We start from the raw sequence: 57671 nt of genomic DNA, 5'->3' as shown, positions 1-57671 counted from the left end.
GTCCAAGGGGTCGGGCAGGAGGGCGGCGAGGCGTTCGGTGAACTCCACCACCGAGGCGTAGTGGAAGCGCGAGTTGGTGTTGAGCCGTCGCATCTGCCGCGAGACCGCCTGTTCCACGCGTGGATGAGCGTGGCCCAACGGGGTGACATTGTTGACCATGTCGAGGTAGGAGCGGCCCTCGGCGGAGACCAGATGGTGCCGCCAACCACGCTCGATTACGGGCGGGTCGGCGTAGTAGTGCTCCTGCACGGTCGCGAACACGGCGTCCCGCCGGTCGAGCAGGTCCGCGTGCTCCTCAGGGTCAGCGGCCGGGAGACCGATGAGCGGGGAAGGGTCCGCGGTGAGCGCGAGCCATCCGGCGGCGTACTCGGGGCGCACCAGCGCGGGGACGGCCGGGCCGTCGGCGCCGCGCAGCCCGAGACGTACCGATGTCCCGGCAGGGAGGTGGGCCAGGTCCTCGCCCGCGCGGAGCGTCGCCCCGGCGGAGATCACGGGGTGGACCGTGTGGGGGAAGGACAACGTCAGCACCCGCGGGCCGTAGGTGACCGTCAGCCGGCCGGGCGCCGCGGCGAGAACCTCGCCGAAGCCGGGAGCCTGCAGCGCGGTGGCCCGGCCGAGCCACAGGTCGATGCCGGTGGCCACGGTCGCGGGAGATGCGGCGGACAGGGCCGGGGCCTGGGTGAGTCGCGCCCGCGCGTACCGTGTGACGACCGCGGCCGCGCCGTCGGCGAGCGCGGAGGCCGCCAGCCGGTTCTCGGTGTCTGCTTCGAGCCAGACTCCATGGTCCAAGGGGTCGGCGCCGGTGGACAGGTCGAGAAGGGAGATGTCGTCGGCGGTGAGGCCCCGCAGCAGCGGGCGCGCCGGCGCGTCGGCGCGAGCGGGCTCGTCGGGCCGGTCGATCGCGTCCTTGATGAGGTGGGTCATCACGGGAAGTGGCAGGTGGGTGGCCTGCTCGAATATTCGCCACTCGCGGTCGAGCGCGGCCTCGGCGTAAGCGTTCCCCTCGTCGACGGCGGCCTGGTGGCGGCCGCTGGCGACCAGGCCGGCGGCGCGCAGGACCACCAGCGGCCACAGCGCCTCGGCCTCCGCTGCGGAGAGCGGCCGGACGGCGTGGAAGGCCCGGATGGCGGGCAGCACGTGGTGGGGCTCGACACCGTCGTGGTGGAGCATCGAGGAGAGCGACACCGCCAGCTCGCCGACCGCCCAACTCCGGGTCAGGTCACCGAAGTCGATGACTCCGTCGGGCATCGTGAGGCGGCTGTCGGGAGAACGGATCAGGTTGTCGTCCGTGAGATCGAGGTGTACGGCCTGACAGGGCAGCAGAACGGCGACCTTCCGCACCTGCGTCCAGGCGTCGGCGGTCGCGGTGTGGATGGCTGTGCGGCGGTCGGGCTCCGGGATGTGCTCCGCGAGCTTGACGACGACGCGGTCGGCGTACCGCGGGTCCCACTGGAGCACACGGTCCAGGCCCGGGTGCCGGAAGTCACGCAGGGCGACGCTGACCTTCCCGGTGATCGTGCCCATGGCCGCCACCGTGTCCGGGGACAGGTGCCGCGGTCCGGACAGCGGGCCGCCGGGGAGGTACTCCAGGAGTCGCGCGATGACCGGCCCGCCCTCGGTGTCCACCCTCGCGCACCTGGGGGAGCCGTCGGGGCGGAGCAGGACGGTGGCGATGCGCAGTTCCGGGTGAGCCGCGGCGATCAGGCCGGCGGCAGTGTCCTGGGCTTCGATCTCCATCGGGCTGAAGGCCGGGTTGGCGATCTTCAGGACCGCCAGGGGTGTCCCGGTGTCGGAGCGCAGCAGGAAGTTGGCGTCCTGCTGGCTTCCCAACGCCTCCGCACGGGCGGTGATGCCAAGACGTTGGGAGGCGATGCGCTCTGCCTGAGCAAGTGACACCCGCGGCGCGGGAAGCGCGTCCTGGGCGAAGAAGTCGATGGTGCGGTACTCGTCGTGCGGCATGCCGGGTTCCTCGGCTTGGTGAGCGGAGCGTGGTGTGGGCGGGCTGGGCGCGGACTCGCGGATGCCTCTAGTCGACTCCCCACATGAACCGGTGAGTGTGAATGGCGAAGTAGGGGAAGTTCTCCACGGACGCGACGCCCTCCACGGGCCGTACGACATCGTTGATGAAGTCCAGAAGATCACGAGGGCGACCGCACACGATCTCGGCGAACAGGTCGAAGCGGCCAGAGGTCAGCACCGCGTACACGACTTCGTCGTGCCGGGAGAGTTCATCGGCCACTGCCCGGGGATCGCCCTCGATGCGCAGGCCCAGCAGCGCCATGGTCTGCCGTCCCATGGCCATCGGGTCGGTCACCCCGACGACTTGGACCGTCCCGGTGTCGATCAACCGCTGCAGCCGCAGCCTCGCAGCCGAAGGCGACAATCCCACCTTCGGCCCCAGCTCGGCATAGGGGATACGACCGTCGGCCTGCAACTCCCGCAGGATGGCCCGGTCGGTGTCGTCCATGGGTCACCTCTCTCTATCTTGCAGAAACAGGAAAGCACGCGATGGATTCGAGCGCAATCATGGGATGCGTCGATCGAATCGAGTGCCTGCGCAGCGCAATAGAGCACCGTCTGACTCATCGAAAGGAGTTCGCCGGCTTCGGCGCCTCCGGCCGCAACGGCGGCTGGCTCAGCGCCGGGCCACCCGGCCAGATGCGCCGCTACGCCAAGGCGCACGGCCGGGAGTCGGCCATCGTCCTGCAACGCGAGATGTTCTCCTCCGTCGACGAGGTCATCCGGGTCGCCGCCGAAGAAGGAATCGAGGCCGACATCCAGAAGGACGGCCTGCTGCACGTCGCCACCAACGCCGCCCAGGAGCGACGGCTTCGCGATCGACTACCGTCACTGCGCGCGGAGGGGTGGGGCGAGGACGACCTGATCGAACTCGACCGCGACCAGCTCGCCGAGCGGGTCCGGGTCGCCGGCGCCCACGGCGCCCAGTGGAGCCCGCACTGCGCCCGCATCCAGCCCGCCAAGCTGGTGCGGGGCCTGGCCGCCGTGGTCGAACGGATGGGCGTCGCCGTCTACGAGGGCACCGAGGTCACCGAGATCCGCCCGCGTCAGGCGGCCACCGAAGGCGTCGCCCTCGACCACACCTGGTCCGGAGTGCTGGGCGTGCCGCGCGACTGGTGCGCCACCGTCCACCTGAACGAGCGAACCGGACTGGGCTGGGCGGGTGGCTACGTCGGGCACGGCGTGACCACCTCCAACCTCGCCGGACGCACCCTCCGCGACCTCATCCTGGGCCAGAAGACCGACCTCACCCGGCTGCCCTGGGTCGACCGTACGGTGCGCGGTTGGGAACCGGAGCCGCTGCGCTGGCTCGGTGTGCGCAGCCTCTACGTCGCCTCGCTCGCCGACGCTTCGAGCGCCGGCCTGCCTCCGGCGACATTGGACGAGCTGATCAAGCAGGCGATGAAGTCGGCGGGTTCTCGCGCGTCGCCCTCTGCTCGGGCTGCTCGCTGATCAGGTGGAACATGCTGGGCGCGGGTGTCATCTGCTGAGCTCCCGGGCGGGTCCCCCGGCCGGCGATCCCAGCCCTCCCCCGCTTCTGCCGCCGTTGCCGAATGGTCCCGCGGTTCGGCATTCATACGTGAACTGCATAAATCATGGCAGCCTGGTATTTCCGTCGCCGCTGCTCGGTCTCTAACGTCGAAGCCGAGAAAGCCGGACGGCCCGCGGCGCGAGACCGCCCGGCACCAGACAAGATCGCGCCGCATGGACAGGCGACCCCATGGACATCGGCGGTATCCTCCGCACCTCTGCCACTCCGGTGAGCGGACCGGCCTACCCCCACGGCCCGTACCGCTTCCTCAGCCGGGAGTACCTGAACATCACCTATCGCACCGACCCCGACGCCATGCGGGCGGTGGTTCCCGAACCGCTGGAGGTCGGCGAGCCGCTGGTGCGGTTCGAGGTGATCCGCATGCCCGACAGCAGCGGTCTGGGGAACTACACCGAGTCCGGTCAGGTCCTGCGGGTCCGGCACCAGGGCGAGCCGGCCGACTACATCCACTGCATGTACCTGGACAACGGGCCCGCGATATCCCTGGGCCGCGAAGCAAGCGCGTATCCCAAGAAGCTGGGCAAGCCGCGCCTGTACACCGACTCCGACACACTCGTCGGCACCCTGGACTACGGATCACTCCGGGTGGCGACCGCCACCATGGGCTTCAAGCACACTGAGCTCAGCGAGCGCGAGGCGCGAGCGGAAATCGCCGCGCCCACCTACATGCTGAAGGTGCTTCCGGGCTACGACGGCGCTCCGCGGATCTGCGAACTGGTGCGCTCCCGCATCACCGACCTCACTGTCCGCGGCGCCTGGACAGGGCCCGCACGCCTCCAACTGTTCGAGCATGCGCTTGCCCCGCTGGCCGATCTGCCCGTGCTCGACATCGTCAAGGCCACGCACGTGCTCACCGACCTCACCCTCCCACGCGTCGAGATCGCACACGACTACCTGGCCCAGCCGCATGATTTCCGCACGAATACCCCCCGTTCCAGTCGGAAGGAACTCAAGTGAGCACTCAACCCGACCGAACCGGTATGCCGGTTGCCCTTCCCGCCCTCACCGGCCGCCGGGCCCTCGTCACGGGCGCGGGCAGCGGTATCGGTCGGGTCACCGCTGTACGGCTCGCGCGCTCGGGCGCCCACGTCATCGGGCTCGACCTCAACGAGCAAGCCGTACGAGACCTCGCACATGAGACCGGCGGCGAAGCGATCACCGCGGACCTGTCCGACCTCGACGCTCTCGACGGGCTGATTCCACAGGCCGACATCATCGTCAATTGCGCGGGGATTCAGCAGGTGGCGCCCGTTCACGAATTCGACCCGGCGCGTTTCTCGCTCATGCTGCGCATCATGCTGGAGGCTCCGTTCAGGATCATCCGCAAGGTTCTGCCGTCCATGTACGCGCGGCGGTGGGGACGCATCGTCAACATCTCGTCGGTGCACGGCCTGCGTGCCTCCGAGTTCAAGAGCGCCTATGTGACGGCCAAGCACGGACTGGAGGGCCTGTCCAAGGTCGTCGCCCTGGAGGGCGGCCCCCATGGCGTCACCTCCAACTGCGTCAACCCCGGCTACGTACGCACCCCGCTGGTGGACCAGCAGATCGCCGACCAGGCCCGCGCCCACCACATCACCGAGGCGGAGGTCCTGGACTCGGTCCTTCTGGAGTCAGCCGCTCTCAAGCGTCTCGTCGAGCCGGAAGAGGTGGCCGAGGCGGTGGCGTTCCTGTGCAGTCCCCAGGCAGCCGCGATGACCGGCACCGACATCGTCATCGACGGGGGCTGGACGGCCCGCTGAACACGGGCCGACAGGACGGGCGGCCGGTCCACCACCACGGAACCACGACCGGCTCCCAGGGGCGTCTGCGGTGCTCCAACCCGGGTCACCGCAGACGCCATGCTCATTTTTGGAGAGTGTGTGATCACGCCTGCGCCCGAGGCACCGCACGGCCCCCTTCGGGGCGTCGCCGTGTGGTTCGGGCCGCTCCGTGCTCTTGCTCGCCCTCACCCCCGCGGTACGCGGATGGCACCGGCCCACCGCCGCGCGTTGGCGCGCGCCCACGCCGCCCAGGCCGATCTCCTGCGCGCCATCGGCACCCCCGAGGCGACTGCCGTGCGACGCGCCGCCGTCGATGCGCTCGACGCGGTCGAGCGGAACCGCGCCCTCGTTACGTACCGTCGTGATGAGCCGGTTCCCACTACCGGCTCCCGCCGTCCGCACTGCCGGCTACGGGCGTTGGCCGACGCGCTCGGCGCCGCGTCGGAGGCGCGAGCATCGGGCACGCGCGCTCGGGGCGCCGGTGGACCTGCCGGCCTCCGCATGCCACGAGCGAGCTGTCACAGACGGCAGGCGTCTGGTTGTGCCGCGTCCACGCGGCCCGTTTCGCACCGCATGACCCCTGCGCACGGCACTGGACTACGGGCTGCGCGTTGCCCTCCGCGCCGGGCTCGCCACGACGGCGGCTGAGCTGTCGCACCCCCACCGGGACCGGTAGCTGATCAGGAGGACGGCCGATTCAACTCGCACGTGGAAGCGTCCTGATTGCCGGCACGCCAATGCTAGACGCACTCGCATCTCCCCCATATGGCCCCGGGCAACACTGTCGAGATTCCCGGTATGCCGCTGGGCTCCATATACATTTCCCGGGTCGACTGCCAAGCTCGCGCTCGAAGGACGGACGGAGCCACCGAGAAATGGTCGGCAGGTCCGTGTCCTTCGCCCCTCGACTACGGTCCGCAGAGTGCATGGCCCCGGTGCACGCCACCCATGCATTCCTGGACCAGGCGATTCGAGCAAGGGCAAGGCACTCGCTCTGATCACGGAACTTCAGGGCTGACAGTTCCTCCGCCGAGACGGCACCCACACTCCAGGAGTGAAGCATGCGCTCTTCAAGACGTCGCAGACGCCTCGCCTCTCTCTTCCTCACGCTGGCCACCGCCTGCCTGGCGGTCACGGCGGCACCCGGTGCGTACGCCGCCGACGTCGAGCCAACGGCCGCCGGTACATATGTGGCCCTCGGCGACTCATACGCCGTCGCGCCCGGCACACGCGTATACGACAACCCCGACGACGCGTGCCGCCGCGGCCCATTGGCCTATCCCCGGCTGTGGGCACAACAGCACCCCTCGTACGCCTTCGTGGAGGCGTCGTGCTCCGGGGCCACCACGGCGGAGCTGCAAAGCCGGCAGGTGCCGCAACTCACCGCGGACACCACACTGGTGACGGTGCAGGTGGGCGGCAACGACGTCGGCGTCGTCGACACCATGACGCACTGCATCCTCACCATCGACGACAAGGACTGCGTCGCCGGGGTGGGGGCCGCGAAGGCCACCGCGACCAGCAATCTGCCGAGCGCCCTGGCGAGCACCTACGCGTCGGTGCGGGCGAAGGCACCGAACGCCAAGGTCGTGGTGGTGGGCTATCCGCGGCTGTACACGATCGGCGGCACCTGCGGCATCTTCGGGCTGAGCGACACCGAACGTACGGCGCTCAACTCGCTTGCCGACACCCTCGACTCGGTACTGGCGGACCAGGCCGCGAAGGCCGGGTTCACCTTCCTCGACCCACGTGCCGCCTTCGACCCGCACACCATCTGCTCGCACGCCGAGACCTGGGTGACAAGTCTGGAGTGGGACAAGATCAACGAGTCCTACCACCCCAACAAGGCCGGGCACCAATACGGATACCTGCCCTTGCTGACCGCGCTCGCGGGCTGACCGACGGCGGGCTGTGCGGCGCTGCCGGACAGCCCGCCGCTTCCCCGCCGGACCCACCGCCCCGCAGGGCTTCGGCCAGCAGGAGCCCGCGCTTTCAGACCCGCTCCAGTCCGATGTGCACGGGTCCCCCGCTGGGAGAGACTCCCTCGAGCACGCTTGAGGGGACGCGGAAGACACGCCCGGGCGCGGCCGGCCAGGACAGGGAGCGGCGGGCGATGACGCGCCCGTCTTGACGGACCGCGACCTTCGGGAAGCGGACGAACTGATCGCTCCACAGCAGGAGTCGGCCGCGCGGAGGCGCGGGGTCCTGGGGGCGCAGGATCTGCGGGGCCACCCAGCGGAAGGGGGCGTCGGCGAGCAGACGTACCCCCTCGGTGTGTTCGCGCATGCCCTGGAGGTAGCTGATGACCTGGTGGGCGACGTGTCGGCCGTCGAGGGCGGCGACGTCGGCGGTGTCGACGGGGTGCAGCATGTTCCCCGCCGCGTACACACCGGGCCGACTGGTGCGCAGGGCCGTGTCGGTGAGGGGACCGAGGGTGCCGGGGTCGAGGGCGATGCCGGCGGTGCGGGCCAGTTCGTGGTCGGGGATCCAGTCACCGGTGAAGACGACGGTGTCGCAGGCGACAGTCCGGCGTCGGCCGGTGTCCAGGTGCTCGATCTCGACGGCCTGACAGCGGCCCTTGCCGATGATCCGCGTGACGCGGCTGCGGGTGGCGACGGGGACCCGCAGCACGGCGCGTCCCGCGACGTTGAAGACGCCGTAGGATTCGGCCTTCGGATACCGGCTGATCATGAGGGCGGGTGTGCAGCCCGCTTCGCGCAGGGTGACGGCCGCCGACCAACTGACCAGTTCTCCGCCGACGATGACGGCCCGCTTGCCGACGGGGCGGTGGTGGAGGTGGACGAGGTTCTGGAGCTGCCCCGTGGTGTAGACACCGTGCGGGCGGTCGCCGGGGACACGGCGCGCGGTCCTGGGTCGTTCACGGGCACCGGTGGCCAGCACGATGGCCTGGGGGCGGATCCGGTAGCGGCCCTCGGGGCCGGTGACATCGACGGTGTGGTCGTCGGACCATCCGGTGACCATGGTGTGGGTACGGATCTCGGCCCCGGCGGCGGTGGCCCGCCGCACGAGGTGGCGTGCGTACGCGGGTCCGGACATGACACGGTGCAGGTCTCGCAGACCGTAGCCGGTGTGGTCGCTGTGGCGGGGAATGCCGCCGGCGGCGGGTTCGCGGTCGACGGCGAGGATTCGGCCGCCGTGCCGGGAGGCCAGTTCCGCGGCCGCGGTCAGGCCCGCCGGTCCGGCGCCGATGATCAGGACGTCGGGGGTGATCAGGGACGGCTGCTGGGTCATCGGTTGTCCTTGTGCTGTCGGCTGTCGCGGCCGTCGTGGTCGTGGTGCTCTTCCCTCAGGGCTGTTACGGCCGCTCCGCAGAAAAAGCCCTGGCAGCGGCCGTTCATGGCACGGGTGCGGCGGCGCAGCCCTTCGAGATCGCGGGCGGGCAGGGGGGCGTGGCAGGCGTCGCGGATCTCACCCTCGGTGACGCGTTCGCAAAAGCAGACGATGGTGCCGTAGGCAGGGTCGCGGGCGATGAGGTCGGCGTCCTGGTAGGGGCGCTGGGCGGCTTCGCCGATGTTGGGCATCCGGGGCGGCTCGGGCAGGTCACCGCGGGAACGCAGGTTCAGGCCCGCCTCCTCCAGGAGGGTGCGGACGTGTTCGGCGATGGCGATGCCGGCGGTCAGTCCGGTGGAACGGATGCCGCCGACGAGGAGGTAGCGCTGCTGGGGGGTGGCCTCGATGAGGTAGTCGGGATGGTCGATGGCCGCGCGCAGACCGGCGTAGCTCGCGGTGACTTCCTCCGCGAGCAGCCGGGGCATGAGCCCTTCGCCCTTGCGGAGGAGGAAGTCGAAACCGTCCTCGGATGTCGACGTGTCCGTGCGGTCGGTGAGGTCCTCGGCGGTGGGGCCGAGCATGACGTTGCCGTAGATGGTCGGGGAGATCAGCACGCCCTTGCCGCGAGAGGTGGGGACCGGCAGCACGATCTTGTCGACCATGGGGCGGGCGAGTTTGTCGAAGACGAACAGCTCGCCGCGGCGCGGGGTGACGGTGAATCGGTCGTGGCCGAAGAGCCGGTCGATGTGGTCGGCGCCCAGGCCGGCGGCGTTGACGACCCAGCGGGCGCGCACGTCCCCCGAGGACGTGCGCAGCGTGGTGCTCTCGGGGCCCTCGTCGATGCCGGTGACGGCATGCTGGAGCAGGACCGTGGTGCCCCGCTGCTGTGCGTCGGTGGCCAGGGCGAGATTGGTGGTCCAGGTGCAGATGATGGACTCGTCCGGCACGGTCAGTCCGCCGAGTGCGCCGTCCGCGAGGTCGGGAAGGATGCGGTAGACCTCGTCGGCGTCGACGATCCGGCAGTGTTCGTAGCCGTTGGCCTCGGCCTTTTCCTTCAGTCCTGGCAGCGCCCGGAGCTCTTCCCCGTTCCAGGCCACCAGTACGGCGCCGGTGTGCTCGACCGGGATGCCCGTGGCCTTGGCGTAGGCGCTGAGCAGGTGGTAGCCGCGGGCGACCAGCCGGGATTCGAGTGTGCCGGGCTTGGCGTCGAAGCCGGTGTGGAGGATGGCGGTGTTGGCTTTGCTCGTCCCGTCGCCCACATCGTCGCGGGCTTCGAGCAAGGCGACGGAGACGTCGCATCCGGACAGCTCGCGTGCGATGGCCGCGCCGACGATGCCTCCGCCGATGACGGCGACGTCGAAGACGCCGCCCGCTGGGCGGTGGGGTGTGGCGGTCATGTGTGTTCTCCCTTGTCGGCACAGACCGCGGCGGCCTGTGCCCATGTGGTGCGGAACTCCTCGGCCCGGTCCGGGGACCAGCGGGGTTCGTAGACGGTGGCCGGCTGCCAGTCGCCGACCGCCTCCTCGAGGCTGAGCGTGGGGTCGAGGGCGCGGCGGGCGAGGGCGGCCGCGCCTAGGGGGGTGGCATGAGCGTGGGGGTAGATGTCGACCGGGATCTGGCCGATATCGGCCTGGGCTTGCATCAGGGTGGCGGACTGGGTCAGTCCGCCGTCGGCGCGCAGCCGCGTCAGCGGTCGGCCCAGATCGGCCGCGACCAGGGAGCACAACTCGGCGACCTGGGCGGCGACGCCTTGCAGGACGGCCAGGACGAGGTGCTCGCGACGGGTGGCAAGCGTCAGCCCGGTGAACGACGCGGCCGCCTGCGGTGCCCACCAGGGGGCGGCGAGGCCGGCGAAGGCGGGCACACACAGCGCTCCCCCGGCATCCGCCGCGGCCACGGCGTCGAGATCAGTGGCTGACCGGATCAGGCCGAGGTCCCGCAGCCATCGCACCGCGGAAGCGACGGTGTAGACCTGACCGTCCACGCAGTACGGCGTCTGTCCGGCGATCCGCCAGGCCACCGACGTGGTCAGGCCGGCAGCGGATCGCACCGCGTTCCGGCCGGTGTTGGCCAGCAGGAAGGCTCCGGTGCCGTACGTGCACTTGGCCGTGCCCGGCTCCAGGCAGTTCTCGGCCAGCAGCGCCGCCTGCTGGTCGACGATCAGGCCGGCCACCGGGATGTCCCCGCCGAAGGCCCGGGTGGTGCCGACGATCTCGTCGCCGGCGACCACGCGTGGCAGCCGTTCCTCCTCGAGACCGAAGAGATCGGCGAGTTCACCGTCCCAGGTCACGCTGTCCAGGTCGAGGATCAGCGACCGGCTCGCGGTGGCGGCGTCGGTGACGAATTCGCCGGTGAGCTGGTGCACCAGCCAGGTGTCCGTGGTCGTCACCACGCCCTCACGGGTGACGTTGCGGCGCAGCCAGGCCATCTTCGGCGCGGAGAAGTAAGGGTCCAGGACCAGCCCGGTGCGCCGGGCGATCCGCGCGGCATGAGCGGTCAGTTCCCGGCACACGCTCTCCGCGCGGCGGTCCTGCCACACGATGGCCGGTGAAAGGGGCGCCCCGGTTCGGGGATCCCATGCCAGTACGGTCTCGCCCTGATTGGCCAGGGCCACGCAGTCGATCGGTCGGCCTGCCGCGCTGATGGCTCTGCGGCCGGCCTCGAGGACGGAGTCGAGCAGCTCGTGCGGATCCTGTTCGACGCCTCCCCCGGCCAGATAGGCGGGACAGATGGTCTCCTCGGCGATCGCGACGGTGCCGTCCGCGTCGTCGACGACGATGGCCTTCGTACCGGAGGTCCCCTGATCGATGGCGAGGATCGCGGTCATCGCGCACCACCCCCGGGGGCGACGTCACTCGGCTTCCGGGTGGCGGTGCCGGTGGTGTCCAGCACGCGATCGACGTCCGCCAGGTCCGGCATGGTCAGCCCGCTCCGGCTCCTGAGCGCGAGCAACCCGGCGAGATAGACGGCGCCGATCGCGAACAGCACCAGGACGTAAGTCCACGGGCCGCGGAACGAGGCGTCGCGGAAGATCAGCAGCTCGTACAGCAGCCAGACGGCGGCGACGATGAGGACCGGAATCTCCCAGCGGCCCAGGGAGAAGCCCTTGGTCGGGGGCAGGGACCGGCGCTTGACCGCGTACATCGCGACGGTTCCCGCATAGATGATGGCCGGCAGCAACGTACCGGCGGAGAACAGCTGGAAGAGCGCGTCCGTGGAGCGGGAGAAAACCGCGAGGATGATCTGGGCGATCAGCATCATGAACACCGAGGCGTTCAGCGGAGTCGCCGTACGCCGGTCGATGCGCTTCAGCAGTTGCCAGCCGGGGAAACGTTCGTCCCGGGACATCGCGTACACCAGCCGGGTGCCGCTCAGGGTGATCACCAGTCCGCAGGAGAAGATCGAGACCACGACGAGGACCAGCAGGATCTTTCCGACGACCGACCCCAGCACGGCGGTGATCACCGTGGCGACCGGAGTCGCCGACGCGCCCACGCCGCTGACCCGACCGGCCGCGGCGGTGACCGCGACCAGGAACAGGAAGCCGAGCACGCCCAGCGACAGCACCGCCTGCGCCATCGCCTTGGGGATGACCCGGGCCGGGTTCCGAGTCTCCTCGGCCAGATTGGCCGCCGACTCGAAACCGACGATGGTGAACGCGCCGAGCAGGAATGCCAGGGCGAACGGGCCGGCATGGGTGGCGCCGCCCAGCGCGTAGTAGCCGCTTTCGGGGACCGGTCCGCTGTCGAAGAGGTGGCCGAAATCGAGCTTGCCGGTGAAGGCGCCCACGGCGAACAGCAGCGTGGTCAGGGCGATCATGCCGATCAGCTGGATCGTCACCGCCACGTTGTTGACCCGGTGCGTGGTCCGGGTGGAGGCGGCGACCAGAACGGCCTGGAGCAGCACCACACACGCCGTGATCGCCCAGGCGTTCTGTGTCGTTCCGACGTAGCGGAAGAGCTCCGGAAGGATGGTGGAGGCGATCGTGTAGTCCACGGCCACGAGGACCACGCCCAGGAAGGCGAACGAGATCCAGCCCATGATCCAGCCCCACACCGGGCCCACGATCCTGGACACCCACTGGTAGGAGTAGCCGCTGATCGGTATCCGGGCCGCGAGGGCGCCGAAGACCAGGGCGACGGACATCTGGCCGATCACCGTAATGGGCCAGGCCCAGATGCCACGGGGACCGGAGCTCGCGAGTACCGACCCATAGGTGGTGAAGATGCCCGTCGCGATCGACACGAACCCGAAGGCCACGGAGAACGAGGCATACCAGCCCAGCTCCCGGGACATGCGCCGGGGACCCTCGCCGCTCGTCGGGGCGTCTGGTCTCACTCCGTGAAGACCTTCATCTGCATGTGCCATGACTCGAATCCCTGCTCGGGGGGTGCCCCCGCTGTTGAGGGTGGGGGCCGTCGGACGTGAAGGAAACCGAAAGTGATCGACGCCACGGGCCCACCCGTCCGGGGCGGACGAGCGCGACCGCCGCACCTGGACAGGACCGAAGCCATGCCACGAGCATGCGCGGCAAGCCCTGGCCACGCCCGTGGGTGACCGATTCCGTGGGAATCTGACCGTCGATTTCTGGAAGTGTGGCCCAGGGCACGCATCACGTCAAGGGTTCGCCTGCCCGCAAACCCCAGGACAGCCGGGCGATCGCCGCCCATCACACGCACGGCGAAGCGCTACGTGGGCCGTGATCCAACCGGGAGGGGCACCGGGCACCGGTAGGATTCAGTCACAGGTCCACAGAAGCAGTCACCATCAAGGGGTGAGCCGTGCTCGCTGCCGAGCGCCATCGCAGAATCGTCGCCGAGATCGCCCGGCTCAACTTCATCACCACCGATCACCTCACCACCTTGCTCGGCGTCTCCCACGAAACGATCCGCAGGGATCTCGCACTGCTCGAACGCCGCGGCGAGCTCTCCCGGGTGCACGGCGGCGCCACCAGCCGTCAGGCGCCAGTCGGGGAGGAGGCATCCTTCAACGAGCGCAGCGGCACGCTGGCCGCGGAGAAGGAAGCGATCGGACGGGCCGCGGCGGCGCTCATCGAGCCGAACCAGACCATCGTCATCGACGTCGGCACCACGGCTCTGGAAGTGGCCCGCGCCCTGCCCGCCGATCACGTCGGCGTCGTCGCCACCCCCTCCCTGCTCGTAGCCACGGAAGTCAGCACGCGCCCCCGAGTGGAGGTCCTGGTCAGCGGCGGTCGACTCCGCCCCGGCGACCTGGCCTGCTCAAACGCACAGGCCGTCGAGTTCTTCGGCAACCTGCGGGCCGACGCCGTCTTCCTGGGCTCCGGCGGCATCGCCACATACGGCCTGACCGATTTCCACCTCGACGAGGTCGCCACCAAGCGCGCGATGCTCGACAACGCCTCCCACCGCTACGTGCTGGCCGATTCGAGCAAGTTCGGCCGCACGGCCGCGCATCGCGTGTGCGAACTGAACGGCTTCGACACCCTCATCACCGACAACCCGTGCCCGGCCGAACTGCGCACCGCCCTGAGCCGGGCCGGAGGCAGTGTCATCGTGGCGTCGACCACTCGGCCGTAAAGCACCGAGCGGCGTCGCAGTCGGCGATGCACAGACCGTCAGCCCGCAAGCCGTCACCACGACTGCGGCATACCTGATCACGGGCCCCTGTACGCACATGGACCGGACCGGGCAGATCGGCGATGTCGACTTCGGCATGGTCGCGAGCACCGACCTCCCCGGTTTCCGCGGGTGATTGCCCCGGCTCAGTCCCTCCCTGAAGAGCCTCCCGACAACGCCGACAATCGCGTACGGGCACTGGGCGCCCTGTGAGCGCCGGCCGCCGACTTCTCGCTCCGGGGTCTGTTCTGATCACGTCGACGCGTTGATCCGGCCGCGAGCAGTTCTATGCAGGCGCTGGGCTGGAGTTTCCCAGCCCAGCGTCTTGCGAGGCAGCAGGGCGCTGTCGCCCCTGGACGGACCGCTCCTCAAGCCGAACGGCGGCCACCGTCCCCACATGGACCGCCTTGCTTATAGAGCGCGCGCACATGCCGTTTCCGGTGGCCCTTCCCTAGCGTGTGCGCCGAGCGGAGCAGTGTGGTGAAAACTTTCGACAAGGGGGTCGGAACATGCGGTGCCGACGAAACCGGGCAGGCCGATGGCGGCTGTTACTCGCCCTCCTGATGGCGGTGGTGGCCGGGCTGCCGGCCGCCGGCGGCACCGCGTCCGCCGCCGAGCCGCCCTCCTATCTCACCCAAGAGGCGAGCTACGGCGCCGATGTGGTGACAGGCGGATGGGAGCGCGTGGAGCGTTATCTCGACACCACCGCCGGATTCCGCACCGAGGACTACCCACCGGATGGCCGCGGCGACCAGGACGGACGGCGCCTGACGTACTTCGGCGGCGTCTCCCGCCCGTACTCCGGCCGCTTCCTGCTCTACTCGGCACCCGGCTGGGACACCGGCGCCCACGCCACGCCCGTGCTCCTCGTACACGGCGCCAATGACACCGCGGACCGCGCCTGGGCCAACCCGGGTGAGGCGGGCGGCTACGGCTGCGGCGCCGTCTCCTGCCCGTCCACCGGACTGATGCAGTACCTGTCCGCGCGCGGCCACCGGGTCTTCGCCGTCGGCTTCGCGCACAAGCAGGGCGACAACCTGATGCAGGCGCAGGTCGTCGGCGACGCGATCGCCGTCATCAAGGCGAAGCTGGGCGTCGGCAAGGTCGACCTGGTCGGCTGGAGCAAGGGGGAGATGGCGGCCCGCGCCTATGTGTCGTCCGTGAAGCCGAGCTGGGGACGGACCTACGCCGGCGACGTGCGCAAACTCATCACCCTCGGCGGGCCGAACGGCGGCTACGACTACCCGTACGCCCACGGCTGGGCGCACGACTTCTCCATCTGGCCCGAGTGCGGCGGCAAGGTCAACGCCCCCTCGCCGCACTCGCACATGACGTGCTACGGGATGTACACCGCGCACCCCGAGTTCTCGATGATCCCCTCCGGCGGGTACGACGACTACCCCGGCCAGCGCCAGATGCTGGCCCGCTGGGACGGCGTCTACGGAGTCGACGGCGCCGCGCAGGACTGGTACACCACGTACTACGGCGGCCAGGGCCTGTACACGGCGGGCAGCGGCATCCAGGCCGCCATCGACGCCGGCTCACTGGTCAAGCCGCTGCACAACGCCGGAGTACCCGCCGCCGTCACCACCTACCTGCTGGCCGGCGGGTCCCCGAATGTCCTCGGCATCTTCAATGAGAACCGCGCCCCCAGCGACGGTGTCGTCTTCATCGCCAGCGCACTCGACACCACCGGCATCCCCACGGTCGGGGGCACGGCCACCATCGCCGGCGCCAACCACCTCGAACTGGGCTGGAACACCTCCGTCGCCGCCCAGGTCGCCGCCTGGCTCGCCTAGCGGGCTCCCGTGAAGGACCGCACATGACCACGAGTACGAACGGCGTCCGCACCCGACGCGTGCCCACCGAGCGACTCTCCGTCCAGCTCGCCGAGGTCCGGGACGAGGGGGAACCGGTCGTCTTCGTCCACGGCAACGTCTCCTCCGCCGCTTTCTGGCACACCACCCTGCCCCTGCTGCCGGACCGCTACCGCCCCATCGCACCGGACCTACGCGGCTTCGGCGGCACCGACCCACTGCCCATCGACGCCACGCGCGGCCTGCGGGACCACGTCGACGACCTCGCGGCGCTGCTGGCGGCCCTCGGGATCGACCGGGCGCATCTGGTGGGCTGGTCCATGGGCGGGGGCGTGGGTCTGCAGTATCTCTGCGACCACCCGGCCGCGGTGCGCTCCCTGACCCTGGTCAACCCGGTCTCCCCGTACGGCTTCGGCGGCACGCACGGGGTGGACGGCGCCCTCAACTCCCCGGACGGGGCCGGCTCGGGCGGCGGCACGGCCAACCCGGAGCTGGTCGCGCGACTCGCCAAGGGCGACCGCGGGGAAGGTTCCCCGCTCTCACCCCGCGCCGTCCTGGCGAACTATTACCTCAAGCCGCCATGGCGTTCCGGGCACGAGGACGCGTACGTCGAGGCCATGCTCACCACCCGGACCGGCGACGACCACTACCCGGGCGACAGCGTGGCCTCCCCCGCCTGGCCGGGCGTCGCACCCGGCACCCGGGGGGTCCTCAACTGCTTGTCCCCGCTCCACCTCCGCCTCGACGAGGTGCGTCTGATCGACCCCAAGCCGCCGATCCTGTGGATCCGCGGCGAGGACGACGTCATCGTCTCGGACACCTCGTTGTTCGACCTGGCGCACCTGGGCGCGATCGGCGCGGTGCCGGGCTGGGACGGGACACCCGCCCAGCCGATGGTGGCGCAGACCCGCCACGTGCTGGACCGTTACGCGGCCGGGGGCGGTACGGTACGGGAGGTGGTCGTGTCCGACGCCGGGCACGCGGTGCATCTGGAGCGCCCCGAGGAGTTCGGCGCGGCGCTGCTGGAGGTCCTGTCGACGTGACGGTGTGCGTCACCGCCCTGGGCGCCGTCCGCGGCAGTATGTCCCCGGACGGTGTGGCGTCCTTCCTGGGCGTTCCCTACGCCGCCCCGCCGTTCGGCCCCCGCCGCTTCCGCGCACCGGCCCCGCCCGAGCCATGGACCGGAGTGCGCGATGCCACGGCCTACGGTCCCACCGCGCCGCACGCGCCCTACGCACCGCCCTTCGATGCCCTTGTGCCGGACGACGTCATCCCAGGTGAGGACTGCCTGAACCTCAATATCTGGACCCCCGCGCCGGAGCCCGGCTCGGGTCTGCCGGTGATGGTGTGGCTGCACGGAGGGGCCTTCTCCAACGGCGCGGGTTCGGCGTCGGCATACGACGGCAGCGCCTTCGCCCGCGACGGGGTCGTGTGCGTCACCCTCAACTACCGCCTGGGCGCGGACGGCTTCCTGCGTCTGCCCGGCGTCCCCGACAACCGCGGCCTGCTGGACCAGGTGGCGGCCCTGAGCTGGATCCGCGCCCACATCGCCGCCTTCGGGGGCGATCCCGATCAGGTGACCGTCTTCGGCGAATCGGCGGGGGCGATGAGCATCGGCGTCCTGCTGTCCAGCGGCAGGGCACGCGGCCTGTTCCGCCGGGCGATCCTGCAGAGCGGCGCGTGCCACCACTTCCTGCGCCCCGCCTCGGCGGCCCGGATCGCCTCCCGCCTTGCCGCGAAGCTCGGCATCGAACCGGCCCCGGACGCCTTCGCCTCGGTCCCCCTCACCGACCTCCTCCCCGCGCAAGCGGAACTCCGCGCCGAGATGGGCGCTCGCCCCGACCCGGCGCTGTGGGGCGAGGCCGTGCTCAACATCATGCCGTTCGAACCGGTGGCGGCCGATCTCCCCCTGCCCGGCCCCGACTGCGGCGTCGACCTCCTGATCGGCAGCAACAGCGAGGAATACCGCTTCTTCCTGGTCCCCACGGAGCGCCTGGAAACCGTCTCCGAAGCGGCGCTGCGTGCCGGAACAGCCGCCTACGGCCTGGACCCGGACCAGGCGCTCCCCCTCTACCGAGCCGAACGCCCCGGTGCCACCCCGGGCGAACTCCTGGCCGCGGTGGCGACGGACTGGTTCTACCGGATCCCCGCCATCCGCCTGGCCGAGTCCGTCCCGGGCTCGTACCTGTACGAGTTCGCCTGGCGCTCCCCGCGATTCCGCGCCGCCCTCGGCGCATGCCACACGCTGGAGCTGGCCTTCGTCTTCGACCGTCTCCAGGACCCGTCCTACAGTCCGATCCTCGGCGACCGCCCGCCCCAGGGCCTCGCGGACGCGATGCACGGAGCGTGGGTCTCCTTCGCGAAGACCGGCGACCCCGGCTGGCCCGCGTACGACACCACCACCCGGGCCACAAGAGTCTTCGCCGCGGACCGCGCCCTGCGGGACGACCCGCGAAAAGAGGAGCGCCGGCTCTGGCAAGGCGTGCGCTAGAGGGACCGTCTTCACGGATCACCGGCACCGGCCCTGTGCGGCGGGTTTGTCGTAGACGGCCTGGTCATGGACGGGGACCGGGCTGGTCTCCTGCTGCCCTTCTCGCCACGACGTCACCTTTTGAGCATTGCCTATACCAGTCAGACCACAGTATGGTCTGTGGCGTAACTGGTCTGCGAAAGAGTTGACCGAGAGGGAGTTCCTCCTGTGCGGGTGTCGCCGTTCGTCTTCCCGGACCCAGAGGCCCTGGGACGCAAGCTGGCCGTGGAGATCGCCGTGGAAATCGAGGATGCCGCGCGAGCGGGGCGGCCGTATGTGCTCGGGTGTCCGGGCGGACGCAGTGCCGCCAGCACCTACCGGGCGCTGGCGGACGAGGTGGCCGCGCGGAAGCTGGACCTGGGACACGTCGTCATCGTGATGATGGACGAGTACGTGGAGGCCACGCCGCTGGGTTCGCACGGCTGGGAGTACCGCGCGATCGACTCCGGACTGCCGCACAGCTGCCTTCGCTTCGGGCGGGAGGAGATCGTCGGGCCGATGAACGCCGCGGCGGGCCCGGGACGGGGGATCGCGCCGGAGCGGCTGTGGGGGCCGGATCCGGCCGATCCCGAAGCCTATGACCAGCGGATCGCGGAGCTCGGCGGGATCGATCTGTTCCTGCTGGCCTCCGGGGCGGGCGATGGGCACATCGCCTTCAACCCGGTGGGCAGCCCGGCGGACTCGCGGACCAGGGTGGTCCGGCTGGGCGAACAGACCAGGACCGACAACCTGGCGACCTTCCCGACGTTCGGCGGGTTGGACGACGTTCCCGGCCACGGGGTCACGGTCGGCATCGGCACCATCCGTACGCAGTCCAAGCGGGTGGTGATGGTGGCCCACGGCAGCGACAAGGGCAAGGCGGCGGCACGGCTCGCCCAGGCGGAAGGGTACGAGCCCGACTGGCCGGCCACCGTCTTCGCCGACTGCGCACACCCGCGGCTCTATCTCGACCAGGCGGCAGTGGCCGCCTCAGCGGCACTCACCTCGCTCTGAAGCCGCAGCTCACACCGGAATCCCAAGCTGAATCACCAAGAGATCCTGGAGGATCGATGGCTCGCGTCAAGATTGCCTACCTCGGTGGTGGCTCCTCGCGTGGAGCGGGGACCATGGCCTCCTTCATGCACCACGGCAAGGAGTTCGACGGCTCGGAGTTCGTGCTGATCGACCTCGACCAGGACCGACTCGACGTGGTCCGGACGATCACCGAGAAGATGGCCCGCAACGCGGGCCTCGACATCACCATCAGCACCGCGACCGACCAGCGCGAGGGCCTGCGCGACGTCGACGCCGTGCTCAGCAGCTACCGTCCCGGCGGCTTCGAGGCCCGGGCGCTTGACGAGCGGATCCCGCTCAAGTACGGCGTCATCGGTCAGGAGACCCAGGGGCCCGGCGGCACGATGATGGCGTTGCGTTCGATCAACATCATCAAGGAGGTCTGCGCCAACCTCGCCGACGTCGCGCCCCGCGCCCGGATCTTCAACTACACCAACCCGGTCAACATCGTCTCCCAGGCGGTCTCCGACTACACCGACATCCCGATCGTCTCCTTCTGCGAGGGTCCGATCGTCTTCCCGCCGGTCGTCGCCAAGGCCGCCGGGCTCGACCCGGACAAGCTCAAGGCCAACCTCGTCGGCGTCAACCACAACTGCTGGTCGAACGAGGCGACCTACGACGGGCAGGACGCCTTCCCGATCCTGCGCGAGCGCTACGAGGCGCTGAAGGACAAGCCCACCGAGGACCGCAACGGCATGCGTGCGCTGCACCTGGCGGTGGCGATGGAGTCCATTCCCTCGGACTACTTCAACTACTACTACTTCAAGGACGAGATCCTGCGCGAGCGGCAGTTGGCCGCCAAGACCCGCTCCGAGGTCATCCTGGACTCGCTGCCCGACTACTGGGAGCACTACCGGGAGCAGGCCGCCTCCGACGCCCCGCAGCTCGAGAAGGACCGTTCGCGCGGCGGGATCCACGAGCTGGAGCTGGCCATCGAGGCGATCAGCGCGTTCTACAACGACGCCCCGGCGCGTCTCCCCTTCAACATCACCAACACCGGTGGCTGGCTGCCCGGATTCGAGGAGTCGACCGTCGTCGAGCTGTGGGGCACGGTGGACGGCGGGGGCTTCCACCCCGAGCAGCAGAAGCCGCTGCCGCACTCGGTGCGTGGCATCGTCCAGCAGCTGGCCGAGTACCAGATCCTCACCGCCAAGGCGGCCTGGGAGGGGACGGCCGCGGACGCCGTCCGTGCCCTGACGGCCAATCCGCTCGTGCCCTCGCTGCCGGTGGCCGAGGCGCTGTACGCCGAGCTGGCCACGGCGCAGCGGGCCTGGCTGCCGGAGCGTCTGCTGCCGTGACACGGGAGCAGACGGCACACCCCGCGTCCGCGCTCTACCTGGGCGTGGACGCGGGCAACAGCAAGACCGCGGCCCTGGTGTCCACCGCCTCCGGTGAGGTGGTGGGCGCCGGGCGTTCGGGGTGTGGGGACATCTACGGGGCGCCGACCTCCGAGGTCGCGGTGTCCGAGGTGCTGGCGGCGGTACGGGCGGCCCTGGCCCAGGCCGGAGCGGAGTTCCGGGCCGTCCGGAGCGTGGCCTTCCGGCTCGCCGGGGTCGACTGGCCCGAGGACCAGGGCTACTGGGACACGGCCCTGACGCGACATTGTCCCGGCGTCCTGACCAGGCGCAGCATCCTCAACGACGGCTATGCCGCCATCCGGTGCGGCGATGCCCGCGGCGTCGGCATCTCGGTGACCGGCGGGACGTCAGGGGCGATCGCCGCCCGCGGGCCAGGCGGCGAGCTGTGGGACATGGGCTGGTGGGGCCAGTACGGCATGGGCGCCACGGGGCTGGCGAACGAGGCGTTCCGGGCGGTGTTCCTGGCCGAGTTGGGACTCGGCCGGCCGACCGCCCTGACCGAAGCCCTGCTCGCACACTACGGCAAGCCCACCGTGGCGGCCCTCAACCACTGGCTGACCCGCCGTGAGGCGCGTGCCTCGGGCCGCGAGCGGACCAGTTGTGCGCGCGTGGTCGCGGCGGTCGCCGCGGCGGGTGATCCGGCGGCCGTGGAGATCGTCCGGGCCCAAGGACGCCATCTGGCCCAGTACGCCGGGGTGGCCGCGCGGCGCACCGGGCTGGCGCGGGCGGGAGGGCCGGTGAGTGTCGTGCTGTCGGGCTCGGTCCTGATGGCGGAGGGCTCTCCGGTCGCCGAAGCGCTGTTCGCGGAACTGCCCGAGCACGTCCCCGCAGCGGTACTGCACCGCGGCTCCCTGCCACCGGTGGCCGGGGCGCTGCTGGACGCGCTCGCCGAGGGCGGGGTGGCGTTGGCGGACCCGGTGGTGGCCGACGCCGTGCTGGAGAAGGTGACGGGGAGCCTGCCGCCCCGGGAGTTCCTGGCCACTTGAGGCGCGCCGCCCCGGCGTCCGCCGCCCCGGCGTCCGCCGCCGGGGCGGCGTCAGGGGCGCACCGGGCGGAACAGGTCGGCCTGGAAACGGTAGGCATCGCTGCGGTAGACCATCCGGCCGGTCAGCACCAGCGAGCCGTCGTCGGCATAGGTCAGCTCCTCGCCGATCAACACCGGGTCGCCCGGCTCGATGCCGAGCAGTTCGGCGGTGGCCTGATCGGCCGCCGCCGCGTGGACCGTGTAGGAGCTGCGGGCGATACGCAGCCCGCAGTCCTGCTCCAAAGTCTCGTACAGGGAACGGTCGGTGAGGTCGATCTCGGCGAGCCGGGGTGCGAGCGCCAGGACCACCACGCTGGAGTCCACGCACACCGGCACTCCGTCCATGCTGCGCAGCCGACGCAGTTCGAGGACCCGGGAGGCGGGGGCGACGGACAGTTGCTCGGCCTCTTCGAAGGTGGCCGGGCGGGCGCGGCGGCGCAGCACCTCGGACTGCGGGCGCAACCCGCGGGCACGCGCCATCTCGGAGAAGCTCTGCAGGGTGCTCGGCGGTTCGCCGACGACGTTGCGGCGGACGAACCAGCCGCGCTGCGAGGAGCGTTCCAGCTTGTTCTCCTCGGCGAGCCGGCCCAGCGCCAGGCGCAGGGTGGAGCGGCTGACTCCGAGGTCCGCGGCGAGATCCCGCTCCCCCGGCAACCGGCTTCCCGCTGCATAGACCCCGCGGCGCAACGCCTCGCTGAGTCGGCGGTAGGTCTGCGCAACGGCGGCCCCCGCCTTGGTGTCCTCCACGCTCGTCATGCCCATTACGTTACCAAGACTGGTCTGCCGAGTGGAGTAAACAAACCAGCTTCCTACATCTGGACTAAGTGGTCTGCTGCGCCTAGGCTCGCGAGCATCCGGACTTTCGGGACACCCCATCGAGGACAGGAGACACCGTGGTCTCGCACCGCAGAACTCGACGGATCGCCGGAGCGCTGACGCCTTTGGCGGCGGCCGGCCTGCTCGCCGGCTGCATGCCGGGCACCAACGGCAACAGTGCGGACAACTCCGCGAAACCAGGCGCGGTCGCCACCGATCCAGCCGCGATGGGCAAGGTCACGTTGCACATACTGGACTACTTCACCGGCGATCCCGACAACGCCTGGATGAAGGACGTCGTCAAGGCATTCGAGAAGAAGTACCCCAACATCACCATCGAGCGGAACTCGCTGCCCTGGGACCAGGTGATGGCCGCCCTGCCGCTCAAGCTGAAGTCCGCCAACCCCCCGGACATCGTCCCGGCCAACAACGGCTGGCAGTCGCTGGGAACCCTCGTGCGCGGCGGACTGGTGCTCAATCTGGACAACTACGCCAAGGCCTACGGATGGGAGCGGTCCTTCCCGCGGTCCATCCTGAGTGAGCACGAGTTCAGCCCCGACGGCAAGCAGATGGGCACCGGCTCGATGTTCGGCGCCCCGGTCGCCCGTGCCTCGCTGATCGAGGTCTACTACAACCGGGCCCTGCTCAAGAAGATCGGCGCCAAGGTCCCGCGCAGCTACGCCGAATTCCAGGCCGCTCTCGCCAAGGCCAAGGCGGACGGCATCGCCCCCATCACGGTGGGCACCTCGGACCAGGTCGGCATCACCATGCCGCTCTTCTCGCTGATGGACGCCTTGGGCGCGCAGAGCAAGATCTCCGACTTCGTCTACTCGCAGGGCAAGGTGAAGATCTCCCAGACCGGCTTCCCGCAGGCGGTGTCCGCCTTCAAGCAGTGGGCCGACAAGGGCTACCTGGTCAAGGACTACGCCGGGACCGCCGCGGACGACGCCGCCCAGTCCTTCGTCAACGGCAAGGGCCTGTTCCACTTCAACTACTCGGGCTCGCTCCCGTTCAAGCCGGGGCAGTCCAAGGGGTTCGGTTCGTTCGTCCTGCCCCGTACGGACGGCGGCAAGCCGGTGGCCACGGCCTCCTCCGCGACAAACTTCTCCATCGCCTCGAAGTCCAAGCACGCCGACGCCGCCGCTGCCTTCCTCGACTTCGCCGCCAGTGAGCAGGCGGCCAAGCTCGCCGTCCGGCACGAGACGATGCCGCTGCTGCACCCGGATGTGAAGGCCCCCGCGGGGAATCCGCTGTTCAGCGACGATGTGGCCATCGCCGGGCAGATCTCTACGGAGGGCACATCCGTGCCCTATCTGGACTGGACCACGCCGACGATGCTGGACACCATCAACCGCGCCATGCAGAACACGCTGGCCGGGAAGTCCACGCCGAAAGCGGTGGTCGACGCCGCCGACAAGGACGCCACCGCATTCGTGAAGAGCCTGGCGAGGTAGGGCATGGCCACACTCAACGAAAGCCGCGCCTCCGAGGCCGCCGCCGTGGCCGCGCCCGCCACCGCGTCCGCGGGCGGCGAGGCCGTCCATACCCCGCGGCGCACGAACCGCGCCCGGTCGTCGTCGGGCCGGCGCCGCCGCTGGCTGGGGCTGGTGTACCTGGCCCCCGCACTGCTGATCTACGCATGCGTGGTGCTGCTGCCGGCCGGGCAGGGGGTGAATCTGTCCTTCTACCACTGGGACGGAATCACGACGGCCACCTGGGCGGGAGTGGAGAACTACACCGACTTCTTCACCGATCCGACGCTGCGCCAGGCGGTCGGCCACACCCTGTTCTTCATCGTCTTCTTCTCCTTCCTTCCGGTCGTCCTGGGGATGACGAGTGCGGCACTGACCGCGCGCAAGGACACCCGCGGTGCCGGGGTCTACCGCTGGATCATCTTCCTTCCCCAGGTGCTCACCCCGGCCGTCGTCGCGGTGGTGTGGAAGCAGATCTACGCCCCGGACGGGCCCCTCAACAGCGTCCTCAGCGCCTTCGGCCTGGGCGGGCTGACCCGTGGCTGGCTGGGCGACTTCACCTGGGCACTGCCCGCCCTCGGCCTGGCCGGAACCTGGGGGGCGTTCGGGCTGTGCATGGTGCTGTTCGCCGCCGGAGCGCAGAACATCCCGAACGAGCTCTACGACGCCGCGCGCATGGACGGGGCGGGCCCGCTGCGCGAGTTCTTCACGGTGACCCTGCCGGGCCTGCGCGGACAGCTCGCCGTGGCGCTGACGCTCACCCTGCTCGGCGCGATCAGGGTCTTCGACATCGTCTGGCTCACCACCAAGGGTGGCCCGGGAACATCCACCATCACCCCCAGCGTGGTGCTCTACAAGCGGGCCTTCAGCAATCCGGACGTCGGCGCGGCCTGCGCCATCGGCGTGGTACTTGCAGTGGTCGCGCTGATCGTGTCGCTGGCCGTGGTCAAGCTCTCCGAAGGTGACGACTGATGATCTCCACGCGGGAAAAGGTTTTCAACTACGCCTTTCTGACCCTGCTCGCCGCCGCGGTGCTCTTCCCGGTGATCTGGACCCTGGGCGTCGCGGTGAGCCCCGAGATCACCGGGTCGCTGGACCTCGGTCATATGCGGTGGTCCAACTTCACCGATGCCTGGCAGCAGGCCGGCCTCACGCAATACCTGAAGTCCAGCCTGATCATCACCGGTACGGCGGTGGCCATCTCGACCGCGCTGGCGATCCTCAGCGGCTACGCCTTCGGAGTGCTGGGCGTGGTGGGGGAAAAGCTGCTCTTTCCGCTGATGCTCTTCGGGATCATGATCCCCCTGGAAGCGATCGTCGTCCCGATGTACTACGACTTCCAGTCGCAGGGACTGACCGACACCTACCAGGGCATCATCCTCGCCCATGTGGGCACGGGAGTGAGCTTCGGCGCGTTCTGGATGCGCGCGGCCTTCCGCACGGTGCCTTCCAGCATCGGCGAGTCGGCTCAGGTGGACGGCGCCGGCACCTGGACCGCGCTGTGGCGGATCTACCTGCCGATCTCCCGGCCCGCGATCGTCACCTTCGTCCTGCTCAACTTCATGTGGACCTGGAACGACTACTTCCTCTCCCTGATCCTGGTCTCCGATCCGGCTCACCAGCCGATGACGCTGGGCCTGGGCGCCTTCTCCGGCCGCTATCTGGTGCACGTCAACCTGCTCGCGGCGGCGGCGGTGCTGATCTCCGTCCCGGTCGTGGGCCTGTATGTGTTCTGTCAGCGGCAGTTCATCCGCGGCATGCTCTCCGGCGCGGTCAAGGGCTGAGACATCGGCTCGTTATCAAACACATGAAACACAGAGGAATTCACCTCTTTACCGCGAATGGTTACTTGATGAATGGCTTTCAACGAGGAGGTGCCCTGGTGGCACAGGCGGAGCGGGCCCGCGAATCGGTCGTCGAAACGGCCCTCGCCAGGCTCGATCTGAACGCGAAGGCCCGGCTCCTGGCCGGACAGGACAGGTGGTCCCTGCCCGCGCTCCCCCAGATCGGTCTGAAGTCCCTGGTCATGTCCGACGGCCCGATCGGAGTGCGCGGTGTGCGCTGGACCGCCGACGACCCGTCGATCGCCCTGCCGTCCCCGACCGCGCTCGCCGCGACCTGGGACCAGGACCTGGCCCACCGCGCAGGCACCCTGCTCGCCCAGGAGGCCCGCCGCAAGGGCGTGCACGTCCTGCTCGCCCCCACCGTCAACCTGCACCGCTCCCCGCTCGGCGGCCGTCACTTCGAGGCATACAGCGAGGACCCGTACCTGACCGGCGTCATCGGCGCCGGCTATGTGAACGGCGTCCAGTCCGGCGGCGTGGGCACCACGGTCAAGCACTTCGTCGCCAACGACGCCGAGACCGAACGCTTCACCGTGGACAACCTGATCTCCGAGCGTGCCCTGCGCGAGCTGTACCTGGCTCCCTTCGAGTTCATCGTCGGGAACGCCCGCCCGTGGGGCATCATGACCGCCTACAACGCGGTCAACGGCACGACGATGACCGAACACCGCCGCCTGGTGAACGAGATCCTGCGCGCTGAATGGGGCTTCGACGGCTTCAATGTCTCCGACTGGACGGCCGCCCGGTCGACGAAGGGCGCCATCGAGGGCGGCCTCGACGTGGCCATGCCCGGCCCGACCACGGTCTACGGCGACGCCCTCGCCCAGGCGGTGCGGGACGGCCGGGTCGAGGAGACCACGGTCGACGACGCCGTACGCAATGTGCTGCGGCTGGCCGCCCGCGTCGGCATCCTGGAGGGCGCCAAACCCGTCGTCACCGACCTGCCGGACCTCATCGACGGCGAGGACCTGGCCCGCGAGATCGCCCACCGCTCCTTCGTCCTGCTCCGCAACGAGCGCGAAGCCCTGCCGCTGAAGCCCGGAACGGTGGCGCTGATCGGCGCCGCCGCCCACGACGCCCGCATCCTCGGCGGCGGCTCCGCCACCGTCTTCCCCTCCCGGATCGTCTCCCCGCTCGACGGCCTCACCGCCGCTCTCCCCGAGGGCGCCCTCAGCTACGCCGTCGGCGCCGACCCCGGTACCGAACTCGCCATAGCCCGCCGGGACTTCGAGCTCAGCGCCGTGTGCCGGGACATCGAAGGCACCGTCATCGGCACCTGCCGCATCCCCGACGGGCAGATCCACTGGTCCGGTGTGGACCTCCCCGAGGGCGTCACCATCCAGCGCCTCCACACCATCGAGATCACCGGCAGCTTCACCCCGCGCGAGACCGGTCCGCACACCTTCGGTATCAAGGGGGTCGGCGCGTTCCGGCTCGGCGTCGACGGCACCACGTACTACAACGACGTCCAGCGCCTCGACAACGACGACCCCTTCTCGGGGATCTTCGATGCCCCCGTGCCGCGCGCCGAGGCCGAACTCACCGCCGGGGAAGCCGTCGAAGTGTCCCTCATCCACGACGTCGCGGTGTCCGAGGACGACGCTCTCATGAGGGACATCACCTTCGCCCTCGCCCACCAGGGGCCGCGGCGCGACCCCGATGAGCTGATCGCCGAGGCCGTCGAGGCCGCCCGCGCCGCCGACACCGCCGTGGTCGTCGTCGCCACCACCGAGCGGGTCGAGTCGGAGGGCTTCGACCGCACCGATCTGCGTCTCCCCGGACGCCAGGACGATCTCGTCCGCGCCGTCGCCGCCGCCAATCCCCGCACCGTCGTGATCGTCAACTCCGGCTCCCCGGTGGAGCTTCCGTGGCGGGAGGAGGTCGCCGCCGTGCTGCTGAGCTGGTTCCCCGGCCAGGAGGCCGGCGCGGCCCTCGCCGACGTACTCACCGGCGCCCGGGAACCCGGCGGCCGGCTCCCCACCACCTGGGGCTCCCTCGACGATGCCCCGGTGACCCAAGTGGCCCCGGAGGCCGGCGAACTTCCCTACTCCGAGGGCGTGTTCATCGGATACCGAGCCTGGGAGAAAGAGGGCCGCACCCCGGCCTACGCCTTCGGACACGGGCTCGGCTACACCCACTGGACCTACGAGTCCGTCGAGTCCAACGGCACGACGGCGACCGTCCGCCTCCGCAACTCCGGTGAGCGCGCGGGCCGCGAGGTCGTCCAGGTCTACCTCTCCCCCGGCGAGCCGGATGCCGAGCGGCCCGCTCGCTGGCTGGCCGGCTTCGCCGGTGTCGAGGCCGAGCCCGGCGAGAGCGCCGAGGTCACCATCGGCCTCCCGCGGCGCGCCTTCGAAACATGGGACGAGAAGACCGGCACGTGGTCTCTGGTGAACGGTTCGTACGAGATCGAGGTGGGCCGCTCGATCACGGACCGTCGTCTGACGACGACGATCAACGTCTGACCCGGAACACCCCCACATACGTGCCCCGGCCCGGGACCTGACCCCTGGGCCGGGGCACCTGCCCAGGACGGCGGGGGCCTTCCGTCGTCGCCGCGTCTGTCACCGACCGGCGGGGCCCAGGTGCTCCCGGCACAGCTCGATGAACCGGTCCACCGACGCGTGCCCCGCCCGCGGCCGCCACGCCACCACCAGCGTGGTGGTCGGGACGGGCTCGACGAACCGTCGCACGCACACCCCGGGTGGGCAGAGCTTCCGCGCCCGGTGCTCGTCCAGTACGGCGATGCCGACACGGCCCGCGACCTCACGCAGGATGTGCTCGGCGTCGGGCTGTTCCAGGACCACCCGCTGGGGTCGGTCGCCCCAGATCTGCCGTCGGATCTCGTCGTGGTATCCCGGGCCCTGCGCTCTGGGCCAGTGAACCAGCGGCAGCTCGATCACCTCGTCCGGCGAGACGCGTTCCCGGGCCGCCAGCGGGTGGTCGTCAGCCATCGCCACCACCAGCTCCTCCGCGGCGACGACCAGCGACTCCACCGGCCGGTGGCGCACCGCCGCCCGCACGAACGCCACGTCCACCTGATCCGCTTCGAGGAGTTCCAGGTTCCGGCTCGTCCACGCGGTGGACAGGGACAGCCGAACCTCCGGGTAACGCACGCGGAACCGTTCCACTAGTTCGTGCATGTTCAGATCGGCACCGGAGCGGGTGTAGGCCACCCGCAGCACTCCGGTGGGCTGCTCCGCCGCCGCCCGAACCCGTTCGACACACAACCTGGACTCGGCGAGCACCCGCTCGCCATGCTCGCGCAAAACTTCACCGGCCGCGGTGAGGGTGATCGACTTGGTACCCCGGTGGATCAGCGGTGTGCCGAGTTCCTGCTCCAGAACCTTGATCTGCTGTGAGAGACCCGGCTGCGAAATGTACAGTTCCTCGGCCGCCCGACCGAAATGGAGCACACGCGCGAGCACCAGGAAGTACTCCAGTCGCCGCAGGTCCACGCCCGGAACATTACACGGGCCCGACTGTGGTCGCAGCCGGCGGGAACGGCCGCGGAACCGGCTCTTCCGTCGACACCCCGCTTGTGCAACCAACTCACGCATCACATCCGGGGTTGTTCAGCGGACCTTCACTTGGTGGCGCGGGGGGACTCACCCCCGGTGCTGAGGCTTGCGGCACCGCCGGCGGTGTCCCGCCGCCCAGAACCCGTAAGGACCATCCTCATGTCACGCCCCCTGCGCCCGTCCGCGCTCGCCGCCGCCACCCTGCTGCCGCTCGTGCTGACCGCCTGCGGCAGCAGCGCCGCCGGTGACTCCTCCTCCGGCAAAGAGGACCCCAGCACTCTCACGATGGCGATCATTCCCTCCGAGGATGCCAACTCGACGGCCCAGCACTACAAGCCGCTCGTCAAGCTGATCGAGGACGAGACCGGCAAGAAGGTCGTGCTGCAGAAGGCGACGAACTACGCCGCCGTGATCGAGGCCCAGCGCGCACACAAGGCCCAGATCGCGGTCTACGGACCGCTGTCGTACGTGGTCGCCAAGAAGAGCGGTGTGGGTGTGGAGCCGATCGCCCGGCAGCTCCTCACCAAGGGCGGCACCCCCGGCTACTGGTCGTACGGCATCACCCGCGGCGGGAACAAGGACATCAGCGATCTGTCCGACTTCAAGGGCCATAAGGTGTGCTTCGTCGACGAGAACTCCACGTCCGGCTATCTGTACCCGCGCGCTGGGCTGAAGAAGGCCGGGCTGAAGGACGGCTCGTACTCCAAGGTGATGGCGGGCGGCCACGACGCCTCGGCGCTCTCGGTGGCCCACGGGGACTGCGACGCGGGCTTCGCGGACAACACGATGGTCGACCAGTTGTTGATCCAGAAGGGCAAGCTGAAGAAGGGCGACCTGAAGGTGGTGTGGAAGTCGCCGCTCATCCCCAGCTCCCCGGTCGGGGTCTCCACCGACCTCAGCGGCAAACTGCGCCGCCAGCTCACCGACGTCTTCACCAAGAAGGCCAATGCCGACTATCTGAAGTCCAAGGGGTACTGCGAGGGCGACGGCTGCTTCATCTACGGCTACTGGGGTTACGTCCCGGTCAAGGACTCCGACTACCAGACCGTTCGCGATGTGTGCGCCACCACCGGCGACCCGCAGTGCAAGGCCGGCTCATGACGGCCCTCGACCCCCGGGCCGAGGGGCCGGCCGGGGCGGAGCATGCCCGGCCGGTGATCCGGCTCACCGGCCTCACCAAGCGGTTCGGCGGCGGCCCCGACGCCCGGACCGCCCTCGACCAGGTCTCCTTCGACGTCACGGGCGGTGAGGTGGTCGCGCTCCTGGGCCTGTCCGGGTCCGGGAAGTCCACCCTCCTCGCCCAGCTCAACGGGTTGCGGCGGCCCACATCCGGCACCGGCACCGTGCTCGGCACCGACCTGGCCGGCGCCGGGGACGCCGGACTGCGGGAGCTGCGCCGCCGTATCGGGTTCGTCTTCCAGCAGTTCCACCTGGTGGGCCGGCTCACGGTCCTGGAGAACGTCTGCACCGGGGCGCTCGGTGCGCTGCGCGGCCCCCGGCTCGGCCTGTTCACCTACCCGCGCTCGATCCGCGAGCGCGCCCTGGACGGGCTGGCGCGGGTCGGCCTCGCCGGGCACGCCTTCCAGCGGGCCGACACCCTCTCCGGCGGCCAGCAGCAGCGCGTCGCCGTGGCCAGATCCCTGATGCAGCGTCCCGAGTTGCTGCTCGCGGACGAGCCCGTGGCCTCGCTCGACCCCGAGTCCTCCGCCCAGATCATGCGGCTGCTCAGGGACGTCGCCGACCAGGGCCGCCTCACCGTCCTGTGCAGCCTGCACCAGGTGGATGTGGCCCTCTCCTGGGCCGACCGGATCATCGGCCTGCGGCAGGGCCGAGTGGTGATGGACCTCACCACACGCGACATCGACCGCGCCGAAGTGATGCGGCTGTACACGGAAGTCGGCGCGGATCCGGCACCCCTCCCCGCGACGGTCGCGCCATCCACGGGAACGAGGTGAGGCGTGTCCGCCATTGACCAGCGCCCCCCGCTCACCCCCACCGCCGGGTCCGGCCCGGCCACCGCGCGCCGGACCCTGGCCCGTCCGAGTGTCCCGGGAGTGGCGGCCGGACTCGCCCTGCTGATCTGCCTGGCCGGTGGCGTCTGGGCCATCACCGGTCTGCGCCTGAACATCGCCACCCTCATCGACAGCGCGGGCAACGCCGTCGATTTCTCCAGTCGTATGCTGCCGCTGGACTTCCCGCCCGCGCCGGAACTGCTGGGCCTGCTCTGGCAGACCCTGGCCGTCGTCATCGCGGGCACGGCCCTCTCGGTCGTGCTGAGCGTGCCGGTGGCTCTCCTCGCCGCCCGCAACACCACGCTCAACACGCCCTGCCGGGTGATGGCGCGGGCGGTCATCGTGCTGTGCCGCGCCGTGCCCGACGTCGTCTTCGCCATCGCCGCCTTCCGGGTGTTCGGCCTGGGCGGCATGACCGGTGTCGTGGCCCTCGGTGTGCACTCCGTCGGCATGGTCGGAAAGCTCACCGCGGACGCCGTCGAGCAGATCGACGAGGGCCCGCGCACCGCGCTCAGGGCGGCGGGCGCCGGCCGGCTCCAGCAGATCACCGGTGCCGTCCTCCCCCAGGTGCTGCCCTCCCTGGTGGCCACCGCCCTGCACCGCCTCGACATCAACCTGCGCGTATCGGTGGTGCTCGGTTTCGTCGGCGTCGGCGGCATCGGCTACAGCCTCGCCACCGCCGTCAACCGGCTCGACTACCAGCGGGCCATGGCACTCGCCCTCGTGGTGCTGCTGACGTGTTTCGCGTTCGAGTCGGTCTCCGGCGCCGTCCGGCGCACCCTGCTGCCGGAGGTGACCACCCGGTCCCGCCACTCGCGGTGGCGCGGCTGGGCGACACGGAACACCGGAGTGAAGGCCGCACCGTCGGCCGTGGCCCACGCGCCCGGCCACGCCCCGGCCGGCACCGCCGTGGCGGGCGACGACGGCACCGCCGCCGTTCGCCCACGGACCAGCCCGCCGTGGAACAGGGCACGGGTGCGCCGTACGGTCTGGCTGGCCCTGGCACTGGCGCTCGTCGTGGCCTCCGCCGTGCGGTCCGGCGTCTCCTGGCAGGCCCTGACCCGCGCCACCGACTCCTTCCTGCCCGCCCTCGGCGACTTCCTGCCGCCCGGCACCGCCGGAACCGGCGGCACACTCCTGGACGACCTGTGGGTCACGTTGCAGATCTCGCTCGCCGGCACGCTGGTCGGCCTGGTGCCCGCCGTGCTGCTGGGCGTGCTGGCGGCGGGGAACGTGGTGGGGTCGCCGCGGGTGGCGCGGTTCTTCAGGACCGTGATCCTTTGTGTGCGGGGCGTTCCGGAACTCATCCTGGCCATCGTCCTCGTCGTGGTCACCGGCCTCGGCCCGGTGGCCGGGGCACTGGCACTCGGCATCGGGTCCATCGGACTGCTCGGCAAGCTGGTGGCCGATTCGCTGGAGGAAGTGGAGCCGGGACCCGTCCGGGCCCTGCTGGCCACCGGCGCCCGGCGGCACCAGGTCTTCTTCGGCGCGATCCTGCCGCGTGCCTGGCCCGCCGTGCTCGGCCATGTGCTGTATCAGCTCGATGTCAACATCCGCTCGGCCACACTGCTCGGCATCGTGGGCGCGGGCGGCATCGGCTACGACCTGCTCAACGCCGCCCGGGTCCTGGAGTTCGGCGTGGTGACCACCGTGGTCCTGATGGTCCTCGCCGTCGTGCTGCTGGTCGAGGGCCTCGCGGTGTGGGTGCGGAAGGTGTACGCCTGACGCGACGCCTGGAGGCCGGTGGAGGCACGTGCCGACCCGGACGGCCCGCTCTGTCCCGGACAGAGCGGGCCGTCGTCGTTCCCCGTCCCGCCTCCCCTCCCGGGCCGCGCCATCCACTCGACGCCGCCGGAACGCGGCCGGAAAGGCGAAACAAGTGTTCCCTTTGTTCACTTGCGCGCCGGGGGCCGATGAGGTGCGGACACTTGTACGGACAACTACGGGTTCCAGAGTCGAAGGCGTGGCCAAGAAGAGCAGGTACGCAGAGATAGCCGAGGTACTCGCGGCCGAGATCGCCGACCACCCGGCCGGCACTCGCGTCTCCAGCGAGCACGAGATCGCCGCGCGCTTCGGCGTCAGCCGTGCCGCGGCCCGAGCCGCCCTCCAGGAGCTGGAGGGCCGGCTGCTGGTGCGGCGGGTCCGCGGCGCCGGCACGTTCGTCAACCGGCCGATCGACTACCTGCTGTCGCGGCGCCAGCCCCCGTCGGGGAGCCGAACCGTCGAGGAGGCGGGCGGCGTGCATCGCCGCGTGGTGCGGGACGTACGCCGCGTCGACCTCAGCGGGGAGCACGCCGACCGGCTACGGCGCGTCGAGGGCAGTCCCGCCCATCTGCTCGTGTCGCAGACCTATCTCAACGGCCTGGTCAGCAGTTGGACCCAGGCGTGGATCCCGGTCGACCTGCTGCCCGATCTCGGCCCGGCGGTGCGCGCCGTGGAGTCGCTCGATGTGATTCTGCGGCAGATGTGCGGTGTTGTGCCGGTGCGCGCCTGGTGCCGGGTCAGCAGCGTACTGCCCCCGCCCGAGGTGGCGGCGGAACTCGATGCCGAGCGCAACCGGCCGGTCTGGTTGCTGGAGAGCATGAGCCGGGATTCCCGCACCGGAGCTCCCCTGATGTGCAGCGAGTCCTGGTCCCGCCCCGACGGCCTGCGCCTCGTGATCGAACTCGACGACCTCGACTGATCGCCCGGGGCCCGGGGCCGTCGGCCCCGCCGCGTCCCGCCACACCCCTACGGCCGCGACCGCGAGCGAAGCCTCGCACGCGCGGCGACCCCTGCAAGAACGTAAGGAGAACACGCGTGTCTTCGACACCGACTCGTGAACGGCGATGTGAACTGCTCGCAGCCGCCGCCCACGAGGAGATCGTCCCGCTCGCCGAACGGCTCCTGGCCGACGGCGCCCTTCCCGAACCGACCGTCCTGAAGTCCCCCGAGACCGGCATGGTGGTCCTCCAGGTGCGCGAGCCCGTCGAGGAGACCCGCTTCTACCTCGGTGAAGTGCTGGTCACCGAGTGTTCCGTCGAGGTCGCCGGTGTACCCGGCTGGTGCATGCGGCCCGGCGACGACCGGGTCGCCGCCCTCTCCGGAGCACTCCTGGACGCCCTCGCCGCGGCCGGCGGCCCCGCCGCCGCGGAGATCGACGCCCTGTGCGCGGCCGTGGCCGAGCGCCACGCCTCCCAGGACGCCGCGGAGTGGGCCGACGTCACCGCCACCACCGTCGTCTTCGAGGAGCTGACGTGACCGACCGAGCGGCCGGCACCGCCCCGGCCCCCGTCCACCGCGCGCCCTCCGGCGCCCCCGACGCCAAGCGCGTCCGCGCCCTGCGCCGTACGCCCCAGCAATCCCAGCGCGACTTCACCGCGCTGCTCGATGTCCTCGCCCGGCCCGGCCGCATCAGCCGGCTCACCGTCCCCGAGGCGGCACCGGCCGCCGCCGTCGCCGGTTGCGGACTGATCGACGTAGAGGTTCCGGTGCACGTTCTGACCGGCCCCGACCCGGACTCCGCGGCCTGGGCGGAGGCGGTGTACGCCGCGACCGGCGCGCCGCGCGCGGAGCTGCCCGACGCCCGCACCGTGATCGCCCTGCGCCCGCTCACCCCCGAGGACATCACCGTTCTGAACCGGGGCACCCCGCTCGACCCGGAGACCGGCGCCCGCGTCTTCGCCCAAGTGGACGCGCTCGGCGGCCAAGGCCCGCACGACACGGAACTCCACCTCACCGGGCCGGGGGTTCCGGACGGCGCCGAGCGGAGCCTCGCCGTGCGCGGGCTGACCGCGGACACGGTGGCGGCGCTCGCGGCGGCCAACGCGGCATTCCCCTGCGGCGTCGACCTCTTCCTCACCGCCGCCGACGGCGCCGTGGCCGGGCTGCCGCGCACCACCCAGGTGCGGCGCCCGGGGGAGGTCTGAGATGGGGTACTCCGGAGTACGCGGCGGCCAGGAGGCCATCGCCGCCGCCGAGCGCCTCGCCCGCCGGGACCGGTTGGGCGGAGCCAGCCGGTGGCTGGAACTGGACCAGATCACCGGGCGGCTGGGCCTGGCCGTGGACCGGGTGATGGGCGAGGCAGGACTGTGGGCCCCGGAACTCGCGGCGCGGGCGATCCGGCAGTCACGCGGCGACCTGCTGGAGGCCGCGCAACTGCTGCGGGCCCACCGCTCCACCCTGCCCCGGCTTGCCTACAGCTCGCCCGTCCCCGCCGTCGCGCTGCGCCCGGTGCGCCGGATCGCCCCGGCATACCGCAATCCGCCAGGCGGCCAGATCCTCGGCGACACCGACGACTACACACCCCGGATCCTCGACCTCACCGACGAGGACACGGCCCGTGCCACGGCGCCGCCACCGCGCAGGCCCGCCACCGCCGGAGCGCCCGTCGTCGCACCGGATCCGACCGTGCCGCCCGTCGGACTCCCGCCTGCCGGACTGCTGGCCGACCGCCGTGACCCCGCCGACCCCGACCCCTTCGACATCACCCGGGCACCCGCCCGCCCCGGCGTACCGCGCTCGGCCCGGCTGACCGCGATGGCCCGCGCCGAGACCGGCTCGCTGACCCACCTGTGGTACCTGGTCACCCAAGCGCCACGCAACGCCCAGCCGGAGATACCCCTCGAACTGCGCCGCGGTCACCTGCCGCTGCGCATCGAGCACCCCTTCACCGGCTCTCCGGTGACTGTTGCGGGCGTGCGGGTGAGCGAGGCGCGCACGGTCCGACCCGACGCCCGGCCCCATCCGGATGGCAGCCGCTTCGACATCGGCTACGGACTGTGCCTCGGCGACAACGAGGCCAAGGCACTCGCCATGGCGGGCCTGGATCTGCTGGTGCACCGCGACAAGACCACCAACCGCCTGGAGCAGCGAGTGCTGACCGCTTTGGACGGACCTGAGCTGGCCGGCTACCTCGAACACCTCAAACTCCCGCACTACGTGGACTTCCGCTCGATCGTCGACCGGCTCCGCGCCCTGCAGGCGCCCAACCCCGAGGAGGGCCTGTGATCACCCCCGCCCCGGCGCCTGCCTCCGCGGCCGCCGTCCATGCGGAAGAACCGGCGTGGCTGGAACTGGACCAGCTCACCGAGCGCCTCAACCTCGCCGTGGACCGGGCAATGGGCGAGGCCGGCCTGTGGGCTCCGAAGCTCGCGGCCCGCGCCGTGCGTCAGGCGGAGGGCGACCCGACGGAGGCCGCGCACCTGCTGCGCGCCCACCGCGCCGCACTGCCCCGCCTCGCGGTGTCCGTCCCGGTGGCCACCTCGGAACTGCGGGTGGTGCGCCGGATCAGCTCCGCCTTTCGCAACCCGCCCGGAGGCCAGATCCTCGGCCGCACCGTGGACTACGCCGGTCGCCTGCTGGATCTGCTCCCCGAGGACGAGGGCCGGGCCCACGTCACCGACGAGCCCCTGGCTCCCGCCGCTGACGGGCACCTCCACCACGACCACGACCACCAGCACGAGCACTCGGCCGACCCTGTCGCCGTCGAGCGCGTCCCGGGAAACGTCCTCGCCATCCTCCGCGAGATGGGCCTGGTCGCCCCGCTCCCCGAGCGCCCGGACGACCCCGAGCCCTACGACATCACCCGGCGCCCGGCACGGCCCGGTGCCCCGCGATCGGCGTGGCTGCAGACCATGGCGCGGGGTGACACCGGTTCGCTGGTGCACCTGTGGTGGTACGGCTGCGACTGGCGCCCCGACCACGAGATCCCCGGCGAACTGCGGCACGGCGCGCTGCCGGTGCGCATCGCCCACCCGCACACCGGCAAACCGGTGACGGTCGCCGAGGTGCGGGTCAGCGAGGTCGAGTCCTTCTACAACGTGCCCCGCGCCGCCGCCCAGCACCACCTCGGCGTCGGCTACGGCATCTGCTTCGGCCACAACGAGCGCAAGTCCATCGCCATGGCGGGCCTCGACCTGGCGCTGGCCCACTACGACGCCACCTCCGAGCTCCACCACGACGTCCTGCTCACTCTCGACGGCCTGGACTCCACCGGCTATGTGCAGCACCTGAAACTGCCGCACCACGTGGAGTACCGCTCGGTGCTGGACCGCGCCGAGGCCGCCGGCCAGGACGCCAACCCCCCGGGAGAGACCGCATGAACACCTTGTCCCCGACCCGCACCGGCACCGGCGCCTCCCGTGCCGGAGCCCTCGCCGGGCCCGATCCCCGTCCCGGCATCTTCGACGAGCTGTCCAAGCGCGAGCTGCGCCGCGCCATGCTCAGCGGGATCGCCATCCCCGGCTACCAGGTCCCCTACGGCTCCCGGGAGATGCCGGTCGCCCGCGGCTGGGGGTCCGGTGGCCTGCAGGCCACCCTCTCGCTGATCTGCGACGAGCACCATCTGAAGGTCATCGACCAGGGCGAGGACGCCGGCGTCAACGCCTCCAACCTGCGCCGCCTGATCACCGAGCACACCGGTTCCAGCGAGGAGACCGACACCCGCGCCGCCGACATCATCCAGTCCCGGCACCGTATCCCCGAACAGCCGCTCACCGACGGGCAGATCCTGGTGCTCCAGGTGCCCAACGCCGAGCCGTTGTTCCGCATCGTGCAGGAGATGGACGAGCAGCGCCGCATGCACGCCGAGGCGGACTACGCCAAGATGTGGGTCTGGCTCTATGAGGACATCGTCCACAACGGACTGATCACGGCGGCCGCCGGCTACCCCGTACTCGTCGAGGGCCGGTACGTGATGACGCCCAGCCCCATCCCGCGCTGGGACGTGCCCAAGATGAACGACTCCGACGCGATCACCATCCTGTCGGCCGGCCGCGAGAAGCGGCTGTTCGCCGTCCCCCCGCACACCCGTGTCGTCCCCCTCACCTTCGACGACCGCCCCTTCGAGGTCGAGTACACCCCCGGCACCGCCTGCCGGCTGTGCGGCTCGGACGACACCTACCTCGTCGAGGAACCCGGCGAGAACGGCGCCCCCGGCACCTGGTCCTGCTCCGACACCGACTTCTGCACCCGCCGTCGTACCGGCGACGCCCCCGCCGACGTCGCCGGGCAGCCGGTCGAACTGGCCCGCGCGGCACTGCGGTGCGCCACCCGAGAACAGGAGGAAACCTCATGAGCACGCACACCCCCGAGTCGCGCCCCTGGGCCCTGAAGGTGACCGGCCTCGGCCGTATCTACGGTGACCCGTCGCCCGCGTCCCTGACCGGTACCGGACCGGAACACGGCACCGCCGTCTCACCATCGACCGGTGCGGTCGTGGCGGCCTGGGACGTCTCCTTCGACGTGGCGCCCGGCGAAGCCCTCGGCATCATCGGCGAGTCCGGCTCCGGCAAGTCCACCGTGATGCGCTGCATCGCCGGCGACGAGACGGCCACCACCGGCGGCATCGCCCTGCGCTCCGTCGCCGACGGCGCCGTCAACCTGTGCGACCTCCTGCCGTCGGCCCGGCGCCGGCTCCGCCTGAAGGACATCGCCGCCGTCTACCAGGACCCGGCCGCCGGGCTCAACCTCGACGTGACCGCCGGCGGCAACATCGCCGACCCGCTCACCGCCGTCGGGTGGCGCTCCTACGACGGCATCCGGCAGCGCGCGGCCGAACTCCTGGAGCGGGTCGAGGTCCCGCCCAGCCGCATGGACGACCTGGTCCGCACCTTCTCCGGCGGTATGCGCCAGCGGGTGCAGATCGCCAAGGCCCTCGCCAACGACCCGCCGGTGCTGCTCCTGGACGAGCCGACCACCGGGCTCGACGCCTCCGTCGCCGCGGGCGTGCTCGACCTGCTGCGCGGCCTGTTGGAGGAGACCGGGGTGGCCGCCGTCGTCGTCTCCCACGACTTCGGCGTCATCGACATGCTCACCCGCAGGGTCCTGGTCATGAAGCACGGCCGGGTGGTCGAGTCCGGCCTCACCGACCAGCTCCTGGAAGACCCCCAGCACCCCTACAGCCAGCAACTCGTCGCGGCGGCCCGAGGATGACCACAGTGACCCCCGTACAGACCCCCGTCCGGCCCGGTATCCCCGCGCACGTCCCCGGCGTCCCCGACGACACCGTCCTGTCGGTACGCGGGCTGCGCAAGGACTTCACCCTGCACACCATCGACGGCCGGACCGTCGACGCCCTGCACGGCGTCGACCTCGACGTCCGGCCCGGCGAGCACGTCGCCCTGGCCGGCACCTCGGGCGCCGGCAAGTCCACCCTGCTGCGCTGCGTGTACCGGACCTACCTCACCGGCTCCGGCCACATCTGGTTCCGCACCGCGGGCGGTGAACTCCTCGACGTGGCCGCGCTGCCCGACGCCGACGCCGCCGAGCTGCGCGGCCAGGAGATCGGGTACGTATCCCAGTTCCTGCGCCCCCAGCCGCGCCGCTCGGTGATCTCCATCGTCGCCTCGGCCGGGGTCGCGCGCGGTATGGGCCGGGCCGCCGCCCTGGAGGCCGCCGCCGCCGCGCTGCGCCAGGTGGCCATCGCCGAACACCTGTGGGACATGCACGCCACCGTCCTGTCCGGCGGCCAGAAGCAGCGCGTCAACATCGCCGCCGGCACCATCGCGCCGCCCCGGTTGCTGCTGCTGGACGAGCCCGTCTCCGCCCTCGACCCGGCCAACCGCGCCGCGGTCCTGGATCTCATCGCCCGCCTGGAGGAGACCGGTACCGCCGTCCTGTCCGTCTTCCACGACCTCGACGCCATCGAGCGCCTCGCCACCCGCGTGGTGGTGCTCGGCGGCGGCCGGGTGCTGGCCACCGGCGCCCCCGGGGAGATCCTGCACGACCCGAACCTGCCGCTGGAGGTGGCCCGATGAGCCGCTACGCGTTCGCCCACGCCCGCGCCGTGCTTCCCGACCGGACCCTCGACGACGCCCTCGTCGTCGTCGAGGACGGCCGGATCACCGAGGTCGCCCCTGTCACCCCGGGCGCGGTTCCGGCCGGAGCCGTCGACCTCGGCGGCGCCCTGCTGTTGCCGGGCATCATCGACACCCACAGCGACGCGCTGGAGAAGGAGCAACGCCCCCGCCCCACCGTGGAGTTCGAGCCGGGCTTCGCCGTCCTGAGCTTCGAGGGACGGGTCCGGGCGGCGGGCGTCACCACGATGCACCACGCGGTCAGCTACCAGACCAACGCCGAGAAGGACCGCACCATCGAGCGTTCGCTGGCGCTCGCCGCCGCCGTACGGGAACGGGCCGCGTCCGGCGTCGGCCTGATCGACCACCGGCTGCTGCACCGCCTCGACGCCCGCGACGCCGACGCGCTGGACGCCCTCAAGGGCGCCCTCACCGGACAGCCGCACACCGACGTGCCGCCGCTGGTCTCGTACGAGGACCACACCCCCGGCCAGGGCCAGTACCGGAACCTGGAGGCGTACCGAGCGATCGTCCAGCGGCAGGAGCACCTGTCCGCCGAGGACGCCGACCGGTTCATCCGCCACCGCATCGACGAGCGTGCCGACGGCATCCCGCAGCGCGCCCGCACCCTCGCCCACCTCGGCCAGGAGGTACGCGCGGGGCGGATCCGGCTGCTCGCCCACGACGTGGAGAGCGCGGAAGAGCTCTCCGGGGTACGGGCCGCGGGCGCCGCCGTCGCCGAGTTCCCCACCACCCGCGAGGCGGCCCGCGCCGCGCAGGACGCCGGGATGCCGGTCGTCGCCGGTGCCCCCAACGTGCTGCGCGGCGGCTCGCACAGCGGCAACGTCGGCGCCGAGGCGCTGATCGCCGAGGGCCTGGTGGACAACCTGTCCAGTGACTACATGCCCACCGCCCTGCTCGCCGCCGCACTGCGCCTGGCGGAGCGCGGGGTGGTGCCGCTGCACACCGCGGTGGCACTCATCACCTCGGGCGCCGCGCGCACCGCGGGGCTTGCCGACCGCGGGGCCCTCGTCCCGGGGCTCCGCGCCGACCTGGTCGTCGTCACCGCCGAGGGCGGGCGGCCCACCGTACGGATGTCCCTGCTCGCCGAGGAGTCCCGGGACGGCGACGGCGCTCCGCTCTCCGCGGCCCGGCTGCTGAAGCCCGCCGACGCGGCGACGTCCTCGCGCTGAGGGCCGTCGCGCCCCGCTCACCGGGCCGTGGGGTCCGGTGAGCGGGGCGCGGCGCCTGCCCGGCGCGCGTGGGCCGCGGCGTCAGTAGCTGGGGGGCGTGATGCTGAGCATGAAGCGAACGGTGCTCCTGCTCTCGTTGAGAAAGCGGTGCGGGATGTTGGAGTCGAAGTGGCAGCTGTCTCCGGCCTTCAGCATGTGCGTCTGGTCGCCCACCTGGACCGTGAGCCGACCGGTGAGGACGACGACGCACTCCTCCGAGGGGTGTGATCGGGGGGTGTCGGAGGAGACGGCACCGGGCTCGAGTGATCCTTCGAGGACTTCCAGTCTTGCTCCGCCTGGTGAGGCACGGGTGTAGGTGATGGCGTGGTGGGGCGAGGAGATCCGGTACCGGTCGTCGCGGCGGATGACGGCGACCGTCTGCTGGTCCCCGTCCTGGAACAGATTGAACAAGGGGGTGTCGAGGACCTCGGCGATCCGTCGCATCGTTTCCAGGCTGGGATCGGTGACACCGCGTTCAACCTGGCTGATCAGGCCGGTGGACACCCCGGCGCGGTCGGCGAGTTCCCGGACGGTCATGCCCCGGAGGGTGCGGTATTCACGGATCCTTGTCACGGCCACGGCATCATTATCCAGTACGGCCCTCGGCCGCGTGCCTCGGGCGGAGCGCCCGGCACACGCGGCCGAGGCCGGAACCCCCCGGGTTACCCGGCGAGGCTGGCTTCCTTGGTTCCTTGCGGGTCCGTGGGCGTCCCTTCTTCGATCCCGACGTCGATCGCGGTGTCCGAGGGAGGCGCGGTGGCCAGGGTGACCACGACCGTCACCACGAGGTTGATGACGAGGGCGGGCAGGCCGACGACCATGCCGGCGGGCACGGCCTGGAGCACGACGGAGCCCAGGGCGGGGACGCCGACGATCAGCCCGCCGCAGATGGCACCGGCGGCCAGTCCCTGTGCGGTGACCCGTCGCCACATCATGGACAGGAACAACGCGGGTGCCAACTGGCCGACAGCGCTGTATACGCTGGTCATGATGGTGAGCAGCTGGTCGTTGCTGGTGGCGGCCAGGAGCACCGACAGGCCGGTGAACACGACCACACCGAACCGGGTCAGCGGCAGCGACGACGACCACCGTGGCGATACCGCGCCGATCACGTTGCTGCTCAGCAGGCTGCTGGCCGCGAGCATGAGCACCGCGGTGGGCACGAGTGCCACGAGGATGCCCACGCCTCCGAGGACGCCGATGACCCAGTCCGGATACTTCTCCTGCACGAACAGCAGCAGGGACTGATTGGCCTGGTCGGCGCCCAGGTGCGGCAGCGCGAGCAGCGCGGCGAACGCGATGACGACGATCAGGACGTAGAACAGCGAGTACAACGGCTGGATCACCTGGTTGCGGCGGATCGTCGTCACGTCCTTGGCGCTGTAGGACACCTGGAACACATGGGGCAGGGCGAAGGCGCCCAGCGGAGTGAGCAGCAGGAAGCTCATCCACCACCAGGTGTTCGTCGCGGCGTCTCCGAGGATTCCCGGGAGAGTGGCCGCCGCGGGGTGGGCGTCCTTGACACCGTCGAAGATGCCCGGCAGACCGTGGACGCCGGCCGCCTTCGCCGCGCCGACGGCGATCACGATCAGGACCACGACCAGGAGAATGTCCTTGACGATCGCCGTGTAAGCGGCACTGCGCATGCCTCCGACCAGGACGAACGCGGCCACCAGGACACCGCCGGCCACAATGTAGGCAACCGTCGGCACCCCGGTACCGAACAGGCTGCCCAGGATGAGGCCCAGTCCGGTCAGCTGCAGTTGGCCGTAGAGCAGCAGGACCACGATGCCGAACACGGCGATCAGGCCACCGAACCACGGCGCCTCGAATCGCGCGGTGAAGTAGTCCGCCATGGTCACCAGCCCACGCCGCTTACCCGCGCGCCAGATCTTGGGGACCATCCAGTAGCCGACCGTGGCATTGAGGACCACGGTGCCGAGGACGAAGAAGCCGGGCGCGCCGTTGCTGAAGACTCCCTGAGACGCGCCGAGCAGCGCGGACGTGGTGAACGTTTCCCCGACGAGCAGGAACCAGAACAGCAGGGTGCCGAAGCGCCGCCCGCCCACGGACCACTCCTGCATGTTCATCGTCCGGCCGCGGGCGGCTGCCACGGCTCCCCACACGATGGAACCGACCGCGATCACGAAGGCAAGGAAGAGTGCCATGTCCCGCCCCTAAACCCGGTCCGCATCGCCGCGGGAGCGGTCGACGAGGTAGACGCCCGCGAGGGCGGCCGATCCGATCAGGACACCGAGTGTCATCCACACCAGCAGGAACGGGATCGAGCCAAGGACGTAGTCGACGCGGTTGACCAGGGGAATCACGCCGATGCACCACACGGGCGGGACCGCCAGCAGGAGCCAGTGCCAGCGGCGCCGGGGGGTGGACCCGGCCACGGGGGTTAGTGGTCTAGACATGCTACTCCGATCAGCACATGGCCTTGACTCGGCTTGACCGAACGCCGCCTACGTGTTCAGCCGAGATGAATTTGCATCAATGTGAGTGACGCACGCCCCACCGTCAACCCTTCGGACGCGGATATCTTTCCGGTATTGCGCAGCCACGCTGACGCGTGTTCACTGTGGCTGAATCTGTAAAGACGTTGCTCACGGAGGCGACTCATGGATCCCGACCGGTTCCGGGCACAGTTCCCCAGCATGGTCGACACCACGCACCTGGCCTCGTGCAGTCAGGGCGCCATCTCCGCCGGTGTCACCACGGCGCTGGCCGAAATGACCTACGCGCTGCGTGATCAGGGCGCGCCGTGGGGTGACTGGATGGTGGAGGTGGAGCGACTGCGCACCGCGGTGGCAGGCTTCCTCAACGCGTCCACCAGCGAGGTCGCCCTCGTGCCTTCCGCATCGCACGGCGCCTTCCAGGTGGCCAACGCGGTGGACTTCGCAGGAGGCGGTGTGATCGTCTCGATGGCCGCGGAGTTCCCGAGCGTCGGTCAGGTGCTGCACGCCCAGCGTCCGGGGCCGGGCGAGGTTCGGTGGGTCGGCCAGGAGGCGATGCACACGCTGGGTGTGGTGGAGGCCTACCGCGCCCAAATCGATGACAGCACCCGGCTGGTGTCGGTCCCGCTGGCCTTGTACACGAACGGATCCCTCCAGCCGGTCAACGAGATCGCCAAACACGCGCGTGCGGTGGGGGCGCGCGTGTTGGTCGATGCCTACCAGGCGGCCGGCGTGGTCCCGATCGACGTGGCCGAGATCGACTGCGACTACCTCGTCTTCGGCACGCTGAAGTACATGCTGGGCCTTGCCGGGATCGCCGCGCTCTTCGCCCGGTCCGGTGTCACGGACCAGCATCCGCCACGGATGACCGGCTGGTTCGGACGTCCCAACCCGTTCGACTTCGATCCGACCGGCCTCGATTTCCCCGAGGAGGCCCGCCGCTTCGAATCCGGTACGCTCGCCATCCCCTCGGTGTACGCGGCGCGGGCCGGAATCGAAACGCTCAACCAGGTCGACCCGACCACCCGGTGGGAACATGTCGAGAACCTGGTCGCCGAAGCCGGTGCCCGGCTGACCGAGGCGGGCGAGACGCTGAGCCGGCCGGCCCCCGGTGCCCGGCCCGGACCGCAGGTCGCGGTGGCCGATACCGACCCGGACACCTTGGCGGCCTTCCTGGCCACCCGCCGGATCGTCACCGCACCGCGCGGATCGAACCTGCGCGTCGCCTTCCACTACTACAACACCAGTGACGACATCGACCGCCTGTGCGCGGCGATCAAGGACTACCGGAGGCAGTCGTGACCACCCGTACCACCCTCACTGCTGCCAGACTTCTGACCGAGTCCTCCGCACCGCTGATCCACGACGCGGTGGTGTGCGTCGAAGGCGACACCATCGCCTACGCCGGTCCCCGCGGCTCCGCGCCGGCCTGGGCGAGCACCGCCGAGACGGTCACCGACCTCGGGGACACCACCTTGATGCCCGGACTCATCGACTGCCATGTGCACCTGTGCCAGGATCCGACCTCGAGCGGTCTGCTCGTGGGGATGTCCTCGGACCAGGACGCCTTGCGCCGGACGATGGTGGCCAACGCACAGCGGCTGCTCGACGCCGGCGTCACCACCGCCCGCGACCTCGGGGCACCCGGCACCCTGGGAACCGAGATACGCGATCGGCTCACCACACTCCCCCACGCCACCCCCCGGATGCTGGTCGCGAACGCGCCGATCACCGTGACAGGCGGCCATGCCTGGTCCATGGGCGGCGTCGCCGACGGCGTCGACCAGATACGGGCACGGGTGCGCGAGCACGCCGAACAAGGGGTGGACCTGATCAAGGTCATGACCACGGGCGGGTTCATGACACCCGGCAGCCACCCGTCCCAGACCCGTTACTCCCTCGACGAACTCACCGCCCTCGTCACCGAGGCTCATGCCCACGGCCTGCCCGTGACCACGCACGTACTCGGCGTCGAAGGCATCGAGCGGGCCGTCCTCGCCGGTGTCGACTGCATCGAACACTGCGGCTGGGTCACGCAGGCCGGCACCCGATTCGATCCCCGCATCGCCGCCATGATCGTCGAACGGGACGTCGTCGTCAGCCCCGCGATGAACACCGCCTGCACCGCCGAACACTACATGTGTCCTTGGGACGAGCGGGACTCCGTCATCGGCAATCTCCGCAAGCTCATCACCCTGGACGCCATCGTGGTCGCCGGAACCGACGCCGGCATCCCGCTCGTCCACTTCGAACGCTACGCCGACTGCCTGGAGGTCTACCTCGACGCCGGGATGAACCACCGCCAGGTGATCGCCAGCGCGACCGACGTCGCCGCCGAAGCCTGCGGCCTGAAAGACGTCACCGGCCGACTGGCACCCGGTCTGAGCGCCGACCTGATCGCCGTCGACGGCGACCCCACCCAGGACATCGCCGGCCTCCACAAGCCCGGCTTCGTCATGGCCGCCGGCCGCCCCCACCCGATACGTGACACGACCCTCGATACCGGTGACGCCGAGGCGCGCGACCGAATCCGGCGCAGGCTCGAAGCCGGGGCGGGCCGTCACACCGCGGGAGAGTAGGAACCCGCGCGCCCGCCTTCGGGGACAACCGCGCCACCGGCCTCACGGCACCGAAGTCACCGGGGCCGGCGATCATCCCTCTTCCCGTACCCGGTGATCTCGGTCCGCGGGGGATTCCGCCCGGACGGCGATCACGACGTTGCCGTCCCGGCGGAGGGTGTTGTAGATGGGGCAGCTAGCGGTGAAGAGTTCGGCCAGGGGCTCGGCTTCCTCCTGGGTGACTCCACTCCGTTCAGGCGCAGGTCGAGGCGGATGCAGGCGTACCGGGTGGGGTCCTGCGGGTCCCGTTCGTAAGCGACGTGGGCCTGCGCGCCGGTCAGGCCGGATGCGCGCTCCTGGGCGTGGACGGGATGTTGCTCAGGGAGCAGGAGGCCAAGGACGACAGCAGCAGCTCTCCGGCCTGGACGGCCTCGGCCGGTCCGGTACGAGCGTCGGCCGTGCCACCGCTCCACACCCGACCGCACCCCACCTCGACTGGACATCGCGGTACATGCTGGAACTCCCGTGGACGTGGCCACTTCACAGGACGACGGACGCGTGGGCAGCCACTACACCCGTATCCGGCAGAGCATCGTCAGCGGGCAGGCAGGACCCGGAACCGTCCTGATCCTCACGACCCTCAGCACGCAGTACAACGTCTCGCGCACCCCCGTGCGGGAAGCTATCAGGCTCGTACAGGACGGTCTGGTCGAGCGGGCGACCCGCGGCTACGTCGTCCGCACGCGCACGCCGGAGGAGGTCCTGGAGATCTGCGAGGCGCGTATCGCCCTGGAGTCGTCGGCCACGAAGGACCCCGCCGAACTGATGGACCGTCTGGACGCCCAACTGAAGGTGTACGACGCGCACACCACCCCGGCCACCGACCTCCCCGACAACCTCAGCCTAATCCTCGAGGAACACGCCGGAATCCTGGACGCGGTGCGGCGCCGTGACGTGGGCGCGGCCCGCGACCGCGTGATCGCCCACCAGAGCCGCACTCGGGACCTGCGCATCGGCGCCTTGCCCGGTCGGGGAGGGCGGCACCCCAGGCCCTTGCCGCTTCTCTCTCCCCCTCCACACAAGGGCCGCCTTCCTTATGGGGCTCGCACCCATGCCCTCCCCCGTCCCCCTTGCCTAACGTCTGCACCTGGCCGAGCAGTCCACGGTACGGAGCAGAGCTGATGGAGACCATCGACGGCCGCCAGTTCGCCAACCGCCACGACCTCATGGAGTACACCGGCTACACCCGGGACCCGCTGTCCAGGATGTGGCGCGATCGCGAGGAGAACGGCCACCCGACCCCGCGCATGATCAACGGCGTCATGCACTGGGACCTGAGGGTATGGGGCGCGTGGTTCGCCGAGCACAACCGGCAGCGGCGCGACGACGCGGCTCGCCGCCGGGCGGCCGGACCGCCCGCGAAGTGAACCGTATCCGGGCGACGTTGCGCACGAACCACGCCTGGAGTACCAAAGGATGAACTATCTAGCTAATCCATGAGCAGCGGGATTGAAATTCCAGATCATGCTAGTCTCCTGCCCACACCCAGTCGAACTGGCAAACCTCTCCCGAGGCCAACCCCGGCAAGCGCGACCCCGACCGCGCGAAGGACCAGCCCAAAGGCATGAACGACGAACTCTCCTCGCCCCTGAACGAGGGTCGCTTCCGATTCCAGGGCGTCCCGGGCTCGAAGTCCGTCACCGCCCGCGCGCTGTTCCTGGCGTCCGCGGCACAAGGCACCACGGTGCTGCACAGGCCCCTGGTCTCGGATGACTCGATGGGGTTCGCGGAGGGCCTCGCCGCGCTCGGCTACCGGTTGGAGCGCGAGCCGGACCGGTGGACGGTCGAGGGCCGCGTGCGGGGACCGGCGGCCGAGGAGGCATCGGTCTTCTGCCGCGACGGCGCCACCACCGCGCGGTTCCTTCCGGTGCTGGCCGCCGCCGGCCACGGCGTCTTCCACTTCGACGCGTCCGCCCAGATGCGCCGCCGCCCTCTCGGCCCGCTCACCCGGGCACTGCGCGACCTCGGCGTCACCCTCGTCCACCGGGAGCGGGAGGGCCATCACCCGTTGACCGTCCATGCCGATGGGATCAGGGGAGGGCACGTCACTCTGGACGCCGGACTGTCCTCCCAGTTCCTCACCGCACTGCTGCTGGCCGGTCCGCTCACCGAGCAAGGGCTCACCATCACCGTGAGCGACCTGGTCTCCGTGCCGTACGTGGACATCACCGTGGCGATGATGGAGCGCTTCGGGGTGCGTGTGCACCGCGACGGGGACACCTTCACGGTGCCCGCTCAGCCCTATATGGCCACCGATTACACGATCGAGCCGGACGCCTCCACCGCGAGCTACTTCCTGGCGGCGGCCGCGCTCACCGGGCGCCGCGTCACCATCCCCGGGCTCGGCTCGGGCAGCCTGCAGGGCGACCTGCGCTTTGCCCAGGTGCTCTTCCGGATGGGAGCACACGTCACGCTGGCCGAGGACCACGTGACCGTCGCCGGTACTGACGGCGGACGACTGGCCGGCATCACCGTGAACATGCGCGACATCTCCGACACCATGCCCACGCTGGCCGCCATCGCGCCGTTCGCCGACGGCCCGGTCCGTATCGAGGACGTCTACAACACCCGGATCAAGGAATGCGACCGGCTCGAAGCCTGCGCCGAGAATCTGCGCGCCCTCGGGGTCCCGGTCCTGGTCGGGCGGAACTGGATCGAGATCCACCCCGCGCGGCCCCGCCCGGCACACATCGCCTGCCACGGCGACCACCGCATCGCCATGGCCTTCAGCATCACCGGCCTGCGCACCCCTGGCATCACCCTGGACGATCCCGGATGCGTGAAAAAGACCTTTCCCGGCTTCCACCACACACTGAACAGCCTTCGCAGCATCTGGCTGTCGTGACATTCGGCGTCAATCGGGCACAACTTTGCATTTCCGCGTTCACCATTTTCCACACAGATCGAAAGGAGTCGACTCCGCACGTCTCGATAAGCAACGGTTATCGCGAGAGCGATTCCATCTATTGGACCTCTGGAGAATGCGCGTGATCCACTCCATGAACAATCGCAGAACAGCGTTGATGGAGGAGATCCCAGATGGGAAGTACGGTCGCGCGAGGGCTGGCGGCGGCATTGCGGCGCCACGGTGTCAGCGACGTGTTCGGACAAAGTCTGCCGTCGCTGTTCTTCCTGGCCGCGCCTGAAGAATCGATCCGGCAGATCGTATACCGTACCGAAAACGCGGGCGGCGCGATGGCCGACGGATACGCACGGGTGTCGGGCAGGATCGGCGTCGTGGCCGCTCAGAATGGCCCCGCCGCGACCCTGCTCGTGCCGCCACTGGCCGAAGCCTTCAAGGCGTCGGTGCCCGTGATCGCGATCGTCCAGGAAGTCCCGCAGGCGGCCCGGAACCGCAACGCCTTCCAGGAGCTGGACCATGAGAAACTCTTCGACGCGTGTACCAAGGCGATCCGCCGGATCGACGACCCCGCCAGGGTCGATGACTACGTCGACGCGGCGGTCACCGAAGCGACGTCAGGCCGCCCCGGACCAGTCGTGCTGTTGGTCCCCAAAGACGTTCTGGCCGAGCCCGTCCCAGTAGCGACGTCACGCCGCGCCGGCTACGGCCACTTCCCGCTGGACCGGTATCTCCCTGGCCCCGAGCCGATCAAACACGTCGCTGATCTGCTCGCCATGGCCAAACGGCCGCTCGTGGTCGCCGGGGGCGGCGTCCACGTCTCCGGGGCCGTGCCCGAGCTGGCCGAGCTGCAGCACCTCGGGGCGCTGCCGGTGGCGACGACCCCCATGGGCAAGGGATCGGTGGACGAGACCGACCCGCTGTCCGTCGGTGTGATCGGCTACGCCATGGGGAGCTACTCGGCCACTCACGACGCCCGTCCCCTGGTGGAGGACGCGGACCTGATCGTGTTCGTGGGTACGCGAACCAACGAGAACGCCACGGACGCCTGGCGTCTCTTCCCGCCCACGGCGACATACGTCCACATCGACATGGACCCGGTCGAGGTGGGCCGCAACTACGAAGCCTTCCGCCTGATCGGCGACGCCAAGCTCACCCTGCGCGCGATCGTCGACGAGTTGAAGTCCACCCCGCTCGACACCCGCACGGCGGCCCGCGACCAGGTGATCGGTCGGATCGCGCAGGCCCGGGCCAAGCACGAAGAGCGTATCGAGCCCCGGGCGACGGCGGACGGCTCACCGATCCGGCCCGAGAGGATCATGCGGGAGCTCGACGCTCTGCTGACGCCGGAGACGATCGTCGTCGCCGACGCGAGCTACAGCTCCATCTGGATGTCCAACTACCTGCGCGCCCGGCGCGGCGGTCAACGGTTCCTGTCTCCTCGCGGCCTGGCCGGGCTGGGCTGGGGAGTCCCCATGGCGATCGGTGCCAAGGCAGCGAGCCCGGACAGCCCCGTGGTCGCTGTGGTCGGTGACGGCGGGTTCGCGCACTGCTGGTCCGAGCTGGAGACGGCCGTCCGGATGAACCTGCCTATCACGGTCATCGTGCTCAACAACGCGATCCTCGGCTACCAGAAGCACTCAGAGCTGCACCAGTTCGCCGAACACACCAGCGCCATCGACATCACCCCGATCGATCACGCGGCCATCGCCACCGCGTGCGGGGCGCGAGGTGTCCGTGTCGACTCCGCGGACGATCTTGCCGGTGCGCTCCGTGACGGGCTGTGCTCCCCCGCCGTCACCGTGATCGACGTGCTGACCGCCGCGGACGCCTTCCCGCCGATCTCCGCCTGGGACGACGACGCCACGCTGCGCGAGGTGACCGCCGGAGCCGCCCTGTGAACGCGGAGTCCTTCACCGGCTCGGAAAGGTACCTGCACCGTGCCCACCAGGTCATCCCGCGCGGGGTGAACTCCTCGCGGCGGGCCGTGCTGCGCCCCACCCCGCTGGCCTTCACCAGCGCGCGGGGCAGCCGGATCACCGACATCGACGGCAACGAGTACGTGGACTACGTCGCCGGGTACGGTCCGATGCTGCTCGGGCACCAGCCGCCTGAGGTGGTCGAGGCCGTGCGTACGCAGCTCGCCGCCGGAGTGCTGTACGGCGGTCAGCACGAGGCGGAGGCCGAGCTGGCCGAGCGCATCGTCCGGATGGTGCCCAGCGCGGAGATGGTCCTGCTCAACGTGACCGGGAGCGAGGCCGTGCAGGCGGCGTTGCGGATCGCCCGCGTCGCTACCGGACGGCGCAAGACGGTCAAGTTCGAGGGCCACTACCACGGGTGGATCGACCCCATGACCGCCAACGGGCCGGGCAGCCCCGTGGGAACCGGCCCGGCACCGCGTCCGGTGATCGCCGCGGACCACAACGTGGTCGGCCCCGAGATCCTGGTGTGCCCCTGGAACGACCCGGAGGCCCTGGCCGGTCTGCTGGCGCGTCATGGTGCGGACGTCGCCGCGGTCATCATGGAGCCCGTAGCGGTCAACGGCGGCAACCTGTGGGCCGACGACGGGTATCTGGCCACCGCCCGCCGCCTGTGCGAGCAGCACGGCTGTCTGCTCGTCTTCGACGAGGTCGTGACCGGCTTCCGCCTGGGGCCCGGCGGGGCCCAGCAGCGCACCGGTGTGACCCCGGACCTCACCGTGCTCGCCAAGGCTCTCGGGTCCGGCTTCCCGATCAGCGCGGTGGCCGGACGCGCCGAGGTGATGCGCGTGGCCGAGCACGCCATCGGGCACGCCGGAACGTACAACGGCAACGCGTTGTCGGTCGTCGCGGCCAACGCGACCCTCGATGTCCTCGAGACTGATCAGGAATCCCTCTACCCCCGTCTGGACCGTCTGACCGGGAAGCTCGCGGACGGCATCGAGCAGCTCGCCGCCCGGCACGGGGCACCGCTCCAGGCCCTGCGTGCCGGCGCGCTGGTCCGTCTGCACTGGGACGCCCCCGAACCGCTGCGCACGTACGCGGAAGCGCTCGCCGGTCGCACCGCACCGCTGCGCGACTTCTCCGAACACATGGTCCGCAATGGTGTCCACGCCCGCGAGACCGGGCTGTGGTACGTCTCCGCGGCCCACACCGACGACGACGTGGACAGGACCTTGGCCGCCGTCGACCGGGCGCTGGCCGCGGTTTCCGGCCTGCCGGCCGCCTGACCGCGTCCCGGGCCGCTGCCGCCACGCCAGATCCCGCAGCGGCGGGCCCCATACCGCCGTCGCCCATCCGAGAGGCACTCATGCGATTCTCTGTCTCCGCCGACACCGGCGGCACCTTCATCGACGTCGTCGTCCGCGACGAGGACGACAACCACTACGTCGGCAAGGCACTTACCACCCACCAGCGCGTCTTCGACGGCATGCGCGAAGCCCTCGAGGCCATCGCCGACGGCCTCGGGACGACCGCACGGGCCCTGCTGGCCCACACCGACCTGTTCATCTACGGGACCACGCGGGCGACCAACGCGATCGTGACCCGTGGGGTGGCCAAGACCGCCCTGCTCACCACCGAGGGCTTCCCCGACATCCTCGTGCTGAAGGAGGGCGGCAAGCGGGACGTCTTCGACTACACCACCGAGTACCCCGACCCCTACATCCCGCGGCGCAGGACGTTCGAGGTGCCCGAGCGGGTCAGCTCCGAGGCGCGGATCACCAAACTGCTGGACGAGCAGGCCGTGCGGGACATCCTGCACCACCTCCGCCAGGAGAACTACGAGGCAGTGGCCGTGTCCCTGCTGTGGTCGATCGTCGAGCCCGCGCATGAGCTGCGCATCGCCGAGCTCGTCGAAGAGATCCTGCCGGGCGTCCCGTACACGCTCTCGCACCAGATCGCGCCGATCGTCCGCGAGTACCGGCGGGCCTCGGCGACCGCCATCGACGCCTCGCTCAAGCCCCTGATGCAGAACCACTTCCACGAACTCGAGTCGGACCTGCGGGCCTTCGGCTACACCGGTCAGCTACTGGTCTCCTCGAGCATCGGCGGCGTGATGACCGTCGAGGAGATGATCGCCGCGCCGATCAACGCCGCCAAGTCCGGGCCCGCGATGGCCCCGGTGGCGGCCGTCAACTTCTCCAACGCCGAAGGCTTCGGCGGCGACACCATCGTGTGCGACACCGGTGGCACCACGTTCGACGTCGGTCTGTCGCACGACTCCGGGCTGGTCTACACCCGCGAGACCTGGCTCGGTGGCGAGTGGGAAGGAGACCTGCTCGGCATCTCGTCGGTCGACATCCGCTCGATCGGCTCCGGAGGCGGGTCGATCGCCTGGGTCGACGACGGTGGACTGCTGCGCGTCGGCCCCCAGTCGGCCGGGTCCGAACCCGGTCCCGCCTGCTACGGGCGCGGCGGCACCGAGGCCACTCTCTCGGACGCCGCGTGCGTCCTGGGCTTCTTCGACCCGGACTACTTCCTGGGCGGGCGCATGGACCTGGACACCGCCGCGGCCCGCGAGGCCGTGGCCCGGGTGGCCGAGAGGCTGGGCAGGAGCGTCGAGGAGACGGCCTGGGGGATCCTGACCCTGGCGACCGACCACATGGTCAAGGCGGTCTATGACATGACCATCTCCCAGGGCCTGGATCCCAAGGAGAGCACGGTCGTCGCCGGCGGCGGGGCCGCCGGCATCAACATCATGCGGATCGCCGCCGAGCTGGGCAGCAGCCGGGTGATCCTGCCCAAGACCGCGGGGGCCCTATCGGCGGCGGGCATGCACTTCGCCGACATCGTCAAGGAGGAGTCGGCGCCGCTGATCACGCGCTACTCCACCTTCGACGCGGACGACGTCAACACGACGCTGACGCGTCTGCGCGACAGGCTTGCCTCCTTCGCAGGCCGGGTCGGCATTGCCGAGGACGACTATGTGATCGAGTACTTCACCGAAGCGCGCTACGAGGCCCAGGTATGGGACATCGTCACCCCGGTGCCCGTGAGCGAGTTCCGCGGCGGCGAAGACATCGCTCAGCTCCGCAAGGCGTTCAACGACGAGCATGAACGCCTCTTCGCCTTCTGTGACGACACCGCGGACCTGGAGTTCATCAGCTGGAAGGCACGGCTGACCGCCGACCTGCGCACCAGCCACCCGCAGGTCCGGGCCGTGGCCCGGACCTGCGGGGCCCCTTCGAAGACACGGGCCTGCTATTTCGGCCCTTCCGGACTGACCGACGCTCCCGTGTACCTGCCCCAGGATCTGCGGCCGGGCCAGTACGTGCCCGGCCCCGCGATCATCCAGGAGCCGACCACCACATTGGTCGTCTATCCGGGCATGGCCACCGAGGTCAGCGGGTCCGGCAACTACATCCTGCATGTGACGACTCCGGAGGGAGACGAGTGATGGTGGCCGACGACAGCACACTTGCCTTGGACAACCACGAGTTCGACCCGATCCTGACCGCCATCCTGGCCAACCGCCTGGACGGCATCGTGCGCGAGATGACCACCACCCTGCTGCGTTCGGCGCGCTCGGCGGTGATCAACAGCGGGCGCGACTTCTCGTGTGCCATCGCCACGGCCGACAACCAGTTGCTGGCCGCCGCGGAAGGTCTGCCGGTGCACATCTTCGGCGTACAGCTCCAGGCGGAAGACATCCTCGCCGCCCACCCGGACCTGGCCGAGGGTGACGCCTACCTGGACAACAACCCCTACGGCGGAAACTCTCACGCCGCGGACCACTCCGTGCTCGTGCCCGTGTTCATCGACGGTGAGCACATGTTCACCGCCGTGGCCAAGGCACATCAGGCCGATACTGGCAACTCCCTGCCCACCACCTACTTCGCCGGCGCGAAGGACGTGTACGAGGAAGGGGCACTGATCTTCCCCGCTGTCCGAGTGCAGCGGAACTACACCACCATCGACGACGTCATGCGCATGTGCATGGCCCGCATCCGCGTCCCGCAGCAGTGGCACGGCGACTTCCTCGCTTCGCTCGGGGCCGCGCGGATCGCCGAGCGGCGCCTCGAAGAGCTGTGCGCCAAGTATGGAAAGGACCAAGTCAAGCGGTTCATCCGCGGCTGGTTCGACTACTCCGAAGACCTGATGCGCAAGACCATCGCGCAGCTGCCCCAGGCACGTCTGCACAACACCGGCAAACACGACCCGTTCCAGCCCTACCTGCCCGACGGGCTGGAGTTCCAGGTCGACATCGACATCCACCCGCAGGACGGGCGGATCCTGGTCGACCTGACCGACAACGCCCCGAACGTCGACTGCGGGCTCAACCTCACCGAGGCGACCACGCTGGCCGCCGTGTACAGCGGCATCTTCCACGGTCTGTGCGGGCAGGTGCCCAAGAACTCCGGCGCGTTCCGGCGCGTCGATGTCCGTCTCAAGAAGGGCGCCGCCGTCGGAATCCCGGAATTCCCCCATAGCTGCTCAGTGGCCACGACCAACGTCGCGGACCGGCTGACCAACTGCGTCGGTGCGGCCTTCGCCCAGCTCGGTGAGCCCTATGGGATCGCTGAGGGCCCAGTCGGCATGGGGGTTCCGCACGCGGTGGTCTCCGGATATGACTCACGCACCGGCGAGCGGTTCGTCAACCAGCTACTGATGGGCGCGGCAGGCGGGCCCGGCAGCGCCGCCGCCGACGGCTGGCTGACTTGGAACGTGCCCAGTACGGCAGGCCTCACCTACCGGGACTCCATCGAGATCGACGAGCTCAAAATGCCGATCCAGTACCGGCACATCCGGATGATGGCCGACTCCGGGGGCGCGGGCCGTCACCGCGGTGGGTGCACCGTCGATATGGCCTTCGAGTCCAAGGAAGACGGCGTCTCGGTCATCTACCCCTGTGACGGACAGATTGTCCCGCCCAGGGGCGTGCTCGGCGGGCAGGACGGCGCCCTGGCCGCCGGCTGGATGATCGACACCGACGGCAGCGAGACCCTCCTGCCCAACAACGCGGTCGTCACACTCAACACCGGCCAGGCCGTCCGGGGTGTGGAGTGCTCCGGTGGTGGCTACGGCGACCCGCTGGACCGCGGCCCCGAGCGCGTGCTGAAGGACGTGCTCGGGCGGTGGGAGAGCATCGGCCACGCCCGCGAAGTGTACGGCGTCGTGATCACCGGCAGCGGGGGCGACCTGTCCATCGACTGGAGCGCGACCGCCACGGCCAGGGCCGCCCTGCGCGACCGCTCTCCGGTGGAGTCGTGACCCCTGTGCCGGACCCGCCCCCGACCCCCCATCTGCCCCGGCTTCGTCTTGAGCCCCACGACCTGGTTTCCGGCCCCCTGGACGTCCGGAAACGAGGCCGCGAGTAAGCACTGGCGCAGACATCGAACGCGATCAATCCACGCTTCACCTGGAAGGCGCCACTTCGGGCCCACGACGCAGTCGCCGCTTCGGCGACGAGAAGGACGAGCAATGACCGCAGCCCCATCAACCCCGCCAGGCCGCCCCACCAACCGGCGTACGATCTTCGGAGCCACCGTCGGGACGCTGACAGAATATTATGACTTCGCCATCTACGGTCTGATGGCACCGACTATCGCAAGCCAGTTCTTCCCCAAGGCCGATTCCAGGGCCGCGCTGCTGAGCACCTTCGTGATCTTCGCCCTGGGGTTCCTGTTCCGCCCGCTGGGCGGATTCGTCTTCGGCTACCTCGGCGACAAGTTCGGCCGCACAAGAGCGCTGACCTCGGCGATTCTCCTGATGGCCGCGACCACGACCGCGATCGGCCTGCTTCCCACCTATGCGGGCGTGGGGCTGCTGTCCCCGGTGCTGCTGCTGGTCTGCCGGTGTCTGCAGAGCGTTTCCAACGGCGGCGAGTTCGCCGGGGCGACCTCCTACTTGGCCGAGTCGGCCCCGCGCGACAAGCGGGCGACATTCGTCAGCGCAGTCACGGTGTCCTCCGCTATCCCGGCCGTCCTGGGCGCCATCGTCATCCTGACGATCTCCGTCCTGCTGGACGATGCCGCCTTCACCGCATGGGGCTGGCGCATCCCATTCCTGCTGGGCGCGCCGCTGGGGCTGATCGGCCTGTACGTGCGGTTGCGTCTGGCCGAGCCTGAAGTCTTCATAGA

At 70.4% G+C, this 57671-nt stretch carries 48 protein-coding genes (2 of these 48 only partly in view); 37 read left to right on the top strand and 11 right to left on the bottom strand.

Annotated features, from left to right (window positions below; translation table 11 throughout):
- Positions 1 to 1959 carry the 5' portion of an aminotransferase gene (locus ACK1X7_RS46765; RefSeq protein WP_390792376.1) on the bottom strand. 999 nt of this gene lie to the left of the window's left edge, so the window shows 1959 of its 2958 coding nt (coding positions 1–1959); the start codon lies at positions 1957 to 1959; its stop codon lies beyond the left edge, outside the window.
- Positions 1960 to 2026: 67 nt separating this feature from the next.
- Positions 2027 to 2467, bottom strand: a complete 441-nt coding sequence (locus tag ACK1X7_RS46760) for an Lrp/AsnC family transcriptional regulator (RefSeq protein WP_398158789.1) — start codon at positions 2465 to 2467, stop codon at positions 2027 to 2029.
- A gap of 41 nt (positions 2468 to 2508) precedes the next feature.
- On the opposite strand from ACK1X7_RS46760, the gene ACK1X7_RS46755 reads away from it, so the two are divergent.
- From ACK1X7_RS46755 to ACK1X7_RS46740, 4 genes are all read left to right on the top strand, one after another.
- Positions 2509 to 3471, top strand: coding sequence for an NAD(P)/FAD-dependent oxidoreductase (locus ACK1X7_RS46755; protein WP_390792374.1), 963 nt, complete (start codon positions 2509 to 2511; stop codon positions 3469 to 3471).
- Between the two features lie 268 nt (positions 3472 to 3739).
- Positions 3740 to 4528 (top strand): acetoacetate decarboxylase, encoded by a 789-nt coding sequence (locus ACK1X7_RS46750; protein ID WP_413116747.1) that lies wholly within the window; start codon positions 3740 to 3742, stop codon positions 4526 to 4528.
- Positions 4529 to 4551: 23 nt separating this feature from the next.
- On the top strand, positions 4552 to 5310 hold the full coding sequence (locus ACK1X7_RS46745) for a 3-hydroxybutyrate dehydrogenase (protein ID WP_078646785.1): 759 nt from the start codon (positions 4552 to 4554) through the stop codon (positions 5308 to 5310).
- Between the two features lie 1082 nt (positions 5311 to 6392).
- Positions 6393 to 7229, top strand: a complete 837-nt coding sequence (locus ACK1X7_RS46740; protein WP_390792372.1) for an SGNH/GDSL hydrolase family protein — start codon at positions 6393 to 6395, stop codon at positions 7227 to 7229.
- Between the two features lie 94 nt (positions 7230 to 7323).
- Here the strand turns inward: ACK1X7_RS46740 and ACK1X7_RS46735 are convergent, their stop codons facing one another.
- Genes ACK1X7_RS46735 through ACK1X7_RS46720 form a run of 4 tightly spaced genes read right to left on the bottom strand, consistent with a single transcriptional unit; the run spans position 7324 to position 12918 of the window.
- Positions 7324 to 8583, bottom strand: a complete 1260-nt coding sequence (locus tag ACK1X7_RS46735) for an NAD(P)/FAD-dependent oxidoreductase (protein ID WP_385155838.1) — start codon at positions 8581 to 8583, stop codon at positions 7324 to 7326.
- Positions 8580 to 10019, bottom strand: a complete 1440-nt coding sequence (locus ACK1X7_RS46730) for an NAD(P)/FAD-dependent oxidoreductase (RefSeq protein ID WP_078646783.1) — start codon at positions 10017 to 10019, stop codon at positions 8580 to 8582. The genes ACK1X7_RS46735 and ACK1X7_RS46730 overlap by 4 nt, the downstream gene beginning before the upstream one ends.
- Positions 10016 to 11449, bottom strand: a complete 1434-nt coding sequence (locus ACK1X7_RS46725; RefSeq protein WP_385155832.1) for an FGGY family carbohydrate kinase — start codon at positions 11447 to 11449, stop codon at positions 10016 to 10018. Before ACK1X7_RS46725 ends, ACK1X7_RS46730 begins: the two co-directional genes overlap by 4 nt.
- Positions 11446 to 12918, bottom strand: a complete 1473-nt coding sequence (locus ACK1X7_RS46720) for an APC family permease (protein ID WP_385155829.1) — start codon at positions 12916 to 12918, stop codon at positions 11446 to 11448. Before ACK1X7_RS46720 ends, ACK1X7_RS46725 begins: the two co-directional genes overlap by 4 nt.
- Before the next feature lie 485 nt (positions 12919 to 13403).
- Here ACK1X7_RS46720 and ACK1X7_RS46715 point away from each other — a divergent pair, with 485 nt between their 5' ends.
- The 7 genes from ACK1X7_RS46715 to ACK1X7_RS46685 all read left to right on the top strand — a co-directional run bounded on the left by ACK1X7_RS46715 (position 13404) and on the right by ACK1X7_RS46685 (position 21963).
- Complete coding sequence (locus ACK1X7_RS46715; protein ID WP_078646780.1) at positions 13404 to 14180, top strand: DeoR/GlpR family DNA-binding transcription regulator; 777 nt, start codon at positions 13404 to 13406, stop codon at positions 14178 to 14180.
- A gap of 548 nt (positions 14181 to 14728) precedes the next feature.
- On the top strand, positions 14729 to 16018 hold the full coding sequence (locus ACK1X7_RS46710) for an esterase/lipase family protein (protein WP_078646779.1): 1290 nt from the start codon (positions 14729 to 14731) through the stop codon (positions 16016 to 16018).
- Between the two features lie 23 nt (positions 16019 to 16041).
- Positions 16042 to 17079, top strand: a complete 1038-nt coding sequence (locus ACK1X7_RS46705; RefSeq protein WP_390792371.1) for an alpha/beta fold hydrolase — start codon at positions 16042 to 16044, stop codon at positions 17077 to 17079.
- Complete coding sequence (locus tag ACK1X7_RS46700) at positions 17076 to 18527, top strand: carboxylesterase/lipase family protein (protein WP_385157970.1); 1452 nt, start codon at positions 17076 to 17078, stop codon at positions 18525 to 18527. Before ACK1X7_RS46705 ends, ACK1X7_RS46700 begins: the two co-directional genes overlap by 4 nt.
- A gap of 207 nt (positions 18528 to 18734) precedes the next feature.
- Positions 18735 to 19559, top strand: a complete 825-nt coding sequence (locus ACK1X7_RS46695) for a 6-phosphogluconolactonase (RefSeq protein WP_390792369.1) — start codon at positions 18735 to 18737, stop codon at positions 19557 to 19559.
- Positions 19560 to 19615: 56 nt separating this feature from the next.
- Positions 19616 to 20917, top strand: a complete 1302-nt coding sequence (locus ACK1X7_RS46690; protein ID WP_078646775.1) for a glycoside hydrolase — start codon at positions 19616 to 19618, stop codon at positions 20915 to 20917.
- On the top strand, positions 20914 to 21963 hold the full coding sequence (locus ACK1X7_RS46685; protein ID WP_390792368.1) for a BadF/BadG/BcrA/BcrD ATPase family protein: 1050 nt from the start codon (positions 20914 to 20916) through the stop codon (positions 21961 to 21963). Before ACK1X7_RS46690 ends, ACK1X7_RS46685 begins: the two co-directional genes overlap by 4 nt.
- 50 nt (positions 21964 to 22013) lie before the next feature.
- On the opposite strand, the gene ACK1X7_RS46680 is transcribed toward ACK1X7_RS46685, so the two are convergent.
- Positions 22014 to 22757 (bottom strand): GntR family transcriptional regulator, encoded by a 744-nt coding sequence (locus ACK1X7_RS46680; protein ID WP_078647925.1) that lies wholly within the window; start codon positions 22755 to 22757, stop codon positions 22014 to 22016.
- A 137-nt stretch (positions 22758 to 22894) separates the two neighbouring features.
- On the opposite strand from ACK1X7_RS46680, the gene ACK1X7_RS46675 reads away from it, so the two are divergent.
- From ACK1X7_RS46675 to ACK1X7_RS46660, 4 genes are all read left to right on the top strand, one after another.
- Positions 22895 to 24271 carry an ABC transporter substrate-binding protein gene (locus tag ACK1X7_RS46675; protein WP_385154116.1) on the top strand — a complete coding sequence of 459 codons (1377 nt, stop codon included), beginning with the start codon at positions 22895 to 22897 and terminating at the stop codon, positions 24269 to 24271.
- 3 nt (positions 24272 to 24274) lie between these two features.
- A complete protein-coding gene (locus ACK1X7_RS46670) occupies positions 24275 to 25261 on the top strand; it encodes a carbohydrate ABC transporter permease (RefSeq protein WP_385154113.1) in 987 nt (328 codons plus the stop codon).
- The gene (locus tag ACK1X7_RS46665; RefSeq protein WP_390792367.1) at positions 25261 to 26073 is read left to right on the top strand and encodes a carbohydrate ABC transporter permease; all 813 of its coding nucleotides are present in this window, start codon (positions 25261 to 25263) and stop codon (positions 26071 to 26073) included. The genes ACK1X7_RS46670 and ACK1X7_RS46665 overlap by 1 nt, the downstream gene beginning before the upstream one ends.
- Positions 26074 to 26171: 98 nt before the next feature.
- On the top strand, positions 26172 to 28598 hold the full coding sequence (locus ACK1X7_RS46660) for a beta-glucosidase H (protein WP_390792366.1): 2427 nt from the start codon (positions 26172 to 26174) through the stop codon (positions 28596 to 28598).
- A gap of 99 nt (positions 28599 to 28697) precedes the next feature.
- Here ACK1X7_RS46660 and ACK1X7_RS46655 read toward each other — a convergent pair whose 3' ends face one another.
- A complete protein-coding gene (locus ACK1X7_RS46655; RefSeq protein ID WP_385154104.1) occupies positions 28698 to 29591 on the bottom strand; it encodes a LysR family transcriptional regulator in 894 nt (297 codons plus the stop codon).
- A gap of 222 nt (positions 29592 to 29813) precedes the next feature.
- Here ACK1X7_RS46655 and ACK1X7_RS46650 point away from each other — a divergent pair, with 222 nt between their 5' ends.
- The 12 genes from ACK1X7_RS46650 to ACK1X7_RS46595 all read left to right on the top strand — a co-directional run bounded on the left by ACK1X7_RS46650 (position 29814) and on the right by ACK1X7_RS46595 (position 41636).
- Positions 29814 to 30755 carry a phosphate/phosphite/phosphonate ABC transporter substrate-binding protein gene (locus ACK1X7_RS46650; RefSeq protein WP_413116746.1) on the top strand — a complete coding sequence of 314 codons (942 nt, stop codon included), beginning with the start codon at positions 29814 to 29816 and terminating at the stop codon, positions 30753 to 30755.
- The gene (gene phnC / locus ACK1X7_RS46645; RefSeq protein ID WP_390792364.1) at positions 30752 to 31609 is read left to right on the top strand and encodes a phosphonate ABC transporter ATP-binding protein; all 858 of its coding nucleotides are present in this window, start codon (positions 30752 to 30754) and stop codon (positions 31607 to 31609) included. Before ACK1X7_RS46650 ends, phnC begins: the two co-directional genes overlap by 4 nt.
- A gap of 3 nt (positions 31610 to 31612) precedes the next feature.
- Entirely contained in the window at positions 31613 to 33391 is a 1779-nt protein-coding gene (gene phnE / locus ACK1X7_RS46640) for a phosphonate ABC transporter, permease protein PhnE (protein ID WP_413116745.1), read from the top strand.
- A 238-nt stretch (positions 33392 to 33629) separates the two neighbouring features.
- Entirely contained in the window at positions 33630 to 34349 is a 720-nt protein-coding gene (locus ACK1X7_RS46635; RefSeq protein WP_390792363.1) for a GntR family transcriptional regulator, read from the top strand.
- 116 nt (positions 34350 to 34465) lie between these two features.
- Positions 34466 to 34906, top strand: coding sequence for a phosphonate C-P lyase system protein PhnG (gene phnG, locus ACK1X7_RS46630; protein WP_385156337.1), 441 nt, complete (start codon positions 34466 to 34468; stop codon positions 34904 to 34906).
- A complete protein-coding gene (gene phnH, locus ACK1X7_RS46625; RefSeq protein ID WP_413116744.1) occupies positions 34903 to 35574 on the top strand; it encodes a phosphonate C-P lyase system protein PhnH in 672 nt (223 codons plus the stop codon). Before phnG ends, phnH begins: the two co-directional genes overlap by 4 nt.
- Before the next feature lies 1 nt (position 35575).
- The gene (locus ACK1X7_RS46620) at positions 35576 to 36655 is read left to right on the top strand and encodes a carbon-phosphorus lyase complex subunit PhnI (RefSeq protein WP_413116743.1); all 1080 of its coding nucleotides are present in this window, start codon (positions 35576 to 35578) and stop codon (positions 36653 to 36655) included.
- A complete protein-coding gene (locus ACK1X7_RS46615) occupies positions 36652 to 37749 on the top strand; it encodes a carbon-phosphorus lyase complex subunit PhnI (protein WP_385156328.1) in 1098 nt (365 codons plus the stop codon). Before ACK1X7_RS46620 ends, ACK1X7_RS46615 begins: the two co-directional genes overlap by 4 nt.
- Positions 37746 to 38723, top strand: a complete 978-nt coding sequence (locus ACK1X7_RS46610) for an alpha-D-ribose 1-methylphosphonate 5-phosphate C-P-lyase PhnJ (protein WP_385156325.1) — start codon at positions 37746 to 37748, stop codon at positions 38721 to 38723. Before ACK1X7_RS46615 ends, ACK1X7_RS46610 begins: the two co-directional genes overlap by 4 nt.
- On the top strand, positions 38720 to 39580 hold the full coding sequence (locus ACK1X7_RS46605) for an ATP-binding cassette domain-containing protein (RefSeq protein ID WP_385156322.1): 861 nt from the start codon (positions 38720 to 38722) through the stop codon (positions 39578 to 39580). Before ACK1X7_RS46610 ends, ACK1X7_RS46605 begins: the two co-directional genes overlap by 4 nt.
- A gap of 5 nt (positions 39581 to 39585) precedes the next feature.
- On the top strand, positions 39586 to 40404 hold the full coding sequence (locus ACK1X7_RS46600; protein WP_413116742.1) for an ATP-binding cassette domain-containing protein: 819 nt from the start codon (positions 39586 to 39588) through the stop codon (positions 40402 to 40404).
- A complete protein-coding gene (locus tag ACK1X7_RS46595) occupies positions 40401 to 41636 on the top strand; it encodes an alpha-D-ribose 1-methylphosphonate 5-triphosphate diphosphatase (RefSeq protein ID WP_385156316.1) in 1236 nt (411 codons plus the stop codon). The genes ACK1X7_RS46600 and ACK1X7_RS46595 overlap by 4 nt, the downstream gene beginning before the upstream one ends.
- A gap of 81 nt (positions 41637 to 41717) precedes the next feature.
- Here the strand turns inward: ACK1X7_RS46595 and ACK1X7_RS46590 are convergent, their stop codons facing one another.
- From ACK1X7_RS46590 to ACK1X7_RS46580, 3 genes are all read right to left on the bottom strand, one after another.
- Positions 41718 to 42254: a helix-turn-helix domain-containing protein gene (locus tag ACK1X7_RS46590; RefSeq protein ID WP_078646755.1), complete on the bottom strand. Its 537-nt coding sequence runs from the start codon at positions 42252 to 42254 to the stop codon at positions 41718 to 41720.
- A gap of 83 nt (positions 42255 to 42337) precedes the next feature.
- Complete coding sequence (locus ACK1X7_RS46585) at positions 42338 to 43843, bottom strand: sodium:solute symporter family protein (RefSeq protein WP_413116741.1); 1506 nt, start codon at positions 43841 to 43843, stop codon at positions 42338 to 42340.
- Between the two features lie 9 nt (positions 43844 to 43852).
- Positions 43853 to 44074, bottom strand: a complete 222-nt coding sequence (locus tag ACK1X7_RS46580; RefSeq protein WP_413116740.1) for a DUF3311 domain-containing protein — start codon at positions 44072 to 44074, stop codon at positions 43853 to 43855.
- Positions 44075 to 44299: 225 nt separating this feature from the next.
- Between ACK1X7_RS46580 and ACK1X7_RS46575 the strand changes: the two genes are divergently transcribed.
- The 10 genes from ACK1X7_RS46575 to ACK1X7_RS46530 form a co-directional block, all read left to right on the top strand.
- A complete protein-coding gene (locus ACK1X7_RS46575) occupies positions 44300 to 45436 on the top strand; it encodes an aminotransferase class V-fold PLP-dependent enzyme (RefSeq protein ID WP_385157961.1) in 1137 nt (378 codons plus the stop codon).
- Complete coding sequence (locus tag ACK1X7_RS46570; protein ID WP_390792360.1) at positions 45433 to 46713, top strand: metal-dependent hydrolase family protein; 1281 nt, start codon at positions 45433 to 45435, stop codon at positions 46711 to 46713. The genes ACK1X7_RS46575 and ACK1X7_RS46570 overlap by 4 nt, the downstream gene beginning before the upstream one ends.
- 510 nt (positions 46714 to 47223) lie before the next feature.
- The gene (locus ACK1X7_RS46565; RefSeq protein WP_385158378.1) at positions 47224 to 47874 is read left to right on the top strand and encodes a GntR family transcriptional regulator; all 651 of its coding nucleotides are present in this window, start codon (positions 47224 to 47226) and stop codon (positions 47872 to 47874) included.
- Complete coding sequence (locus tag ACK1X7_RS46560; protein WP_078646749.1) at positions 47874 to 48119, top strand: hypothetical protein; 246 nt, start codon at positions 47874 to 47876, stop codon at positions 48117 to 48119. Before ACK1X7_RS46565 ends, ACK1X7_RS46560 begins: the two co-directional genes overlap by 1 nt.
- 197 nt (positions 48120 to 48316) lie before the next feature.
- The gene (gene aroA / locus ACK1X7_RS46555; protein WP_390792358.1) at positions 48317 to 49597 is read left to right on the top strand and encodes a 3-phosphoshikimate 1-carboxyvinyltransferase; all 1281 of its coding nucleotides are present in this window, start codon (positions 48317 to 48319) and stop codon (positions 49595 to 49597) included.
- 194 nt (positions 49598 to 49791) lie between these two features.
- A complete protein-coding gene (locus tag ACK1X7_RS46550; RefSeq protein ID WP_385157665.1) occupies positions 49792 to 51513 on the top strand; it encodes an acetolactate synthase catalytic subunit in 1722 nt (573 codons plus the stop codon).
- Positions 51510 to 52820: an aspartate aminotransferase family protein gene (locus ACK1X7_RS46545; protein WP_385157668.1), complete on the top strand. Its 1311-nt coding sequence runs from the start codon at positions 51510 to 51512 to the stop codon at positions 52818 to 52820. The genes ACK1X7_RS46550 and ACK1X7_RS46545 overlap by 4 nt, the downstream gene beginning before the upstream one ends.
- A gap of 80 nt (positions 52821 to 52900) precedes the next feature.
- Positions 52901 to 54988 (top strand): hydantoinase/oxoprolinase family protein, encoded by a 2088-nt coding sequence (locus tag ACK1X7_RS46540; RefSeq protein WP_413116739.1) that lies wholly within the window; start codon positions 52901 to 52903, stop codon positions 54986 to 54988.
- The gene (locus ACK1X7_RS46535; RefSeq protein WP_385154614.1) at positions 54988 to 56802 is read left to right on the top strand and encodes a hydantoinase B/oxoprolinase family protein; all 1815 of its coding nucleotides are present in this window, start codon (positions 54988 to 54990) and stop codon (positions 56800 to 56802) included. The genes ACK1X7_RS46540 and ACK1X7_RS46535 overlap by 1 nt, the downstream gene beginning before the upstream one ends.
- Before the next feature lie 210 nt (positions 56803 to 57012).
- On the top strand, positions 57013 to 57671 hold the beginning of the coding sequence (locus ACK1X7_RS46530) for an MFS transporter (RefSeq protein WP_413116738.1). Its footprint extends 715 nt past the window's final position; 659 of the gene's 1374 nt are visible here — the first part of the coding sequence; it begins with the start codon at positions 57013 to 57015; its stop codon lies off the right edge, out of view.

This window comes from Streptomyces sp. CY-1 (genome assembly GCF_047218265.1).
GTDB classification, from domain to species: domain Bacteria; phylum Actinomycetota; class Actinomycetes; order Streptomycetales; family Streptomycetaceae; genus Streptomyces; species Streptomyces niphimycinicus.
The sequence above is the reverse complement of the archived record's forward strand: the minus strand, read 5'-3'. Positions and strand labels throughout refer to the sequence as shown.

Bases quoted from the DNA above. Each gene is read 5' to 3' on its own strand.
- ACK1X7_RS46720 (WP_385155829.1), bottom strand. From the start codon at position 12,918: ATGTCCCGGGAGCTGGGCTGGTATGCCTCGTTCTCCGTGGCCTTCGGG.
- ACK1X7_RS46690 (WP_078646775.1), top strand. From the start codon at position 19,616: ATGGCTCGCGTCAAGATTGCCTACCTCGGTGGTGGCTCCTCGCGTGGA.
- ACK1X7_RS46760 (WP_398158789.1), bottom strand. From the start codon at position 2,467: ATGGACGACACCGACCGGGCCATCCTGCGGGAGTTGCAGGCCGACGGT.
- ACK1X7_RS46705 (WP_390792371.1), top strand. From the start codon at position 16,042: ATGACCACGAGTACGAACGGCGTCCGCACCCGACGCGTGCCCACCGAG.
- aroA (WP_390792358.1), top strand. From the start codon at position 48,317: ATGAACGACGAACTCTCCTCGCCCCTGAACGAGGGTCGCTTCCGATTC.
- ACK1X7_RS46665 (WP_390792367.1), top strand. From the start codon at position 25,261: ATGATCTCCACGCGGGAAAAGGTTTTCAACTACGCCTTTCTGACCCTG.
- ACK1X7_RS46575 (WP_385157961.1), top strand. From the start codon at position 44,300: ATGGATCCCGACCGGTTCCGGGCACAGTTCCCCAGCATGGTCGACACC.
- ACK1X7_RS46585 (WP_413116741.1), bottom strand. From the start codon at position 43,843: ATGGCACTCTTCCTTGCCTTCGTGATCGCGGTCGGTTCCATCGTGTGG.
- ACK1X7_RS46725 (WP_385155832.1), bottom strand. From the start codon at position 11,449: ATGACCGCGATCCTCGCCATCGATCAGGGGACCTCCGGTACGAAGGCC.
- ACK1X7_RS46755 (WP_390792374.1), top strand. From the start codon at position 2,509: ATGGATTCGAGCGCAATCATGGGATGCGTCGATCGAATCGAGTGCCTG.
- ACK1X7_RS46670 (WP_385154113.1), top strand. From the start codon at position 24,275: ATGGCCACACTCAACGAAAGCCGCGCCTCCGAGGCCGCCGCCGTGGCC.
- ACK1X7_RS46745 (WP_078646785.1), top strand. From the start codon at position 4,552: ATGCCGGTTGCCCTTCCCGCCCTCACCGGCCGCCGGGCCCTCGTCACG.
- ACK1X7_RS46535 (WP_385154614.1), top strand. From the start codon at position 54,988: ATGGTGGCCGACGACAGCACACTTGCCTTGGACAACCACGAGTTCGAC.
- ACK1X7_RS46735 (WP_385155838.1), bottom strand. From the start codon at position 8,583: ATGACCCAGCAGCCGTCCCTGATCACCCCCGACGTCCTGATCATCGGC.
- ACK1X7_RS46605 (WP_385156322.1), top strand. From the start codon at position 38,720: ATGAGCACGCACACCCCCGAGTCGCGCCCCTGGGCCCTGAAGGTGACC.
- ACK1X7_RS46740 (WP_390792372.1), top strand. From the start codon at position 6,393: ATGCGCTCTTCAAGACGTCGCAGACGCCTCGCCTCTCTCTTCCTCACG.
- ACK1X7_RS46750 (WP_413116747.1), top strand. From the start codon at position 3,740: ATGGACATCGGCGGTATCCTCCGCACCTCTGCCACTCCGGTGAGCGGA.
- ACK1X7_RS46560 (WP_078646749.1), top strand. From the start codon at position 47,874: ATGGAGACCATCGACGGCCGCCAGTTCGCCAACCGCCACGACCTCATG.
- ACK1X7_RS46610 (WP_385156325.1), top strand. From the start codon at position 37,746: ATGAACACCTTGTCCCCGACCCGCACCGGCACCGGCGCCTCCCGTGCC.
- ACK1X7_RS46620 (WP_413116743.1), top strand. From the start codon at position 35,576: ATGGGGTACTCCGGAGTACGCGGCGGCCAGGAGGCCATCGCCGCCGCC.
- ACK1X7_RS46730 (WP_078646783.1), bottom strand. From the start codon at position 10,019: ATGACCGCCACACCCCACCGCCCAGCGGGCGGCGTCTTCGACGTCGCC.
- ACK1X7_RS46595 (WP_385156316.1), top strand. From the start codon at position 40,401: ATGAGCCGCTACGCGTTCGCCCACGCCCGCGCCGTGCTTCCCGACCGG.
- phnC (WP_390792364.1), top strand. From the start codon at position 30,752: ATGACGGCCCTCGACCCCCGGGCCGAGGGGCCGGCCGGGGCGGAGCAT.
- ACK1X7_RS46550 (WP_385157665.1), top strand. From the start codon at position 49,792: ATGGGAAGTACGGTCGCGCGAGGGCTGGCGGCGGCATTGCGGCGCCAC.
- ACK1X7_RS46680 (WP_078647925.1), bottom strand. From the start codon at position 22,757: ATGACGAGCGTGGAGGACACCAAGGCGGGGGCCGCCGTTGCGCAGACC.
- ACK1X7_RS46650 (WP_413116746.1), top strand. From the start codon at position 29,814: ATGTCACGCCCCCTGCGCCCGTCCGCGCTCGCCGCCGCCACCCTGCTG.
- ACK1X7_RS46710 (WP_078646779.1), top strand. From the start codon at position 14,729: ATGCGGTGCCGACGAAACCGGGCAGGCCGATGGCGGCTGTTACTCGCC.
- ACK1X7_RS46540 (WP_413116739.1), top strand. From the start codon at position 52,901: ATGCGATTCTCTGTCTCCGCCGACACCGGCGGCACCTTCATCGACGTC.